General features: G+C 59.8%; 59 protein-coding genes and 1 pseudogene (1 of these 60 running past the window's edge). 19 read left to right on the top strand and 41 right to left on the bottom strand.

The features are described from left to right. Positions 1 to 461, bottom strand: the 5' portion of a protein-coding gene (locus AC1DX3_RS09425; RefSeq protein ID WP_476989025.1) for a TerB family tellurite resistance protein. 217 nt of this gene lie to the left of the window's left edge; only the first 461 of its 678 coding nucleotides appear in the window; it begins with the start codon at positions 459 to 461; its stop codon lies off the left edge, out of view. 203 nt (positions 462 to 664) lie between these two features. Here AC1DX3_RS09425 and AC1DX3_RS09420 point away from each other — a divergent pair, with 203 nt between their 5' ends. After that, complete coding sequence (locus AC1DX3_RS09420) at positions 665 to 1549, top strand: hypothetical protein (protein ID WP_476989024.1); 885 nt, start codon at positions 665 to 667, stop codon at positions 1547 to 1549. Here AC1DX3_RS09420 and AC1DX3_RS09415 read toward each other — a convergent pair. The 11 genes from AC1DX3_RS09415 to AC1DX3_RS09365 form a co-directional block, all read right to left on the bottom strand. Further along, complete coding sequence (locus AC1DX3_RS09415; RefSeq protein ID WP_476989023.1) at positions 1546 to 1710, bottom strand: hypothetical protein; 165 nt, start codon at positions 1708 to 1710, stop codon at positions 1546 to 1548. The two genes, AC1DX3_RS09420 and AC1DX3_RS09415, sit on opposite strands and share 4 nt — an antisense overlap. 11 nt (positions 1711 to 1721) lie before the next feature. Beyond that, the gene (gene metH / locus AC1DX3_RS09410; protein ID WP_476989022.1) at positions 1722 to 4382 is read right to left on the bottom strand and encodes a methionine synthase; all 2661 of its coding nucleotides are present in this window, start codon (positions 4380 to 4382) and stop codon (positions 1722 to 1724) included. Further along, the gene (locus tag AC1DX3_RS09405; RefSeq protein ID WP_476989021.1) at positions 4379 to 4771 is read right to left on the bottom strand and encodes a DUF4259 domain-containing protein; all 393 of its coding nucleotides are present in this window, start codon (positions 4769 to 4771) and stop codon (positions 4379 to 4381) included. The genes metH and AC1DX3_RS09405 overlap by 4 nt, the downstream gene beginning before the upstream one ends. A gap of 19 nt (positions 4772 to 4790) precedes the next feature. Continuing rightward, positions 4791 to 5387: a hypothetical protein gene (locus AC1DX3_RS09400; protein WP_476989020.1), complete on the bottom strand. Its 597-nt coding sequence runs from the start codon at positions 5385 to 5387 to the stop codon at positions 4791 to 4793. Beyond that, positions 5387 to 6382 carry a D-alanine--D-alanine ligase family protein gene (locus AC1DX3_RS09395; RefSeq protein WP_476989019.1) on the bottom strand — a complete coding sequence of 332 codons (996 nt, stop codon included), beginning with the start codon at positions 6380 to 6382 and terminating at the stop codon, positions 5387 to 5389. The genes AC1DX3_RS09400 and AC1DX3_RS09395 overlap by 1 nt, the downstream gene beginning before the upstream one ends. A gap of 57 nt (positions 6383 to 6439) precedes the next feature. After that, the gene (locus tag AC1DX3_RS09390) at positions 6440 to 6955 is read right to left on the bottom strand and encodes a RidA family protein (RefSeq protein ID WP_476989018.1); all 516 of its coding nucleotides are present in this window, start codon (positions 6953 to 6955) and stop codon (positions 6440 to 6442) included. 11 nt (positions 6956 to 6966) lie between these two features. Beyond that, on the bottom strand, positions 6967 to 8520 hold the full coding sequence (locus AC1DX3_RS09385; protein ID WP_476989017.1) for a flavin monoamine oxidase family protein: 1554 nt from the start codon (positions 8518 to 8520) through the stop codon (positions 6967 to 6969). 223 nt (positions 8521 to 8743) lie between these two features. After that, complete coding sequence (locus AC1DX3_RS09380; RefSeq protein ID WP_476989016.1) at positions 8744 to 9808, bottom strand: homocysteine S-methyltransferase family protein; 1065 nt, start codon at positions 9806 to 9808, stop codon at positions 8744 to 8746. Further along, a complete protein-coding gene (gene metF, locus AC1DX3_RS09375) occupies positions 9805 to 10716 on the bottom strand; it encodes a methylenetetrahydrofolate reductase [NAD(P)H] (protein ID WP_476989015.1) in 912 nt (303 codons plus the stop codon). The genes AC1DX3_RS09380 and metF overlap by 4 nt, the downstream gene beginning before the upstream one ends. A gap of 6 nt (positions 10717 to 10722) precedes the next feature. Further along, positions 10723 to 11670, bottom strand: a complete 948-nt coding sequence (locus AC1DX3_RS09370) for an ArsR/SmtB family transcription factor (RefSeq protein ID WP_476989014.1) — start codon at positions 11668 to 11670, stop codon at positions 10723 to 10725. A gap of 354 nt (positions 11671 to 12024) precedes the next feature. Further along, positions 12025 to 12810, bottom strand: coding sequence for a cyclic nucleotide-binding domain-containing protein (locus tag AC1DX3_RS09365; protein ID WP_476989013.1), 786 nt, complete (start codon positions 12808 to 12810; stop codon positions 12025 to 12027). 319 nt (positions 12811 to 13129) lie between these two features. Here AC1DX3_RS09365 and AC1DX3_RS09360 point away from each other — a divergent pair, with 319 nt between their 5' ends. After that, entirely contained in the window at positions 13130 to 13669 is a 540-nt protein-coding gene (locus AC1DX3_RS09360) for a hypothetical protein (protein WP_476989012.1), read from the top strand. Positions 13670 to 13721: 52 nt separating this feature from the next. Here AC1DX3_RS09360 and AC1DX3_RS09355 read toward each other — a convergent pair whose 3' ends face one another. Together AC1DX3_RS09355 and AC1DX3_RS09350 are read right to left on the bottom strand one after the other, a co-directional pair. Further along, complete coding sequence (locus tag AC1DX3_RS09355) at positions 13722 to 14555, bottom strand: hypothetical protein (RefSeq protein ID WP_476989011.1); 834 nt, start codon at positions 14553 to 14555, stop codon at positions 13722 to 13724. Between the two features lie 90 nt (positions 14556 to 14645). Further along, complete coding sequence (locus AC1DX3_RS09350) at positions 14646 to 15947, bottom strand: S8 family serine peptidase (RefSeq protein ID WP_476989010.1); 1302 nt, start codon at positions 15945 to 15947, stop codon at positions 14646 to 14648. A gap of 111 nt (positions 15948 to 16058) precedes the next feature. On the opposite strand from AC1DX3_RS09350, the gene AC1DX3_RS09345 reads away from it, so the two are divergent. The 6 genes from AC1DX3_RS09345 (at position 16059) to AC1DX3_RS09320 (ending at position 19196) form a co-directional block, all read left to right on the top strand. Beyond that, the gene (locus AC1DX3_RS09345; protein WP_476989009.1) at positions 16059 to 16580 is read left to right on the top strand and encodes an RNA polymerase sigma factor; all 522 of its coding nucleotides are present in this window, start codon (positions 16059 to 16061) and stop codon (positions 16578 to 16580) included. Beyond that, entirely contained in the window at positions 16577 to 17278 is a 702-nt protein-coding gene (locus tag AC1DX3_RS09340; RefSeq protein WP_476989008.1) for a hypothetical protein, read from the top strand. The genes AC1DX3_RS09345 and AC1DX3_RS09340 overlap by 4 nt, the downstream gene beginning before the upstream one ends. A 35-nt stretch (positions 17279 to 17313) precedes the next feature. After that, positions 17314 to 18051 (top strand): response regulator transcription factor, encoded by a 738-nt coding sequence (locus tag AC1DX3_RS09335; protein WP_476989007.1) that lies wholly within the window; start codon positions 17314 to 17316, stop codon positions 18049 to 18051. Between the two features lie 28 nt (positions 18052 to 18079). Then, entirely contained in the window at positions 18080 to 18532 is a 453-nt protein-coding gene (locus AC1DX3_RS09330; RefSeq protein ID WP_476989006.1) for a hypothetical protein, read from the top strand. Positions 18533 to 18582: 50 nt separating this feature from the next. Continuing rightward, the gene (locus AC1DX3_RS09325; protein WP_476989005.1) at positions 18583 to 18948 is read left to right on the top strand and encodes a DUF983 domain-containing protein; all 366 of its coding nucleotides are present in this window, start codon (positions 18583 to 18585) and stop codon (positions 18946 to 18948) included. A gap of 68 nt (positions 18949 to 19016) precedes the next feature. Beyond that, complete coding sequence (locus tag AC1DX3_RS09320; RefSeq protein WP_476989004.1) at positions 19017 to 19196, top strand: YegP family protein; 180 nt, start codon at positions 19017 to 19019, stop codon at positions 19194 to 19196. A gap of 122 nt (positions 19197 to 19318) precedes the next feature. Here the strand turns inward: AC1DX3_RS09320 and AC1DX3_RS09315 are convergent, their stop codons facing one another. From AC1DX3_RS09315 to ppa, 3 genes are all read right to left on the bottom strand, one after another. Beyond that, positions 19319 to 19576 (bottom strand): hypothetical protein, encoded by a 258-nt coding sequence (locus tag AC1DX3_RS09315; RefSeq protein ID WP_476989003.1) that lies wholly within the window; start codon positions 19574 to 19576, stop codon positions 19319 to 19321. Between the two features lie 405 nt (positions 19577 to 19981). After that, positions 19982 to 20371 carry a YidB family protein gene (locus tag AC1DX3_RS09310; protein ID WP_476989002.1) on the bottom strand — a complete coding sequence of 130 codons (390 nt, stop codon included), beginning with the start codon at positions 20369 to 20371 and terminating at the stop codon, positions 19982 to 19984. A 251-nt stretch (positions 20372 to 20622) separates the two neighbouring features. Further along, positions 20623 to 21159, bottom strand: coding sequence for an inorganic diphosphatase (ppa, locus tag AC1DX3_RS09305; protein ID WP_476989001.1), 537 nt, complete (start codon positions 21157 to 21159; stop codon positions 20623 to 20625). 167 nt (positions 21160 to 21326) lie between these two features. Between ppa and AC1DX3_RS09300 the strand changes: the two genes are divergently transcribed. Further along, the gene (locus tag AC1DX3_RS09300) at positions 21327 to 22139 is read left to right on the top strand and encodes a DUF599 domain-containing protein (protein WP_476989000.1); all 813 of its coding nucleotides are present in this window, start codon (positions 21327 to 21329) and stop codon (positions 22137 to 22139) included. A gap of 248 nt (positions 22140 to 22387) precedes the next feature. On the opposite strand, the gene AC1DX3_RS09295 is transcribed toward AC1DX3_RS09300, so the two are convergent. Continuing rightward, positions 22388 to 23248 (bottom strand): N-formylglutamate amidohydrolase, encoded by an 861-nt coding sequence (locus tag AC1DX3_RS09295; RefSeq protein WP_476988999.1) that lies wholly within the window; start codon positions 23246 to 23248, stop codon positions 22388 to 22390. 148 nt (positions 23249 to 23396) lie between these two features. Here AC1DX3_RS09295 and AC1DX3_RS09290 point away from each other — a divergent pair, with 148 nt between their 5' ends. After that, entirely contained in the window at positions 23397 to 23753 is a 357-nt protein-coding gene (locus tag AC1DX3_RS09290) for a response regulator (RefSeq protein ID WP_476988998.1), read from the top strand. A gap of 171 nt (positions 23754 to 23924) precedes the next feature. Here AC1DX3_RS09290 and AC1DX3_RS09285 read toward each other — a convergent pair whose 3' ends face one another. The 3 genes from AC1DX3_RS09285 to AC1DX3_RS09275 are packed head-to-tail and all read right to left on the bottom strand — an operon-like array spanning position 23925 to position 24754. Continuing rightward, positions 23925 to 24155 carry a hypothetical protein gene (locus AC1DX3_RS09285; protein WP_476988997.1) on the bottom strand — a complete coding sequence of 77 codons (231 nt, stop codon included), beginning with the start codon at positions 24153 to 24155 and terminating at the stop codon, positions 23925 to 23927. Between the two features lie 15 nt (positions 24156 to 24170). After that, positions 24171 to 24539 carry a tlde1 domain-containing protein gene (locus tag AC1DX3_RS09280; RefSeq protein ID WP_476988996.1) on the bottom strand — a complete coding sequence of 123 codons (369 nt, stop codon included), beginning with the start codon at positions 24537 to 24539 and terminating at the stop codon, positions 24171 to 24173. Continuing rightward, a complete protein-coding gene (locus AC1DX3_RS09275) occupies positions 24536 to 24754 on the bottom strand; it encodes a DUF7940 domain-containing protein (RefSeq protein ID WP_476988995.1) in 219 nt (72 codons plus the stop codon). The genes AC1DX3_RS09280 and AC1DX3_RS09275 overlap by 4 nt, the downstream gene beginning before the upstream one ends. Positions 24755 to 24887: 133 nt before the next feature. Between AC1DX3_RS09275 and AC1DX3_RS09270 the strand changes: the two genes are divergently transcribed. Continuing rightward, the gene (locus AC1DX3_RS09270; protein WP_476988994.1) at positions 24888 to 25232 is read left to right on the top strand and encodes a hypothetical protein; all 345 of its coding nucleotides are present in this window, start codon (positions 24888 to 24890) and stop codon (positions 25230 to 25232) included. Here the strand turns inward: AC1DX3_RS09270 and AC1DX3_RS09265 are convergent. Further along, entirely contained in the window at positions 25222 to 25974 is a 753-nt protein-coding gene (locus tag AC1DX3_RS09265) for a hypothetical protein (protein ID WP_476988993.1), read from the bottom strand. The two genes, AC1DX3_RS09270 and AC1DX3_RS09265, sit on opposite strands and share 11 nt — an antisense overlap. A gap of 73 nt (positions 25975 to 26047) precedes the next feature. Beyond that, positions 26048 to 27118, bottom strand: coding sequence for a glycosyltransferase family 61 protein (locus AC1DX3_RS09260; RefSeq protein ID WP_476988992.1), 1071 nt, complete (start codon positions 27116 to 27118; stop codon positions 26048 to 26050). A gap of 201 nt (positions 27119 to 27319) precedes the next feature. On the opposite strand from AC1DX3_RS09260, the gene AC1DX3_RS09255 reads away from it, so the two are divergent. Beyond that, positions 27320 to 28237: a class I SAM-dependent methyltransferase gene (locus AC1DX3_RS09255; protein WP_476988991.1), complete on the top strand. Its 918-nt coding sequence runs from the start codon at positions 27320 to 27322 to the stop codon at positions 28235 to 28237. Positions 28238 to 28448: 211 nt separating this feature from the next. Here the strand turns inward: AC1DX3_RS09255 and AC1DX3_RS09250 are convergent, their stop codons facing one another. The 16 genes and pseudogenes from AC1DX3_RS09250 to AC1DX3_RS09175 form a co-directional block, all read right to left on the bottom strand. Further along, the gene (locus AC1DX3_RS09250) at positions 28449 to 29684 is read right to left on the bottom strand and encodes a hypothetical protein (RefSeq protein WP_476988990.1); all 1236 of its coding nucleotides are present in this window, start codon (positions 29682 to 29684) and stop codon (positions 28449 to 28451) included. Beyond that, positions 29674 to 30003, bottom strand: coding sequence for a hypothetical protein (locus AC1DX3_RS09245; RefSeq protein WP_476988989.1), 330 nt, complete (start codon positions 30001 to 30003; stop codon positions 29674 to 29676). Before AC1DX3_RS09245 ends, AC1DX3_RS09250 begins: the two co-directional genes overlap by 11 nt. A gap of 72 nt (positions 30004 to 30075) precedes the next feature. Beyond that, on the bottom strand, positions 30076 to 32895 hold the full coding sequence (locus AC1DX3_RS09240; RefSeq protein WP_476988988.1) for a hypothetical protein: 2820 nt from the start codon (positions 32893 to 32895) through the stop codon (positions 30076 to 30078). Between the two features lie 182 nt (positions 32896 to 33077). Beyond that, positions 33078 to 33665 carry a phage tail protein gene (locus AC1DX3_RS09235; RefSeq protein WP_476988987.1) on the bottom strand — a complete coding sequence of 196 codons (588 nt, stop codon included), beginning with the start codon at positions 33663 to 33665 and terminating at the stop codon, positions 33078 to 33080. 213 nt (positions 33666 to 33878) lie between these two features. Then, complete coding sequence (locus AC1DX3_RS09230) at positions 33879 to 35363, bottom strand: hypothetical protein (RefSeq protein WP_476988986.1); 1485 nt, start codon at positions 35361 to 35363, stop codon at positions 33879 to 33881. Positions 35364 to 35366: 3 nt separating this feature from the next. After that, entirely contained in the window at positions 35367 to 35942 is a 576-nt protein-coding gene (locus tag AC1DX3_RS09225) for a hypothetical protein (protein ID WP_476988985.1), read from the bottom strand. 120 nt (positions 35943 to 36062) lie between these two features. Then, entirely contained in the window at positions 36063 to 37313 is a 1251-nt protein-coding gene (locus tag AC1DX3_RS09220) for a terminase large subunit domain-containing protein (RefSeq protein ID WP_476988984.1), read from the bottom strand. Between the two features lie 4 nt (positions 37314 to 37317). Then, positions 37318 to 37998 carry a hypothetical protein gene (locus AC1DX3_RS09215; protein WP_476988983.1) on the bottom strand — a complete coding sequence of 227 codons (681 nt, stop codon included), beginning with the start codon at positions 37996 to 37998 and terminating at the stop codon, positions 37318 to 37320. 17 nt (positions 37999 to 38015) lie between these two features. Next, positions 38016 to 40523 carry a hypothetical protein gene (locus tag AC1DX3_RS09210; protein ID WP_476988982.1) on the bottom strand — a complete coding sequence of 836 codons (2508 nt, stop codon included), beginning with the start codon at positions 40521 to 40523 and terminating at the stop codon, positions 38016 to 38018. A 102-nt stretch (positions 40524 to 40625) separates the two neighbouring features. Beyond that, positions 40626 to 40991, bottom strand: coding sequence for a hypothetical protein (locus AC1DX3_RS09205; protein WP_476988981.1), 366 nt, complete (start codon positions 40989 to 40991; stop codon positions 40626 to 40628). A 108-nt stretch (positions 40992 to 41099) separates the two neighbouring features. Then, a complete protein-coding gene (locus AC1DX3_RS09200; protein WP_476988980.1) occupies positions 41100 to 41465 on the bottom strand; it encodes a hypothetical protein in 366 nt (121 codons plus the stop codon). A 46-nt stretch (positions 41466 to 41511) separates the two neighbouring features. Further along, positions 41512 to 41781: a phage tail assembly chaperone gene (locus tag AC1DX3_RS09195; RefSeq protein WP_476988979.1), complete on the bottom strand. Its 270-nt coding sequence runs from the start codon at positions 41779 to 41781 to the stop codon at positions 41512 to 41514. Between the two features lie 83 nt (positions 41782 to 41864). After that, positions 41865 to 42935: a transposase gene (locus AC1DX3_RS09190; RefSeq protein WP_476988978.1), complete on the bottom strand. Its 1071-nt coding sequence runs from the start codon at positions 42933 to 42935 to the stop codon at positions 41865 to 41867. Between the two features lie 18 nt (positions 42936 to 42953). Next, positions 42954 to 43349 (bottom strand): IS110 family transposase, encoded by a 396-nt coding sequence (locus AC1DX3_RS09185; protein WP_476988977.1) that lies wholly within the window; start codon positions 43347 to 43349, stop codon positions 42954 to 42956. A gap of 513 nt (positions 43350 to 43862) precedes the next feature. Then, the gene (locus tag AC1DX3_RS09180) at positions 43863 to 45677 is read right to left on the bottom strand and encodes a heavy metal translocating P-type ATPase (RefSeq protein ID WP_476989496.1); all 1815 of its coding nucleotides are present in this window, start codon (positions 45675 to 45677) and stop codon (positions 43863 to 43865) included. Between the two features lie 420 nt (positions 45678 to 46097). After that, positions 46098 to 46202 (bottom strand): annotated as a pseudogene (locus AC1DX3_RS09175) (cation transporter); the annotation flags it as partial. A gap of 187 nt (positions 46203 to 46389) precedes the next feature. Between AC1DX3_RS09175 and AC1DX3_RS09170 the strand changes: the two are divergent. The 6 genes from AC1DX3_RS09170 to AC1DX3_RS09145 all read left to right on the top strand — a co-directional run bounded on the left by AC1DX3_RS09170 (position 46390) and on the right by AC1DX3_RS09145 (position 53685). Beyond that, complete coding sequence (locus tag AC1DX3_RS09170; RefSeq protein WP_476988976.1) at positions 46390 to 47565, top strand: toxic anion resistance protein; 1176 nt, start codon at positions 46390 to 46392, stop codon at positions 47563 to 47565. 42 nt (positions 47566 to 47607) lie between these two features. Then, a complete protein-coding gene (locus AC1DX3_RS09165; protein WP_476988975.1) occupies positions 47608 to 48315 on the top strand; it encodes a TerD family protein in 708 nt (235 codons plus the stop codon). A 29-nt stretch (positions 48316 to 48344) separates the two neighbouring features. Then, positions 48345 to 49292 carry a hypothetical protein gene (locus tag AC1DX3_RS09160; protein ID WP_476988974.1) on the top strand — a complete coding sequence of 316 codons (948 nt, stop codon included), beginning with the start codon at positions 48345 to 48347 and terminating at the stop codon, positions 49290 to 49292. Beyond that, positions 49289 to 50068: a VWA domain-containing protein gene (locus AC1DX3_RS09155; RefSeq protein WP_476988973.1), complete on the top strand. Its 780-nt coding sequence runs from the start codon at positions 49289 to 49291 to the stop codon at positions 50066 to 50068. Before AC1DX3_RS09160 ends, AC1DX3_RS09155 begins: the two co-directional genes overlap by 4 nt. A gap of 518 nt (positions 50069 to 50586) precedes the next feature. Then, positions 50587 to 51840, top strand: coding sequence for a tetratricopeptide repeat protein (locus AC1DX3_RS09150; protein ID WP_476988972.1), 1254 nt, complete (start codon positions 50587 to 50589; stop codon positions 51838 to 51840). Positions 51841 to 52113: 273 nt separating this feature from the next. Then, positions 52114 to 53685: a carboxylesterase/lipase family protein gene (locus tag AC1DX3_RS09145; protein WP_476988971.1), complete on the top strand. Its 1572-nt coding sequence runs from the start codon at positions 52114 to 52116 to the stop codon at positions 53683 to 53685. A gap of 416 nt (positions 53686 to 54101) precedes the next feature. Here the strand turns inward: AC1DX3_RS09145 and AC1DX3_RS09140 are convergent, their stop codons facing one another. Beyond that, entirely contained in the window at positions 54102 to 54542 is a 441-nt protein-coding gene (locus tag AC1DX3_RS09140; protein ID WP_476988970.1) for a MarR family winged helix-turn-helix transcriptional regulator, read from the bottom strand. Between the two features lie 108 nt (positions 54543 to 54650). Between AC1DX3_RS09140 and AC1DX3_RS09135 the strand changes: the two genes are divergently transcribed. Then, positions 54651 to 55046 carry a VOC family protein gene (locus AC1DX3_RS09135; RefSeq protein WP_476988969.1) on the top strand — a complete coding sequence of 132 codons (396 nt, stop codon included), beginning with the start codon at positions 54651 to 54653 and terminating at the stop codon, positions 55044 to 55046. Here AC1DX3_RS09135 and AC1DX3_RS09130 read toward each other — a convergent pair. Then, complete coding sequence (locus AC1DX3_RS09130; protein ID WP_476988968.1) at positions 55043 to 55513, bottom strand: terminase small subunit-like protein; 471 nt, start codon at positions 55511 to 55513, stop codon at positions 55043 to 55045. The two genes, AC1DX3_RS09135 and AC1DX3_RS09130, sit on opposite strands and share 4 nt — an antisense overlap. Between the last annotated feature and the right edge of the window lie 175 nt (positions 55514 to 55688).

Genomic DNA, 55688 nt, shown 5'->3' with positions numbered 1-55688 from the left:
GGAACATAGCCGGCGCGGACCTTGCGATAGGTCGCGGTCTTGATGCCGAACAGGTCGGCCACGGTCTCAAGATAGTCCTCCTCGGCATCGCTGAGGTGGCCGTCGGAAACAGCAATGTGGAACAGGCCTTCCAGCACGTCTTCGAGGATCTGCGGGCAATTGGCATAGCGCTTGGCCAGGCGGCGGGCATAGGATTCGAAACCCAGCGAGGTTTGACGCGCCAGGTCGTAGAGACGCAGGACATCGCGGCGTGCGCCATCGTCGGGCTGGAAAACATGCAGGAAGGCGGTTTGCTCGACCTCATGCGCCAGGCCGTCGGCCATGGCCAGTTTGGCGCCCAGGGCCGTCACGGCGGTGGCGAAAGCGGGGTCTGCCCCTGGCGGCCCCTTGGGGCATTCCGTGCATTCGGCAGCGTCGAATGTACGGACGGCGCGTTTCGCCAGATTTTTCCAAAACGACATGGAAACTCCTCAAACTATGGGAAATACCTTAGCGTATTTCTCGGACATTGTGTCCTTAAGTTTTTGTCACCCTCACTAAAAAACTAACTCTTGGGCGATTTTATGCCTGAATTGCTGTATAAACAGAGTTAGTGATTATCGGTCATGTGCGCTTTTGTCGCGCTGCCGGCCACATGGTCGATATAATTATCCGGAGTTTGTCCTTGCGCTTTTTGACGTCTGCCCTGCTCGGCTTGAGTGTCTCCGCCCTCGCCCTGTCTTCTAGTTTTAACGCCGAAGCCGCCAAAACCCGTCACCAGGCCGCTGCGAAACCTGCTGCCGCTGCGCCGGCAGCCACGCCTGTTGCCGCCGCCAATCCCGCCATTACCGGCCGCAATGCCGATGGCACGCTGCACGCGCCCGATCTGTCCGACGCACCAACGGACGATTTCCTGCGCGTCGCCTGGTGCCACGGCGTCCTGTCCGGCGACATGGAACTGGCGGAAATCATTTCTTCGGTCTTTCCGGAAGACAAGGATTTGCGCTTGATCGGGACGTCTTACCTGCGCGCCTATGAGGCGGCCCTGACCTTGTCCGGCAAGGGCATGAGCGATGCCGAACACCAAAAGGCCGAAGACGCCCGTGAATTCGGCTATAATGAATGGGCCGCCGCCCGCGACGACGTCAGCCTGACGGAAGCCGCCGGCGCCTATGCCAACTGGCAATTGCCGGGCGACTGCGAACATGCGGCCGTGCGTTTGTCGGGCCACCCCAATCTGTTCGCCGAGATGGCCACGGACGATGAGGTTGTCGCCATCACGGCGGCGCTGACCTCCGGCGGACCCCACGACTATAACGAGATGCCCAAGCCCGTGCTGACGGCTCAGACCATGCCCGACGATCCCAATGCGCCGGTCGCCACCAACCGGCTGGCGACGCGTAACCGCAAGGACGCCGCCCTGCCGCAGTTGACGACACCGGTTGCGACAGCATCTTCGGACAGCAGTGCGTCGTCAACCGACGACAATCACGGCAAGAAGGGCGTCGATCGCAAATGGTCGGAAGGTCTGGCCTATCGTTTGGGCTGGAGCAATACCAAGGGGCATTAAGGCTTGAGACTGTCTACCCAGGCAATGATTTCGCTGTGGTCAATGAACAGGCCTTCGTCGGCCTCCTGTAAGGCTTCAAGCGTCATTTGATGGCGCCTTTCCGACGAAGTCATGACTTGCTTCTTGGTCGCTTTGTCGACCTGCATGTCTTCACGATCCATTTGAGTTTTCCTCACGGCACATAGTTCAAGATCGGCGACAGCCAGCGCTCGGCTTCGTCCACCGCCCAGCCCTTGCGGCGGGCATAGTCTTCGACCTGGTCCTTTTCGATCTTGCCGACGCCGAAATAATGCGCCTTCGGGTGGGCAAAATAGAGGCCCGAAACCGAGGCCGGCGGGGTCATGGCGAGGCTTTCCGTCAGTTCCATGCCGGTGCGTTGACGGGCATCGAGCAGGTCGAACAGGGTCCATTTTTCGGTGTGGTCGGGCTGGGCCGGATAACCGGGAGCCGGGCGGATGCCCTTATATTGCTCGGCGATGAGCCCGTTGATGTCGAGATCTTCGTCAGCGGCATAGCCCCACAGTTCGCGCCGCACCTTCTTGTGCAGGGCTTCGGCGAAGGCTTCGGCCAGGCGGTCGGCCAGGGCGGTAGCCAGGATGGCGTTATAGTCGTCGCCTGCCGCCTTGAACTTGCGGGCGATTTCCATCTCGCCGTGGCCGGCGGTGACGGCGAAGGCGCCGACCCAGTCGGGCGTTCCCTTCGGCGCGACAAAGTCGCTGAGCGCGGTATTGTTCTGGTCGGCGCGCGGCTTCTTCATCTGCTGGCGCAGGGTGTGGAAGGTGGCGATCGGTTCGCCGCGCGTTTCATCGCCGTAGATTTCGATATCGTCGTCTTCATTGGCATTGGCCGGCCAGAAGCCGACCACGCCCGAGGCGGTGAACCATTGCTCTTCGAGGATTTTGGCCAGCATCTCCTGGGCGTCGGCAAAAAGATTGGTTGCCGCCTCCCCTACGATCTCGTCATCGAGGATGGCCGGGTATTTTCCGGCCAGTTCCCAGGTGGCGAAGAACGGCGTCCAGTCGATATGTTCGGCGAGGTCGGCGAGGTCATAAGGACTGAAGGTGCGCAAACCCAGGAAGCTGGGCGCTACCGGCGGCTCGGCAACGAAATCAATGGTGAATTTATTGGCGCGTGCCTCGGCCAGGGTCGAGCGCGGCGCCGAATTGCCCTTGCCATAGGCTTCGCGCACCTTGACGTAATCGGCCTTGGTCTGGGCGACAAAACCGTCACGATCGCTGTCGCTCAGCAGTTGCGAGACGACGCCGACGGCACGTGAGGCATCGAGCACATAGACGACCTGGTTATTGGCATAGCCGGGCTCGATCTTCACCGCCGTATGGGTTTTCGACGTCGTCGCCCCACCGATCAACAGCGGGATGTCGAAGCCGGTGCGCTGCATTTCGCGGGCGACGAAGACCATCTCGTCCAGCGACGGCGTGATCAGACCGGACAGGCCGATCATGTCGACCTTATGCTCTTTCGCCGCGGCCAGGATGCGATCGCACGCCACCATGACACCGAGGTCGATGACTTCATAATTGTTACATTGCAGGACGACGCCAACGATGTTCTTACCGATGTCGTGGACGTCGCCCTTGACGGTGGCCATCAGGATCTTGCCGGCCGCCTGATAGGTGCCGCCGCCGGCGACATGCAGGGCCTTTTCGGCCTCCATGAAGGGCATGAGATAGGCGACGCTTTGCTTCATGACACGCGCCGACTTGACGACCTGGGGTAGGAACATTTTCCCGGCGCCGAACAGGTCGCCAACGACATTCATGCCGGCCATCAGCGGGCCTTCGATAACGTGCAGCGGACGCTCGGCCTGTTGTCTCGCCTCTTCGGTATCGGCGTCGATAAATTCGGTAATGCCGTGAACCAGGGCGTGTTTCAGGCGTTCGGCGACCGTGCCGTCACGCCAGGCGAGATTGGCAACCTGGACCTGGCCCTTTTCGCCCTTGTACCTGGGGGCGATGTCGACGAGATATTCCGTATTGCTGATATTATGACGCTGTTTGCGGTTGAGGATGACGTCCTCCACCGCCTGGCGCAGTTCGGCATCGATATCGTCATAGACCGGCAAGTCGCCGGCATTGACGATGCCCATGTCCATGCCGGCCTGGATGGCATAGTAGAGGAAGACGCTGTGAATGGCCCGGCGGACCGGTTCGTTACCGCGGAACGAGAACGACACATTCGACACGCCGCCCGAGACGCGGGCGTAGGGCAAGGTTTGCTTGATGATGCGCGTCGCTTCGATGAAGTCGACGGCGTAATTGTTGTGTTCGTCAATGCCGGTGGCGACGGCGAAGATGTTCGGGTCGAAGATAATGTCTTCGGCCGGAAAACCGACCTCGTCAACCAGGATGCGATAGGCCCGCGTGCAGATCTCAACCTTGCGGGCGCAGGTATCGGCCTGGCCTTGCTCGTCGAACGCCATGACCACCACCGCGGCGCCATATTTCAGGCATTCGCGGGCGGCGTGGCGGAATTTCTCTTCGCCTTCCTTCATCGAGATCGAGTTGACGATGGCCTTGCCCTGAACGCACTTCAGGCCGGCCTCGATGACTTCCCATTTCGACGAGTCGATCATGACCGGGACGCGGGCGATGTCGGGTTCCGCCGCCATCAGATTGAGGAAGGTCGTCATGGCCTTCTGGCTATCGAGCAGGCCCTCGTCCATATTGACGTCGATAATGGCGGCGCCGGCCTCGACCTGCTGACGGGCGACGGTCAGCGCGGCGGTGTAGTCGCCCTCGACGATCAGCTTTTTGAATTTGGCCGAGCCCGTGACATTGGTGCGTTCGCCGATATTGATAAAGGTAGGTGTCAAGTCAAAGCCTCTTCAGTCGCCCGAACCAGGGCCAGCCATGCATTATAGGCGCCGCCGTCCAGATAAAGTTCACGTATTTCGGAATCGCCCGTGGTGATGCGTTTCAGCGCCGCAAGCGCCAGTTCGGCCAGGTCTTCGGGCGGTTTGCCCATGGCTTCGAGGATCATCAGATAATCCTGAGCCGAGACGTCGCTCCTGCCGGTAGCGACGGTCAGCAGGGCCGCGGCGGCATAGGCGCGCGCGCCTTCCGCCAGCTCGATGTATTCGTCCGCCGCCAGGACCTCGTTAAAGACATAGCGCACGCTCTCCCATGAGGGCACGTCTTCCAGTTCCATCATCAGATCGCTGGCGTCGTCATTGTCGAACGGTCCGGCTCCCCAGGCGCCCATGGTCAAGCTCCCTGCCCTGTCATAACTGCCAGTAATTGTTGTCGCGCTTGTAGGTACGCACCAGAGCCTCGATCGGGGCATAGGCGGCGTTGCAATCGTCACTGTCGTACGGAATGGCTTCGAGCTCGCGAATAAAGGTGACGAAGTCGGGATGGAAACGCAGGACACGGCGGCCGTAGCGCTCGAAGCCGTCCTTGGCGGTGATCTCGACCGGCTTGCCTTTACTGTCGAAATAGAACTTGGCCTTGCCGCTCAGCAAATATTCGTGGGCATGCATCATCCACTGGCTGAAGATGCGCACCGGCAGGATGCCGGCCTGGAGGAATTCCCATTCCTGCAGCTGCAACACCCAGAATGTGTTGAAGAAATACTTGATCTCATAATCCGACAGAGTCTTGTCCTTGCGATGAAAACGCAGGTCGATGTCGTGGCTGAGGCGCGTCAGCTCGGCGTATTTTTCGGAGAATTCAAGGTAGGCGTCGAGGGATTTTTCCTTGGTCGAAATCGCGAAGGCCGAGCGCACCTGACGGTAGGCGAGCAGGATCGCCAGCAGCGCCGCCGAGGTATAGATGATCGTAAAAACCAGCGTCATCAGGAAGATGATGTGGTCGGACATCAGCCCCTGCCGGCTTTCCGGATGGCCAGGTCGATCTGGCCGCGAAGAAAGTCGACGAAACCGATGCCCTGGGCCTTCAAGGACTTCGGGTAGAGCGAGGCCTTGGTCAGGCCGGGCAAGGTATTGGTCTCGAGATAAACCGGCCCCTTGGTGTCCGAAATAATGAAGTCCGAGCGCGAATAGCCGCGGCACGACATGGCGCGATGGGCCTTGATGGCTAGGCGTTGCAGCTCCGCATTGGTTTCAGGGGCGAAGCGCGCCGGGCAGATTTCCTGGGTCGTCGATTTGAGATATTTACCGGCATAGTCGAAAGCGCCGTCGCCCGGCACGATCTCGACCGGCGGCAGGGCGATCAGGGAACCATCGGCCTGTTCGAGCACGCCGCAGGTGGCTTCGGGGCCGGAAATGAAGGGCTCGATAAGATAGGCCATGGAAGCCGACTCACGGCGGACCGCGGCGATGTCCTGGGAGGAATTGACATAGATCAGGCCGTAGGACGAGCCCTCCTGGGCCGGTTTGGCGATCAGGCGGCCGAAATGCGACAGAGCTTCGTCGGCTTCATCCAGTGTCACGGTCGAGGGCGAATAAACACCGGCAAGGCCGGCGAACAGCTTGGCGGCGGTCTTGTCGAACGCCAGGTGCGAAGCCGCCGAACCCGAACCGGTGAAGGGCACGTCGCGCGCTTCGGCCAGGACCTGGAATTGACCGTTTTCAGCCGTGCCGCCATGCAGTCCTAACACCAGGACACGATCCTCGACGGCCGCGCGGTCAAGCGCCTCCGCGAGCGTGCCAATGCGAGCACCGTCGGCCTTGAAGGCGACTTCGAATGGCTTGGCATGGGCTTGCAAGGCATCCGGCGTCGTTTCGGACACGCTGCCGTCTATGTCCCAGAACCACAGATCGGCCTCGGGCAAGGCATCGGTCAGGGCCTGCGCCGTGGCTACCGCCACCAGGCGTTCACGGCTGGTGCCGCCAAAAAGAATCGTCGTTTTCATAGCCGTCTCGTATTACGCAAATTGTCGCGCCGTCTTAGGGCAAGCTGCCTTCCGATGCTACTGATTTAGATGGTGCAGCAGGTCGGGCTTCTTGACGGCGATGACCTCGATCTCGACCAGGAAGCCCGGCGCAACCAAGGCGGCAACTTGCACCGTGGCGCGGACGGGACGGTTGGGCTGATCCGCTGTGCCGAAATGCCGCTTATAGGCGGCCATCATGCCGGCGAAATCCATCTTGCCGCCCATGGCCGGATCGCCGACGAGGTAGACGTGCATGCTGACCACGTCCTTGAAATCGAGCCCCTGGGCTTGCAGCGAGGCCTGGATTTTCTTCAGGACCGATTCGGTCTGCTCCTCGGTCGTGCCATAGGACGCGATACTGCCCTTTTCGGCTTCGGGGTGCGTAACGTCGGGCACCAGGCCGCTGAGATAGACGGTGCTGTAACCTGGCGGCACGACCACCGTGCCGGCGATGGGGGCGTCGGGCGTCGGATAGGCGCGTGTGACGTCCTGACCGTGGGCATTGCCGCTGATCAGAAACAGGGCGGTGGCAACGGAGATAACGGTTTTCATGGTCGAACTCCTCAGGCTTTGACGGATTGCTGGCGGGCGGCAATCATATTGACGACACGATGTGACGACAGGAAGGCGCCCTGCTGCCACGAACTGACGTGACTGAGATGGTCGCCGGCAAAATAGATGGGGCCATCGGGCTGGTTGAGCAAATCATAAGCCGACTTGTCCTCGTCGGCGAGGAAGCTGGCCAGACCGAGGGAATAGGGCATTTGCTTCCAGTTGATGGCGACCGGCGACTTCATCTGGCCGGACTGGCCCGGATGCAGGCGGTCGATCGTACCGCGGGCATAGGCGATCTGGTCGTTCAGGCTGCGCGCTCCCATGCGGCCGTCGAAGGCGTAGCCGGCGACCAATATACCTTCCGGCGCATGGAAGCGATCGGACGGATACCAGGTGGCGAAGGTGTCCCGATCGGTGAAGGACAGGCCGCCATAGATATGGTCGTTGGTTTCCCAAAAGCGCGGCGATTGGAAAGCGATCTTGTAACCGTCGATATAGCTGCCGGCATTCTTGGCGATCGCCGCCTTGACCGGCTTCGCAAAGTCGGCGTCGATAGCGGCGAGCGCAGACATCGGTATGGTGCAGATGCAATAATCGCCGCTGATGACCTCGGCCTGGCGCGTCACCTTGTCGTAATAGAAGACGTCGACGCCGGTCTTGTTGCGGCGGATGCGGCGGACTTCGCAGCCTTTGCGGATGACATTGCCCAGGCGCGCCTCGAAGGCCGCCGGAATGCGGTCCATGCCGCCGACCGGCTGCTGCATGGTCGCCTGGAACGACACATCGTCCGTGAAATCGGCCACCGCCTGGACGAAACCGTCACCGACCACCGATAACGGCAAGGGGGCGCGATGCTTCGGCGCCTGGTCGGCTGCGCCCGGGAAGATCTCGAAGCCGGCGCTTTCACTGCCGTCATAGGTCAGGGCCTCACTGAGTCCACCCCACGGCCGCAAGACGCTCAGCATCTTGTCGCGGTCGTCGGCGGTGTAAAGGTCGTCGAGTGCGCCCTTTTTCGTGCACTTGGCCAGCAGTTCCGCCATATGGCCGCGATAGTCGTAGATGGCTTGACGCATCTCGATAGCCGCGCCGCCATTGAGCCGGTCCGCCTGAATGCGCGCCGTGCCGGACCAGTTGACCTCGGTTTCCATGGTGACGCCGAATTCGCGGCAATAACCAAGCGTCGCCTGATGGTGCGACGGAATGCGCGCCGGCCCGGCGTTGAAGAACTGGCCCTCGTCGAAGGCGCAGACCTGTTGGCTGCCGTCAGTAAAGTCGATCGTCGTGCCTTTGCGGACGGTGAAGTTGCGGCCGCCGACGCGGTCGCGCGCCTCGATAATGGTGCATTCATAACCGGCCTTGCCCATTTCATAGGCGGCCGACAATCCGGCCGGACCGGCGCCGAGTATGACGACGCTGACGCCCTTACCGCTGCCGGGCGCCAAATCAGGCATGCCCGCCCAGGCCTCGTCGCCCATCAAACCCATGGCCTGCATGGCGCCATAGGCGCCGGCGGTGCCCATCAGGGCCGCGAAACGCGTGATAATCTGCCGTCTTGTTGTCATAGTCCAGCTCCCATCGTTTTGCCTGAAACTACGATTGTTATCGTAGCGGCAACCAAGTGTCATAAAGAATGACACTTGGTTGCCGCTTTTTTTTGCTCAAGCGCCGCATGGCTCCTCGCATAGGCTCGGGCGGGCAGTCGCCCTTGCCATGCCACGATGTCTCATCGCAGCATGGAAACGATGCGATGACTAGACGGCAAAACCGCCAACTTGTGACAGCAGCTTATGCCAGTTCAAACGGCTCCAATCCCGACAGACGTAAGGCCTTCGGACGCTCGGGTATCTGGCGCGGCGTGATGCCGCGGACCTCGTCGGCAACGTGTTTGATATGGTCGGGCGTCGTACCGCAGCAACCGCCTAGGATGTTGACAATGCCGTCCTTGGCCCATTCGTGCAGTTCGTGAGCGGTTTCATGCGGTTGTTCGTCATACTGCCCCATGGCATTGGGCAGGCCGGCATTGGGATAGGCGGCGACCAGGCAGTCGGCGACACGCGCCATCTCGGCGATATGCGGCCGCATCAGGTCGGCGCCCAGGGCACAATTGAAACCGACGGCGAATGGCTTGGCGTGCTTGACCGAATTCCAGAAGGCTTCAGCGGTCTGGCCGCTGAGCGTCCGGCCGGAGCGGTCGGTAATCGTGCCGGAAATCCAGATCGGCAGTTCGTGCTGACCCTCATCTTGGAGGTCGAGAATGGCCTTGATCGCCGCCTTGCAGTTCAGCGTGTCGGTGATGGTTTCAATCAGGTAGAGGTCGACGCCGCCTTCGTAGAGGGCCTGAACCTGTTGGCGATAGGCCTGATACACTTGGTCGAAAGTAACCAGGCGGGCGCCGGGATCGTTGACGTCCGACGACATGCTCAACATCTTGTTGAGCGGCCCGATCGAGCCGGCGATGAAGCGCGGCTTGTCCGGATGCTCGGCGGTCCAGCGGTCAGCGACGGCGCGGGCGATCTTGGCGCCGGCCAGGTTGATGTCGCGGCAATCCTGGGCATTCAGATGATAGTCATCTTGAGCGATGGTCGTCGCCGAAAAGGTATTGGTTTCTGAGATGTCGGCGCCGGCAGCGAAATAGTCGTCGTGCAGGTCGGCGATAACGTCCGGGCGCGTGATGCACAGGATATCGTTATTGCCCTTGAGCTGGCCCTTGTGATCGACAAAGCGCTCGCCGCGGAAATCCTCTTCCGACAACTCGCGACGCTGGATCATCACGCCCCATGACCCGTCGAGGATCAAGATACGTTCCTTGGCGGCCTTTTTCAGGGCGTCGATACGTTCGGCTCGGGTCATGGACGGCTCTCCTTCAATCCCAAAATACGGCAGATGGCGTAGACCAAATCGGCGCGGTTGAGCGTGTAGAAGTGGAAGTTTTCGACGCCTTCCCTTTCGAGTTCAAGGCACAGCTCAACGGCTACCGCCGAGGCCAGCAGCTTGCGCGTCTCGGCATCGTCGTCAAGGCCGTCGAACAGCTCTTCCAGCCAGGCGGGAACCGCGGCACCGCAGCTGCCGGCCATACGGCGCAGGCCCTTGAAATTGGTCACAGGCATGATGCCGGGCGTCAGCTCGATCTCGATGCCGGCATCGAAGACCGCATCGCGATAACGCAGATAGGTTTCCGGCTCGAAGAAGAACTGGCTGATGCCGCGGGTGGCGCCGGCATCGACCTTTTGACGCAGGACATCGAGGTCGAAGTCGAGTCCGGACGATTGCGGGTGGCATTCAGGGTAGACGCCGACGCTGACTTCGAAATCATTGATCCGCTTGATCGCGGCGGTCAATTCCGTGGCATTGGCATAGCCGTCGGCGCGCGGCGTATAGTCGCCGAAACCAGTGGGCGGATCGCCACGCAAGGCGACGATGTGACGAACGCCGGCGTCCCAATAGCCGCGTATAACCTCATCGACCTCGTCGCGCGAGGCTTCGACGCAGGTCAGGTGGGCGGCCGGCTTCAACGCCGTCTCGTCGAGAATGCGTTTGACGGTGCGATGGGTGCGCTCACGCGTCGAACCGCCGGCACCATAGGTCACCGAGACGAAGGCGGGATCGAGCGGGGCCAGACGGCGGATCGACGACCACAGGGTCTGTTCCATCTCCTCGGTCTTGGGCGGGAAGAATTCGAACGATACTTTGAGGTGGCTGGTATCGGACGCGAGGGCGCGGGCGATCGGGGCTAAGGAAGGATTGAGGGCGGGGCTCATGGAAACTTACTTTGCGGGTTTGGCGGCAAGCCAGATCTTGACGGTTAGTCCTTGAGGACTTTGCGGGGGAAGGTCGCGGGTGGCGCCCGGCATGAGGCCGGCGCTGGTGAACCAGCTTCGCATATCGTCGTCCAACATGCCGAGGCGGCGGTGCTGATACTGCTCGCGCATGATTTCGAGCTCGTGGTGGGCGAAATCGGCGATCAGCAGGCGGCCGTCAGGTTTGAGCAAACGGGCGGCTTCGGCGACGGCGCGGGCCGGATCGCTGAGGAAGTGCAGGACCTGATGGACGATGACCAGATCGGCCGAAGCATCGGGCAGTCGCGTGTCGTAGATATCGCCATGGCGGAAATCGACGCCTTGCAAGGCGGCTTCGAAAGCCTTCGAACGGGCGATATTGAGCATGTGTTGCGACAGGTCGAGCCCAATCGCCTGACGCGCGCGCGGGGCCAGCAGGGTCAGCATGCGGCCGGAACCGGTGCCGAGATCGACCAGGGTGTCGAAATCCTGGTCGCCCAGAGCGGCAACGATCGCCTGTTCGACATCGGCTTCGGAGACATAGTGGCTGCGGATCTCGTCCCATTTGGGGGCGATGGTTTCGAAATAGCCCTCGGCCGATTTGCGCCGGGTCTGGCGCACGGCCTCAAGCTGGCCGAGATCTTCGGCAAAGGCGTCGTCCATCAGGCTCAGGATCGTGTCGACCAGAGGCCGTACGCCCTGACCGCCCGCCAGGCGATAAAATACCCAGGCGCCGTCAGGAAAGCGCTCGATCAGGCCGGCTTCGGACATCAGTTTGAGATGGCGGGAAATACGCGGCTGGCTTTGGTTCAGGATGGAGACCAGCTCCATCACCGACAGTTCTTCGCGCGCCAGCAAACGCAGCAGGCGCAGACGCGTCGGTTCACCGGCGGCTTTCAGCGCTTCGAGCAGGGAATTGAAATCGGTCTTTGCCATATAATCATATAAAGATATCTTTATATGATTTGCAAGTGGAAACTGAAGCCGTGAGCGACACGGTCAATATCATGACATGACGACGATGAACAAATTAAATGGCCGCAAGATCGCCGTCCTATGAACGAAAATCGTCCTCAAGTTGATGATAGTGGCGGCGAAACTCGCGAATTTAGGTGGGCCACTTGATTTACATCAATCGATTGCAGCGGTAGAAATGCTACTTAGGGGCGTGCCGAGATGTTGTCCGGTGGGCTAGACCCCCTCACCGGCCGGATCGCATCAGGGTGTCGTTCCGATCGCGCGTACATGGATCGGAACCTGGGCGGCAGGGTCACACCTGTCGCCCTTTTTTTAACTTTTCTGGCCTTGCATCACCTGGCCGGAACCTTCGCTTGGCGGCCACATTTCCCGCTCAGCCTTGCCACCCAGATGATCGAGCGGCGGCATATGGTTGTCGATATAGGGCGACGGCTTGGCCATGCGTCGCATCGCCGTCATCATGGTGAGCTTGACCTCGCTGCCGTGGATTTCGACGCCGTAATCGGCCAGGCTGGCGAAGGAGCGCGACAGGTTTTCCGGCGTCATGCCCAGCAGGGACGCCAGTATCCGCTTTTCGTGGGGCAGGTGCAGGGTCGTGGCGCCGCCCTGATGCACCTGGAGAGTTAGCAGATAGTTGGCCAGGCGCTCTGAGGCACTGCGCAACTTCATATTCTTGACCTGACGCACCAGGGCGCGATTCCAGCCGGCCAGTTCCTCGGCAACCGCCACGGCAAAGGCGCCGTCCTCGCTCATGGCGCGACGGAAGCTTTCGGCCGATAGCATGAGAATTTCCGACCGTTCGATGGTCCGCGCCGACATCAGGGCTGGAGCATTCAAGACAACCGACGAGAGGATAAACAGGGACAAGGGTTTGACCACGGAGACGGTCGTCTCCTTGTCGTTCCATGTACCTTGAATCTCAACCGTACCCTCAACCAGAATATAGAGGAAATCGACGGAGTCGCCTTCGTAGAGCAGGGTGGTGCCGGCAGGAAATTTTTGCATGAAGGCGGCCGAGGTCAGGTCGCTGAAACGCGCCTCAGTCATGCTCTTGAATATTCGCAGGTCGCGAATTCGGGCGACGTCGCTGTCTCTCATATCGGGTTCCGGTTAGTACGCTCTGGTATTTACCTTATTCCCCAGGGCGATTGAACAATCGCCAGGGATGCATATTGGACTTTATATCGGTTGAGTCGCGACCTTGAGACAGCATATTCCCTTCTTGATAATTATCAAACCCTTGAAAGACTTATAGCAACGGTCACGCGGGTGACTTCCGCTATTATAATCCCATAGTATGACCTCTGAATTTCCGCTGGGTATTTGTCGCCATGCATGGCTTGCGCCTTGAAAAGGATTGTCCTCCATCCCAGCCATGCCTCAGGGCGCCGCGATCGGCAACCGATTCAGGTCGCCTATGAGGTCGCACCTGAACGACGACGATTTTCATCAAGACACGGAAGGTTCGCCAGCCAGCCCCCTGGACTGGATTGCCGGCCAATGCCGCTTCCGGCGGCAGATGAGCGTTCAGATGGAGCAGCTCGCCGCTGCGCTCGACTATGACGAGACGGCCAGTTTTCAGGTTATCGATTGGCTGAAGGTCGGCCTCCCGGCGCAGTTTCGCGATTCAGCCGACGATCTGTTCCCGATATTGCGTTCACGAGCGCGCCGGGACGACGATTTCGCCGGCGTTATGGCGACCCTGGAAGGCGACCACGGGATCAGCATAGCGCATATCCGGCGCATCGTCCCGCGGCTGGAAGCCTTGCGCCTGATCAACCATCCGGCGCTTATGGATCCAGTAGTGGCCACCGGGCTCGCAGAACTGGCTTTTCGCGAACGCCAGCATGTCGCCCTGTTGACCAAGGTCATCCTGCCGATCGCCAGGTTGCGTCTGATCGACTCGGACATGGTCCTTCTGCAAACCAACATGCTGGCGCGCCGTAAGTTGGCGTAAAAAAAACCAGCGAGCCGTGAGGCTCGCCGGTTTCGCATGGGTTAGGACGTGCCTAGTTGGACGAAGCGCCAGCCTTGCCCTTGGCCGAGCCCGAAGCCTGGGCGGTGACCGGGACGGACGGCACGCTGGTAGCCGCCCGGTCGGCCTCGATCATGGCGCGGCCGCGTTGCGCCGTACTTTTGGCGGTGCCGGCGGCACTGGCAGCCGTATCGCGGACACCGGTGACGCCCAGATTGCCCGAGGCATGCCCGGAGCCCTGGCCCGAACCGGAAAGGCCCGATTGGTCGAGCGAAGCGGCGCCGTCACCGGCCAGACCGCCATTCAGGCCGCCATTGGCGCCGATGTTACGTGCGGTCCTGGCGGTATCGCCGAGGTCGGCACGGGTGCCCTGGGCGAAGCTGCCGGCGCGAGCAGCGTCGCCGCGGGCGCTTTGGCTCACCGAAGACACCGCCCGGCCGGCACCCGAAGCATCCAGGGAGGCGTCGCCCGACGCGTCGCCCATGGCATTGCCGGCGACGTCATGACCCAGTAACGAACCACCGGCCTGCCCCGAACCCGAGGCAGCGCCAGACGCCGTAATAGGAGCCATTCCGGAAGACTGGGCCTGACGGGCCTCGTCGCGGGCCCGGCGAGCTTCGGCGCGGGCTTCAGCGCGAGCCTCGGCCGTGGCGCTATCGACCGTCGAGAAAGCGTCGGGGGTTTCACCGAAGGCACCCTGGGCATTGCCCATGGCCGAACCGGTCAGGCCGCCGCCCATACCACCGGCGCCGCCGGTCAAGCCGCCCGTCAAACCACCGGCGGCACCACCGCCCAGGAGTTGCGCATTGGCGGAAACGGCCAGCAGGGAAGCGACGGCCGCAGTGGTCAAAAAGAGTTGGATTTTCATCTTCAAGTCTCCATGTGTTGGGCCGTCTCAGCGGCTACACAGGGAACAACGAAGGAGGCGTCGCGTTTTCTCCGCGACGGGCAAAATTTTTTAATTTTTCTTTCCGGACGCCGGCAGGACAGGCCGGATATCGTTGCCGACAAGGCCTTCGCCATAGGTCGTGTCGGTGCCCTTGGCGCCCAGGTCGATTGCCTGGGACGATAGCCAAGCCACGGCGGCACGGGCAGCTTGCGGATCCGGCGCGCTGAGGCGGCGGGCCAGCAGACCGGCGACAATCGGAGCGGCGAAGGAGGTGCCGCGGACGGCGACATATTTGCCGCCCGGCGCCGCGGCGGCGATATCCGAGCCTGGCGCTGCGAGGTCGACCTGAGGTCCGCGTCCGGCTTCGAGCAAGACCTTGTTCCGGCGATCGACGGCGGTCACGCCGACTACGCCATCGAAAGAGGCCGGATAGAGCGGCTTGGCGGCCGGGCCGTCATTGCCGACGGCGGCGACAATCAGATAACCGCGCCCGACCAGGGTGGCGACGGCGGTGCGCAGGGGGCCATTGGGAGGGCCGACCAGGCTGATATTGATGACGCCGACCTTTTGGCCGGCCATCCAGTCGAGCGCCTTCAATAGCGCCGAGGTCGATCCGCCGGTCGCCATATTGCCATAGATATCGGCGACGATCAGCTCGGCGCCCGGGGCCGCGCCGGCAAAACCGTCGCTGCGGCCGACCAAAAGTGACGCCGTCGCCGTGCCGTGTTCACTGGCCGCGGCCTTGCCGGCGAAGCCTTGCTGGACGATATGGGCGCCGCGAAAAGCCGGGTGCGCGATATCGACGCCGCCGTCGATCAGGCCGACGCGTCCGCCACCGGCGCCGTGAACAGACGACTCCCCCGCGCCGCTTCCGCCCGACTGCGAGCCAAGATAGATGTCGTTGAAATCATAGACGCCGTCGGGATCGAGTTTGCGTAACAGGCGCAGGGCCTTCTTCGTCGCCATCCCATGCGGCGCGATCAGGACGACCTGTTGCAGGCCCAAACTGTCGAGCGCCGTCGTCTCGCCGATCGTAAAACCGGCGGCCGTGATGGCGGTCATGGCGGCGGGCGCCGGCGACAGGGCGACCAGTTGATGGCGCACGATCAGATCGCCGTCGGGGCTGCGTTCCAGCACGTCGCCGTGGCGGCGGATCAGATCGTCGATGCGGCTGAGCCTTTGCCCGGCCGCCTGGGTCACCGTATCTTCGACCCTGTCGGCCACGTCGGTCAGGCCGCGGACCACCGGCAGGTTGCCGACCGAAGGCACGCCGGTCGGCAGGCCTCCGGACAGGCCACCGGGCAGGCCCTGAAGCTGGGCAAAAGCCGGCGCCGGCAGCAGAAACAGCAGGAAAACAAGGGCGAGACGCATGTCATAACTCCGGACCATGTTAGTCTAACGTCTGAGCGGGCGATATTGCTGCAAAAAATTTTGGCGCCAAAAAAATTTCGGGGTTATGAAGAAAACATCCGCGCCCGAACGTTGGATACGACAAGGAGATCGGGAATCGCCGTCCATTCGACCCAGTCCGATATCGTTGCGCTGTTGCCGCGCCTGCGCCGCTTTTCGCGGTCGCTGACCGGCAATGCCAGCGATGCCGACGATCTGGTGCAGATCGGCGTCGAACGCGCCCTGCGCCATCTCGATCAGTATCAGCCGGACACCCGGCTCGATAGCTGGATGTTCAAGGTGCTGAAAAACGCCTGGATCGACGAAGTTCGCTCCCGGCAGCGCCGCGACAAGATATTCGCCCCGGCCGAGGCCGGAGATTTCATCGGCGACAACAGCGCGGAGGCGTTGGAAGCGCGCCGCAAACTGGCCGAAGTGGAGAGCGCCATGCTGGAACTGCCCGAAGACCAAAGACTGGCGATCGCTCTGATCTGCGTCGAAGGCCTGTCCTATGCCGAAGCGTCCGAGGTGCTCGACGTGCCGGTCGGCACGTTGTCGAGCCGGTTGACACGCGGGCGCGAAACCTTAATGGCGCGATTGGGAGGCAGTTCATGATCAGCGCGGAGACGATCGTCGCCTATGTCGACGGTGAACTGGACGCCGCCGGCCGCGCCGAGGTCGAAGCCGCCGCGGCGAGCGATGCCGAAATCGCGGCGCAGATCGCGGCGCACCGCACGCTGCGGGCGGACCTGATGGCGGCATTTGCCCCGATCGCGCAGGAGCCCGTGCCGGAACGCCTGATAAAGGCGGCCCAAGGGACACAAACGCCGGCAGCGGCAGAGGTGATAGCCTTCCGGCCGCGGATCAGCCGGCCGTTGCTGCTGCAAATCGGCGCCATGGCGGCCAGTCTGATCGTCGGGATCGGCGCGACCCTGATGGTCACCCAGGCGCCGAAGGGCGATTTTGCCAGCCGATCGGGCGGACTGGTGGCGCGCGGCGAACTGGCGAAGGCACTGTCGACACAGCTGGCCTCCGAAGATGCTGGCGGCAACGCTCCGCGCATCGGTGTCACCTTCCGCGACCAAAGCCATGCCATCTGCCGCACCTTCACCACCGCCACGAACGACGGCCTGGCGTGCCGCGACGGCAATGACTGGCGCGTCGATATCGCCAGCCGCGTGACGGCGACAAGCGATTACCGTCAAGCCGGATCGTCCCTGGTCATGCAGGCGGTCGATGCGCGCCTCGACGGCAATGTCTTCGATGCTGCCGCCGAACGCAGCGCCCGCGATGGCGGATGGCGTAGCCGATAACGCGATTGCACTTGACCGGTTTGCAGGAGCGGTTCATGCGTGCGGTATATATTGCAGGGAGACAAGGTGTCGTGGTCAAGGCCCCGGGCATAGAGACGCTGACCGAGCGGCAGAAGGAAATTCTGCGGCTGATTTCGCAGCATCTTCAGGCCAAGGAAGTGGCGCGCGCCTTGAACATCAGCGAGCGTACCGTCAAGACCCATACGGATGCCGCGCGCAAGCGCCTGGGGGTGACGAGCAGCCGCGATGCCGCCCGGCTGCTGGCCGCCCACGAATCGGCAAACCCCGCTTCTCCCCCAGTCCCTTCTCCCCCAGTCCCTTCGCCCCTCCTCCCTAAAGGACGATGGCCGTCACGACCGATAGGCGAACCCGCCGACGGCATGTCAATATCGGCCCATGAACAAACCCCTCATCCCGCCCCGGCTTCCGACCGACCCGCACGTGATGGTGCGCTGGAGCGATCTGGAGATGGCGTGGCGGATGCTGGCGACGCCGGACAAGCAGGCGCGGGTGACCGAGACGGTCGACGCGGTGCGGGCACTCAGCTTGTCGGCGACCTCGGAGAAGGCAGTGTTCACAATGATCGCGGCAACCGCCTGGTTGACCGACGATGGGCCGGCTTCGAAAGAAGACTGGCAGCCTTAAACGCCATCCAGTGGTTGGGGCTGATCGCGATCGTGGGGGTACTCGCCGCCGTCCTGGTGGGCGGGCTTATCGCGGCCAGCTTGGGGACTATGGAGGCGATTGAGGATATGCATCGCCAGATCGGCTGAGGGGGCCGGCCTGGCGATGCTCCAATATATGTCCGATCACATGCAACTGGTCCATTTCATATGGGTGTGGAGCGGCAATATATTGGCCGTGCTGGTCTCCGGTTGGGCGTTGTGGCGCGGAGGTGCCCCTGAACGCTGGGGCGCCGTTCTTCTTCTGACKGGATGGTTCCTGTCGGCGGTGTTGCAAAGCCACGATGGTCACGGTCCTGGCATCATCGTCATTTTGATCGACATCATCTGTCTGATCGCCTTTACAATCCTGTCCTTGTGGTCGCGGCGAATATGGACGATTTTCCTGGCGGCCTTTCAGCTGGATGCCGTGATGTCGCACTTCGCCGTCGGCCTCTCAGGGCATATCGGCGGCTGGGCCTATGTCACAGCGCTTGGCATATGGGGCGGTTTCGGTCTCGTCTTCGCCCTGGCCGCCGGCATGATCTGGCCTTTATCGGAAAACAGCAGCCTGCGTCAGCATAACACATAGCCAAATACGCCTCGAAGGCCCATTATAGAGGGGAAAGAAGGACAGAGATCATGGCGAGACAAGGTGTAAAACTGGGGACGACATTGTGGCGCGGCATGCAGCGCAAATGTCCGTGCTGCGGCGAAGCCTCGGCCTTTCGTGGTTATCTCAAGGTCGTCGACACCTGCCCGGTGTGCGAAACGCCGCTCAGCCTGTATCCGACCGATGACGGTCCGGCCTATATTACCATCATCCTGATTGGCCACCTAATCGTCGCCCCGGCGCTGATGTTCGTCTTTCTTTGGGACTATCCTGTGCAATCTGTTGCGATAGCGGCCGTGGTCGGCATCGGTTTGCTGACCCTCCTGGCCCTGCCCTATGTCAAGGGCGCCTTCCTCGGCCTGATGTGGTACCTCGGCCTGCGCCAGGCGAGGTAAGTGCTTGACAGCCTTCCCCAACGGCGCGAAGTCTGAGTTCGTTTTCATGCCACTGAGGAGCTTCGATCATGGCCCACAAGTTCGAGATTCGTAAAAACAAGGCCGGCGAATTCGTCGCCTATTTCACCTATAACGGCGAAAGCATCTTCTGGACGGAAGGCTATACATCCAAGGCCTCCGCCAAGAACGCCATCGAGTCGATCAAGAAAAACGGGCCAGCCGCCGAAACCGACGACAAGACCGACTGATCCCGACATGCAAAAGGCCTCCGAGGCATTTCCCGGAGGCCTTTTTTAGTTTTAAGCTGCGATCTCCAGGTCAATTTGACCTGGCAAGGGCGACGCCCAGTCCGGCATTGGAGCGAAAAAGCTTATGCCATGTTGAGCGCATCCTGAATCAGCGCGATCGAACCTTGCGCTTCTTCGGTGCAATCCATCGACAGACGGTCGATTTCTTCCTGGGCAAAGCTGCGCATCAACAAGGCCGCCTGGGGCGACAAGGCCATCAGGGTGCGTGTTGACGCGCGGGCCAGCGCCAGGGCAGCATCAGCGTCCACCAGGTTGGCTGTGTCGCGCGCGACCGCCAAGGCATAGAGACGTGAGGCCACATTCGGGGAGGAATTAGCCATTATCTTCTTTTTTGATATTAAGGATGAATGTAAACGTGACTTGAGCGCCGGAGGCTCAGCAACACACACAGATAGTCCGGAGCGGAACGCAACTGATACTCTTAGTTGCTTGCCATTATACATTTAATTGCGGCGAAGAACAGGCGATACGCCTTTACCACTTTTGTGACAGTCTGACGGATGTAATTGTATTACATAGAGAAATCATGCCGCATGGAAACGGTTACACAATATTATTGCAAACAGCACATATTGGCCGGATAATATCTCTGATAGCGCTGTCATTTGCACATATTTCCGAAATTTATGGAAATAATTTCGTCATAAATATCCGTCGTTCGCCCAATTATGGCAACATTGTGGCGAATGCGCGCCACTGCGTGCGTCAAATTGCTGATGAACTTATCAGGTTTTGAGAAATCCGCCGAGAATCGAACTCAACCCGCCGGTGATAGCCGGGTCGTTCAGCAGGTCGCCTATATTGGACGGCAGTTGGCCATTGGGCGTCAGATGGTTGACCAGATCGGGCAGCATCCCGGCGACCTGGTGGCTGTCGATCCCCAACGACTGCGCCAGGTTGGTCACCATGTCGGAGCCGAGGACGGCGTGCAGCTGATCGCTGGACACCGGCAAATTGGCGCCGGTACCGACCCACGACGATACAACCTGTTCCAGGCCGCCACTTTGGAGTTGGCCCAGTATCTGTTGCAGGCCGCCATTGCCCAGCACCTGCGTCAACTGCGTCATGCCGCCCGCGCCGGCAACCGAGCCCATCATGTCGTCGAGAAGTCCCATCATCGCCTCCTGAGATTGCAAACGGACTAACACCAAGCCGCGCATGTGATAACTCATAGCGGCTTGGCAAGGGCGACTGCCCGTCGCCGCTGATGCGGCGAGCCATGCGGCGTTTGAGCTAAAAAAGCGTTTATACCAATCGGTCATTGCAATGACCGATTGGTATAAACGCCTGAAAAGGGAAAACTGCCAATAAAAAAGCCCATTCCGCGGCACGGAATGAGCTTTTTATTTTATGGTACGAACAGGTATTAACCGACCTTTTGCGCCAAGCGTTCCTGGCCTTCGCGGATCAGCTGCGCCGCGGCTTCGGGTTCGACCCAGCCGATGACATTGGTCGACTTGTTCTTTTCCAAATCCTTGTAGTGCGCGAAGAAGTGCGTGATCTGTTCGATCAGGATGGTCGGCATCTGACGATAGCTGGCGATATTGGCATAGAAGGGGTGCAGCTTGTCGACCGGCACGGCCAGGATCTTTTCATCGCGGCCGGCTTCGTCTTCCATGATCAAGGCGCCGATCGGGCGCGACCGGATAACGACACCCGGATAGACCGGCGTCGGACCGACAACCAGGACGTCGCACGGATCGCCATCGTCGGCCAGGGTATGGGGAATAAAGCCGTAATTGCCGGGATAGTACATGGAGGTATAGAGGAACCGGTCGACGAACAAAGCGCCGGAATCCTTGTCCATCTCGTACTTCACGGGCATGCCGCCCTGGCTGATTTCGATGACGGCGTGGATATCCCACGGGGCATTGGGGCCGACGGAAATTTTATCGATATTCATTGTTTTCTCGAGCGTTGGGGGGAGCCAAACTTGCCCGCTGTCATAGAAGCTAGATTCCTTTCGCACAAGCGAAGAAACCAAAGAGAGGCGATCTTTGTGACGATTTGCCTTACCAAAGTGCTTAAAAGCACGGTAGATTCACCGTCAGGACCGAGGACCGACACCCCATGAATCACATAACCGCTCTTATCAATGCCGCGCGCGACAATCCCTGGGATGTCCTGGCCCTGCTCGTTTTCGGCTTTTGCTGGCTGGGTTATGAGCCCTTTCTGCAGGCGATTTCGAAAAAATCCGGCTATATCGTCAAGGATCTCAGCGTCGTCCGCCGCGCCTGGATGAAGGAAATGACCATCCGCGGCATGAAACTGTTCGATTCGAACCTGATGGCCCACGCCGTCAATTCGGCGACCAACTTCTCTTCCGCCAACCTGCTGCTGATCGCGGCGGTCGCCGGCGTGCTGTTCGGCGGACACTTGCCGCTGAAGTCGTTGTCGGCCCTCGGCTTCGACGTGTCGTCGACCGTGCTGTTCCAACTGAAGCTGGCCCTCGTCACCGTCTGTTTGACACGTGGCCTGCTCAACTTCATCTGGTCCTTGCGCCAGATGAACTATTGCGCCGCCGCCATGGGGTCCCTGCCGGAATTCATGGACTCCGACACAGCCGCCAAGTTCGCCAATGCCATGACCAACATCTTGGAACCCGCCATGTCGAACTTTTCACAGGGCGTGCGCGGCTACTATTTTTCGATCGCCGCGGCCGCCTGGCTGTTCGGACCGCTCTCCCTGATCATCGGCAGTATCGGCGCCGTGCTGCTCCTGGGCTGGCGCCAGTCGCGATCGCAATCGGCGCGCGGCATTCGCCAACTGCGCGAGTTGCTGGAAGAGCATCCCTACCCCACCCCGACCCGGCCGATTTATGACGCACCTGCTCAAAATTCGGATTTAAATGCTGCGTCGCAACATGACAAAAACGTGCTTTGACGTGAGAACTTCACATACAGACGGTTATTTAGCCCCGAATTGTAACACGACGTGATCAGATTTTATATGATTTTTACTTGATTTATTTTGCACCGCAAACTATCTTTGAGTTGTTCGACGTTGTTACGTCGATGCCCTTCCTGGGCGTTTCCTCCCTGTAAACTTGGCCGCGCCGTTGAGCGCGGCCTTTTTTTTCGCTTGAAATCGGCCGTAAGGCCTTACCTTTCAAGGACTTTTTGGAAACGCTTTCAACCCTCTTGCAAGGCGACAGTCAGGGTACGGAAGACCTCTTTCAGGCGGCCCAGACCGCCATGCGGCTCCAGAGTCACTTCGTTCATATAGATGGCGCGGCTGATTTCGACCTGCAAGGCCTCGGTCCCGCCTGACGGCTTGCCATATTGTTCGATGATATAACCGCCGGCGAAGGGTTTATTGAGCCCGACGCGCAAGCCGGCGTCTTCCAGCAACTTCGTCACCCGCCGCGTCAAGGCGTCGCTACAGCTTTCGCCATGCAGATTGCCGAGCACGATGTCCGGCTTCGGTCCCGCGACATTGGCCAGGGCCGCCGACGGCATGGAATGCCAATCGATCAGGATCGCCCGGCCGTTCGCCGCCTGGGCCGCACGCAACAAGGCCTGCAGCGTTTCGTGATAAGGCCGGTGAATCAGGTCGAGCCGGCGATTGACCTCGGCCATGTCGAGCGGTTGGCGATAGATGTCCTGGTCGGCGCTCAGCCGCCGGGCGATGACCCCGAACCCGGCCTTGACACGCGCACTCAATGACAGGGCCGCCTTGGGCAGCTCGCCGCGGATCAACCGGGCGTCCAGCTCCAGCGGATTGCGATTGACGTCGCAAAAGGCCCGGGCATAGCGGCAGGCGATGGCATGGACGCCTGTGTCCGCCGTGACCTCGATCATCTCATCGACAAAGGCGTCCTCGCTGGCGCGCAAGGCCATGCCCGTCTGCCGCGCCTCATGGATAAAGCTGTCGGGATAGTAACGGCCACTGTGCGGCAGGCTGTAAACGACGTGGCTTGGCCCGCGCGGCCGGACAATCCCCAACCCCAGTTCGGGGCTGTGGAGAAGGTTCCAGGGGATGGGTGCGGTCATATTCATATTAAAGCTTTAGTAGGACATTCCTGCCACGTCTTCACCCCTAATTTACACAACGCAGGCAAAGATAGTGAATCTGTCTTTACACTGCTGTGTAACGGGTACAGCCTTGGAGATCATAGTGAACGAGCCTGCGAAAGAGCGTATGAAAAAGATCCTGCTTGCCGAAGACGAAGACTCCGTCCGCAGCTTCCTGTCCCGGGCCTTGCAACGCGCCGGCTATGAGGTGGTCAGTTGCGCCGACGGCGACACCGCCATCCTGGCGCTCGACCAGGGCCCCTACGACCTGCTGTTGACCGACATTGTCATGCCCGGCGCCGACGGCATCGAGGTCGCCAAGCGCGCCGCCTTGCTGCAACCCGAGCTCAAGATCATGTTCATCACCGGCTTCGCCGCTGTGGCGCTGAACGCTCAAAAAGCCTCGCCCAATGCCAAGGTCCTGGAAAAGCCTGTTCACCTGCGCGAAATCGTCACCGAGGTCGAACGCCTGATCGCGGCGTAACGATCCAAATCAAAACACAAAAAAGGGCGCCCGGTGCAAACCGGACGCCCTTTTTTGTGTCTATACCTTTAAAGCGCCCGACTGGGTGCCGGCGACGTTTCGCCGCCCCCACGGAGGCCTTTGGCCGTGAGCGATAAAAACACCAAGGTGGACAAGGCGTGATGCCTCGCCTCACTTCTTGTCCACCTTGGTGTCCAGCTTCTCTTCAATCCGAACCAGCGACGCCTTCATATCGGCCAGGTCGTCGCGGCGGACATATTCCTGCGCCGACACACGCTCCAACTCATGCAGGTCGTCCTCGGTCTTCTCGACCTCATGATAAAGCGTCACCAGAAACCAGCTTCCGATGGCGAGAATAATGCCGAACAAGGCGTTGGCGACCTGCGACAGACTAAGGTTCATAGTCGCTCTCCTTCTCTAAACCACCGTCAGGGCGGTCACCCCGGCAGCGATGATATCCCGGCGCACCTCACGCGGCAGGACGATGCAGCCGTGCGAAGCCGTCCGGTTCATGGCGCGCGTATCGCCATGAATGCGGAACAGGCTCCGGCCGTGGGCATCGTGCCCGACTGGACTGAGCGCCAGGGCCAGCGGCCCGACCGATGACCGCAGCAATGGCTTCAGATCGATCGCCCACGTCCCGCGCGGAATCGGCCCGACGCCGACGACCGCTTCCATGGCCGGATTGTTGACGCCCGCGCCATGGCCGCTATAGCCCCGCGCCATCTCGTGGCCGTCGGGCGCCAGGAAGCGTCCGCTGGCCTGCTCATAAACATAGCCGCTCATGGCTGTTTCTCTCCGGTGACGTCGGGTTGCGGGAACAGCCGCGCACCGAAAACACCGATTGCGGTCAATATCCCCGACGCCGCCAGCACGGCCGGCGGCACGGCAATCCCGTTCTGCTGTAACGCGGCCAGGAAGGCTGTAAACGCCCCGCCGATCAGCCCGGCCTGTACGCTCCAAAGCCTCAAATTCGTTGTCAGATTGTGTCGAAATTTCATGATAAAACTCCTTATGGACAAAGGGAAACCGCTCCGCCCAGACGGTAAATCCGGTCGGTTGCAAATGACGGATAGTTGTGGAACAGCGCCCCTGCGGCTTGACATTTTTCGCCCGGCCCGCGACTGATGTGGCATGAAGAACAAGAAGAAAAAGTCGTCGAAAAAGCCTGCCGCGCCTGTGCGCAACGGCTGGACGGCCTATCCCTTGCCGGACAAATCGATGGAGAGGCTTTTCCCCAACGCGACGGCCGTGCTGGCGGCCTCGCCTGAGGGGCTTTCCATCACCAGCGCCGATCTCGTGGTGATTAAAAACAAGCTGGATGGCAGCATATTGGTGCGTGAACTGCGCGAACCGCCGGACAGCACCCTGGCCTTTTGGAGCCGCCCCAACCCGCCCTACGAAGCCCGCCCGACCATGAACCCGCGCAAGGTCTGGGAGGTCATCGGCGTGGTCAGGGATGTGGTAGTTAAGGCGTAGTGGCCTGACTGGCGCCCTCCGGATAAAGCAGGCTTTCCAGCTTGCGCCGCAACGTAGCCGGATTTTGCGTCGGCATGCCGTCATCGTGCCAGGCGCCATCCGCATACCATTCGAAGCGCGCGAACTCCGCGACCTCCGTGGCGCTGACATTCAGCGTCCCAGTGCGCTCCGTATGCGTCCGGAAAGAAAGTACGAGGCGATCTTTTGGCGTAGGCGCACAAAAAGGCGCCATCAGATCGGAAATCAGAACCGCGCGCAGTCCCCGGCTTTTCGCAATCACTAATGCCTGGGTAAGAACACGCCGCCACACCCGCGCCTCGGGTCCATCGACAACAGGCGCTGGATTGAGCAGTGCCATGGGGCCGACAACCTCGATATCCGCGCCCGAGTCTGTTCCCGGTTCCGCGAGGAGCCGTACGGCAAAGGCCGTGGAATCGGCCATGGCTTCGGCATGGTCTTTCATCAAAGCTTCGACGGCCATGATTTGCGGTATATGAATGCGCTCGACGTGACCCAGGGCCGACATTTTATGGATGATGCCCAATCCAGTCGAAAACTGCCCAAGCTCGAATTGTATAGCTATCAGCTGTCGCCAATAGGCTTCAAGACACGGCAGATCATCAATGGCCAAACTAGCGGCCGCCAGACTGGCCCCTGCAGCGCGCTGAAATTCTCCGCAATCACGAGCCGCCGAGGCGGCTTCGGCACCGTGCCACGATAAGAGAAAGTCGGGGTCGTCCATTCAGTCAGCTATCTCCACAAATCGCCGGCACATTGCGGTATTCTGCAGCAAAGTAAACCGGCTATGATGCAGGCTATGTGCGGCTGAGCAACCTCAGTGCCCATTGCAGCGCGTCATGCACGGCTTTGACCTCGGCTATGCAATCGAAGGGACTTGGCCCCCATGCGCCGGTTTCCCGTTCGCCGAAACTTTTGCACACAATCGCGCCAAAATGCACGCCGCGCGCCGACGCGGCGTTGAGATAATAGGGGTAGACGTGGTCGGTTGGCACGAGTTCCAGCAAGACAGCCCCCGGGCGCGCAAATATTATATCCGTCAGCCCTGCGCCGCCTCCGCCAATGACGATATCCGCTTCGGCAAAGACCTGCCGAGGGTTTCCACTGGATGTGCCGGGATCGAAGACTTCAAAGCCATGGGTGGACAAGAAGGTGATCAGTTCCTCTTCATTGCTTACACGGCGTCGCGTCGTGCGCGGGATATACAGTCTGCGGCCTGATTCCGCTCGCGTGCTCAGACGGCTGGCGAGAAAGTTCGCCGCCCAAACGGGCATCGTCCGCCGCGCACCGGGAAAGGTCGGTGCTACGACCTCTGGGCAGTGATAGCATGTTGGGTGGTCGCTCCAGACACACTGAGTTTCGCTAACGCCCAGTTCAGCGAGCACGCTCATGAAACTGGTGTTCTTGTATGGGGCAAGAACCCAGGTCATGTCTGCCAATCTGAACCCTGCGCGCTCGATCAGATCGATCCTGGGCACGACGTCCATCAGAAAATGGCCGTAATTATTGCTCGCCCAGTCGCTCGCCAGAACACAGACCCGGCCTTCAAGTTCGACCACATCTGCTTTTATAGTTTTGCGCTTCCACTCATCAACGTGCTGCATGCCATACCAGGAATGGTCCGCCAGCGTCCGGCCCGCAGAATCGATGAGCCAGCCATGCGGTGTCACAACCCGCAAATTCGAAGCCTGCAATACACCGGCCGCGGGAATGACGTTCTCAAATGGAAAGATGATTTCATCATCGCCGAAAATTGTAACCATCGACGGGATAAAATCATGCGCGGCTTCGACGCCATGCCAGTGTGCACCGGTTTCTTCGGCGAACTGACGACTTGATACAGCACTGAACGGAATATCTAGGTTCATTAATGAAGCATTAGCTGACGGCAGTCCTGAGCGATAGCTAAAACGGCCACACGCTTGGTAACACCCGATCGCTTCCTGACACCCAAAGTGTTTACGCAGAGGCTCTATCAATACACTGCCTGCATAATCTAGCACTGCGCTTTCTGCGACCCGTTTTCCAAAGCAGGTTTACAGACACAAATCGCATCGCTAGATGAACTTATGGAACAAATTCAACTTCGAAATGACACGTACGTTTTTAGGGATTTGGAAGTCTATCGCGTCGCCAAACGCCGCCTCGCAAACAGACAAGGGAAACTTCGAATCCTATCTTTTGGCTGTTCGGTAGGCGACGAAATAGTGACATTAAGGATGTTATTCCCAAAAGCCGAAATCGTTGGATGCGACATAAACCCTGCGATCCTAGAGACAGCAAAGAAATCTGTTGGCCATCTCGCAACGATAATAGTGTCCGATGAAGCCGCCCTTCACGCGCTTGGCCCTTTTGATTTTATATCATGTATGTCAGTCCTGTGTCTCAACCCAAAGCCAAAGGGGCCTGCACCGAACGACTTTACAACTCTTTTTCCGGTCCAAAAATTCGATGATATGCTCGGCCTTCTTGATAGCCTACTGGTGCCGAACGGTCTTTTAGCACTGACAAATACGTCCTACCGATTCCATGAATCTCCAGTATATGAGGGTTACGATCCTGTACGATCAGACATCATATGGCGCAACGGGACGGTAGACGTAATGGCGCGTGACGGCTCTCCGCAGCTAATACAAGGTCGCGGGTATAGAATTGGAAAAGGTTTTTCTGTCAGAGATGACGAAGAATTAGCGGATTCCATTTTTGAAAAACGAGTGGGCAATGTTCGCCAAATTCACTGGGTTGTGATGGCCCCGGTTCCTGATAATATTATACCCGCTTACTCTTATGAACGGGGCAGTAACGACGTTTGGAGCCCGGTGCCTGCCGATTCTTTAACGTATATTTTCCGATACGAATTCGGCCATGATAGTGCGACTGGTAGCGGAGGCGTCATAGTGACGAGACGCTGGAAGTCATTGGCTCATGGAGCGGAGCACATTCGGCCTCCTGTGTGGTCTGTTCAGCTAATGGATGCCCTTAAATAAACGGTGTTGGCATTGATAGTCATCGCTGCCTCAATCTTAAGCCAAAGCGATGTTAGCTCAATGCGGAATATCAGTTTAGTGACGCAATATGTTGCCAAGAATGAAGCGGTGAAAAAAATGAAAAATTCAATTACAAAATTAAACTTACTTGTTCAGCGAGTTCAGATTTTAAGGCTCCACTGTCCGGAGTCGACAGTAGAACTTGGCGCGCTTATCCAGGAGCGGCGCCGGCCCGGCTCAACCGGTCCGCGGCGCCGAATTGGATACAGCCGGCCGGCGCCCCTTCGAAGCGGCCGATGACCTCGATATTGGCGCAATTGCCGAACTTCAAAAAGGCGCTGACGCCTTCGAAATCGCCATTGATAACCAGGTCGTTCTGCCGGTACGGGCTTTCCAGCCCCGTGGCATCCAGCCCGATCGAGGCGCGGATAACCCGGCTATAGATGCGCCCGCGCGTGTTCCAACCATTATTGCGCCCGCCGGCCGGCACAGCCTGGACGCCGTTCGTGCCATTGATGGTGATCTCATAGGCGCCGCCGCCGCGAATATCGAAATAGGAATTGCTGTCGGCGATCTTGTCCTGGGTGCCGTCGCCATAGAGCCACAGGTGATCGATCATCACCGGCTCCAGGTCGAAATTCTTCAGGCCCGAGATCTTGACCGTCGGCGGCACCGACGTCGCCCCGCCCGACAGACGATAGGTGCGATGATCGATGGCGTCATAATAGGTCGCGGCCTCCGAACAACTGATGCGGACGAACGGCCGCCCGCCTCCGGACGCCAGATCGCCGATCAGCACCATGGCCGTCGACGGCGTATGGATAGTCCAGAAACGGATGGCATTGCCGTCGCCATCCGTGCCGCGGTCATAGGTCGCGACCGTGCCCGACCGGCGGATGATCGACGTGACATCGATATCCAGCAACCCGGTCAGGTCCCATGACGCGCCACCCTGGCCGAACAGGTAGATTTCGCCACGCCCGCCATAGACCCCGACCTCGAGAAACCACGCCAGATCGCCGGCCCGGTTCAAAGCCACCGTACTGTCGCTGTCACCCGTCGGATCGCCGCCGAACCAGGCGAGATGGACGCGGTCGACGATTCGGCGTTTACGGATGGCCTGGCTGACCGGCACGCCGGACACCGGCACGAACACCGCCTGGGCCGGATCGGCGGCGACGGCCGCGGTAAAGTCGCCCTGCACGATGTCGAAAATACCCTCATAACCGTCACCGACGGCCTGGCGCCCGCGCACCATCATGGTGGCGCCGTCAGACAGCTTCGTCATGTCGCTGAGCAGGTCGACGCATTGCGCCGTGCGCGGCGACAACCCGTTGGGCAAGACATTGACGGCCAATGGCGCCGGCAAGGTCACCCGCCCGGCGACGACGGTCGTCGAAACCGTAACGGCCAGGGCAATGACGGTAACAGATGCGCTAAGCGACATTGAGCGTGATCTCGTCGGTGGCTTGCGTGTCGCCGGATGGATAGGCGACGACGACGGTGAAGGTGGAGCTGGCCGGCACGGCGCGCCACGCCGCCTGCCACGCCTCGTCCGAAGGCAAACCGGGAATATCGAGGCTGAGCATCAGGGCGCGGTTGGCGGCGTCGGTGATGGTGACGCTTAAATAAGGCGCCACCGCCGCATTGGCGTCGACGACATAGGCCTGACAGCCGGTCAGGCCGTCCTCGCCGGTGGCGTCCTGCGGCCATTCAATATCGGCGTGCAGGGTCGTCCCGCGATTGAGAGGTATGATCGATGTCATGAGTTTCGTCCCGGACAGAGGTAAAGTCCGGGGGACGTCGTGTATAGGACGTCCCCCGGTATCGGCTTTCTTTTAGTTGGCGCCGATGGCGGTCAGGTAGGTATTCAGGCGGCTATGCAGCGAGGCCGCCAGCGTATCGCTGAGGCCCGCGCCGGAATAGGCAGCGGCAAACCTGTCAGGGCTGTAGGTCGAGCCATGACGCAGAATGCAGCCATTGCCCGAGGCCGTGGCGGTCGACGCCGTCGTCAGATTGGCCGTACGCGTACCGTTATAGAAGGCGCGCTTGACGGCCGAGCCCGTGCGGATCGAAGCGCGGTGCCCCGTCCGGCCGGTGCTGCCCGACCGTGCGGTGTCGCTGGTAGCGTCGCAGACCCGGAACAGCTCGTTGCCGCTGCTGTTGCCCTGGACGGTAAACAAAGCCGCTCCGCTTTGCGTGCCCATCTGGTAGATGGCGCCGGCGGCTCCGTTTTGCTGGTTGCACCAAAGACCCACGGTCGCCGAGTTCAGCGACAGGCTGTTGCCCGTGGCGGTGAAGGTTTCCTGCAGGTCGAGATAGGCCGCCGTACCGTCGCCGGTATAACCGCGATCCACCGTAAAGGCCGGAGAGCCGGCGGCCGCCAGGACCTTCGCCGGATTGCGGGCATTGATCAAACCGGCCTGGCTGTCGTGGGCGGCCAGCAGGCAGAACCAGTCGAGGCTCGACCAGATACCGTCCGTAATCAATCCGGCAATCAGCGTGTTGATCAGGGCGCGGCGCGTCGAATCCGGCTTCACCCACATGGCGTCGATATAGGCCGCGGTCTCCGGTGCTTCGCCCGGCACGGTGAACATCAAATCACCGCTCAGGAACCAGCTATTGGCGGACTTCTTTTCCAGCACGGCGCGCCCGGCCGGAACCGTCATGTTGAGGCTCTTGTTCGAGCTCACGGTAACGCCGGAAGCACCGGCAAAAGTCACGACCCCGGCGCCCTGCTGATAGACGGCGATCTTGGCACCGACCGGCATGGCGACACTGGACTCCGTTGGAATCGTGATCGTGCATGGCGTCGAAGCCTGGCTGTAGATGGTGGTGTTGGCGTCGCTCAGCAGCAGGGTGTAATTGCCGGTCGGTTGATTGCACCACGCCGTCGTGACGGTCGACAACTTCCCGGTACCCACGACAGCGATCGACGGCCAATCGATGCGATGTCCCTGGGTGGGGTAACTTGCCGGCAGGAAAGTCGTCGTGTCGCTGATGGCCAGGGAGTTGTCGATCAAATAGTTCGACGCACCGATATCGTTGCCGGAAACATGGCTGATATTGGCGCCGACCGCGTTAGCCGGCAGTCTGATACCGCGCGAGGAACCGGTCCCCGTCAGCGTATCGATATGGATATGGGCGATCTCAACATTGTTGGTGTAGTCGTCGAGATAGATGCCGTAATCGATGCACTGGATCAGGGCCAAATCGTTCAGTTTCAAGCCTGACGGGTCCGACGTGGCCGGCGTCGTAACCGCCTGAACGGTCCGGATCGCCTGGTTGCAAAGACGGAAAACCGTGCCGCTGACCGAGATATTCATATGCGCCGGGCCGTCCGTACCGGAGGTCGTGCGGTTATGTTTGATCCCGTAAGTATAACCGTCGATGTGGCCACCGATGACCGAGGTATCGACACCCCAGCCTTCGAACAAAATGCCCGCGGCGCCGCCCGTATTCGTCGTCGCATTGCTGATACAGGGGTTCACGACCGTAAGACCGCGCGAACGGAGATAGAGGCCCGTGTCCGGGCAACCCTCCGCCACGAAATTCTCGATCGTCCCGCCGTAACAGCCGGCGTGGAAGGTCAGACCGGTCTCCAGCGGATTGATGGCGCCACCGGTGATCTTTGGACGCAAGCTGGGGAAATACGGGGTGGTGCCGCTGGCATAGGTGACGTCAAGCCCCTGACAACCGTAATAGTCCCAATAGTCCCAGGAGCTATACCAGCAACCGATATCCTTGAACGAATTGAATTCGGAATGGTTGATCGCGCCCTTCGTCCAGCCGGGGGTGCGGAAAGCCGATACCGTGAAGTCGCCGCGATAGCAGCCCATCGCACGGAGCCCGAATCCCGGCAAACCGCCCAGTTCGAAACGGACGCCATCGACCACCGGCATGTAACACAGATTAAGCCGGACAGCGGTGCTCGCCACCGTGCGGCTGGGCCCGGTCAACAGGATCTTGCCACCGGTGATCTTGACCCCGGACATGAAATTGATCTTCTTGACCGTGGAGACGCGCGAACCACCGGAATCGGCGGAGATATTGTAGGTGGGGAAAATCAAGCCTTCGGCCAGGTTCATGGTCGTCGTCGTCGGCGCCGCCGTAAGCTGACAGGGCTCGGCGAAATAACAGGGCGAACTGCCACTGGTCGTCACGCCCAGGCGCCATTCCGCCGCGGCCAGGCTGCCCAGGGCGTCGCGCTGCCCCATCAGAAGACACCAATCCTCAGCCACCAGGCCGTGGGCCGACGAGGTTGTCAGGGACTGATCGCCGCGTGTGGCACTGACGGACAGATTGGCCTCGGACCCGAAAGTGCCGGAAAAATCGATCGCGATATCGCCGGCGGTCAGGTTGCTGAAATCGAGCACGGCGCCGTCTTCCATGTCGATATGGATATTGGCGTAACCGGTCAGCGTACTATCGACACGATAGATGGCCGGGCCGCGAATAAGCAACCGCCCGCCGCCATCGGCGTGCAGATCGTCGAGCGCATCCTGGAGCGCGGCCTGATCGTCCGTGCCGCCGCCCTCGCCGTCGCCGTCCCCTACGGCCCCATACCAGTAGGCATCCCTGAAGGGATTGGTAATTTGTTCTTCGGTGCCGGCGTAGCCGTAACCGGCCAGGAAGTCGGGCAAACAATTGTCGGTCATGATGGGTCCTTTGCAGAGACAGGTTGGTAAGGGAGAGTGAGGGGCGAACGGAGGCGTGACCTCGGTTCGGTCCTGGGGCCGGGGCAAGCCCCGGTCATCTTTGCGCGGAATGAGCACGCAAAGGCTGTCGGGCGATGACGTTGTCCGTCACGCCGCTAAGGCTAAGAAGTTGGCACGCGGTCTCAGGTCTTGATGATCCACGCGTAGGCGGTGTTTTTGGGCCGGGATTCGCCGCCGGCGCCGGTGAGCGTGGCCGCAATATTGGTGGCCGACCCGTTGCGGTCGCTAAACAGCGCCAGACCGTTCGAGCCACCGCCACCGCCATAGGCCGGAACAGTGGCGCCGATCGGCCCGTTCGCATCGGCCTGGAACGTACCCGCGCCACGCCCCGACGACGTACCGCGGACAAAGTCCTCGATCTTCGGCAAGGTAAAGGTCGTCGATCCATTGCCGGTCCAGAACTTGCCCGGATTGCTGGCCTTGTCGGTAGCGTCGCTGGCCATGATCGCCGACGCCTGGGCGAAGGCCCAAAGATCCGCATAGGTCGTCCGCGACACCTCGGCCCCATCGCAGATCAGAAACCCGGCCGGCGCCGTATCGTGGGCAAACGGCCACATCGACCCCGTCGGAATGACGGCAGCAATCGCTGTATCGATACTGGCGAACAGCGCGCGAATAAGCGCCTTATCCGGCTTCAACACGCCCGACGACGCATCGCCCGGGATGTTGTAATCGGCAAACCGTGAAGCGGCATCGCTGGTGATGGACATAGTCTTCCTCTCAAGGCGGTGATTGACATCGCAAAATAAGTCATTGATTTTCTTATGCCTCCCTGCATGAAATGCGGGGCGGAGCGTCGTGAACGTATATCGTTCACAGCGACGGGACCGCACGACGAAAGCGTAGCTTTCTAGATGCGGGGGTGGGGTGTCTTGCCAGCTGTATGGCCAGCTACTGCCCGTTATTCACTCTCTCGCTGTTCCCTACGGCCTTGCCGGCACTGGCACCGGCGCGCCCTCTTCGGTCGAAGGATCCCACGCATCAATTTCGATATCCGCCTGGATCACGTCGAAAACAAACTGCCCGGTCATCGGGTCGAACTCCGCGTTCGTGACCTCGCACACCACATCCGCCATGGAAGGCCGGCGCGGGTTCCGCACCCGAATGAAACGCTCACCCAAGCCGTTCAAACCATACGGCCCGGTCCTGATCTGTCCGCGCCGGACGGGGTTAAGCCGGGCCATCTTGCGCTTGGCCAGTCGCCGTGCCTGGGTAAAGCTCGGCACCCACGCCAGGTCCAGATTGTCGGCCTTGCCACCGTCGCCAGCGATCCACGGGTCGCAATTCTGCTCGGTATAGTCGTTGGCCGGGCTGGTGAAGGTGATCGACAATTCGTTGACGGCGCTGGCCGGGTCCTGGCCGCGCGACCACGAAAAGCCCTCGATATAATCCGCCGTGATAACAAAGGTCGGTTCAACATACCCGCCCGCCTTGATGATCAGCCGCCCTCGCCCATCCGTCGTGTAAAAACCGTCCATGGCATCCAAAATCTTCTGCCGGATGTCGCTGCGTTGCGTGTCCGAGTAATACCAGCCGGCAACGCGGTAACGGTCCTCGGTCCCGCCGGCATCAAGGGCGACCTGCCCATCGCAATAATCCGCCTCGGCCGTCAGGTCGGACAGAACCGGCGCGATGCAACGGTCCCAGGACCGGCCCCAGCGGAACCATTCCAGATGCACCAGATTGACAACAGGGTTTGACGACGGCTGCCATGTGCTTTCGTCATCTCGATCCTGCGTGACATCGCGCCAATCATAGAACACACCCTTGCAGACAAAACTTTCCGTCGGGCGTCCGCTCGGGAAAGCCTGCCGGAAAAACGCCGTGTCGGTCGGCGCCTGATGGAACGCCATGGCCGAAGCCGTCCCGTCGCCGCGGAAGCTGGCCGTGTAATCGTGGACATCGTAACTGGCGGACGGGCCGAAGAACTCGACCATATGCTGATAGGCGGTCTCGGTTCCCTGCCCCCGGCGCAGATTGATGCGTATCTTCTGGTCATCATAGCGCCCGTCATTGGCGGCGCCGGCCGTGTTGATAACGCCCGTCACCCATCCGTCATTTGTGAAAAGGGCGGTGTTGAACGGATCGCCGTCGAGCGTCACCCGGTCGTCATTGACATAGCAGGGGTCGGCATCGAATTCGACACGCCCGTCGTTGAGCAGGTAGACAGCGCCGTGGTAGCGATCCGTCGCCTTCCAATAGCTGAGGGCGCCGGCAACGCGCGAGAATCCGCCGACCAGAATCGTGCAGGGCGGAACCGCCTGCTTGAGGGGCACCTGGCCGTTATCGGCCTTGGGCGCCTTGGGTTGCGTCAGGCTGTTCAGCGCCGCCTGCGCGGCATAGTCCAGCGCGATCTCGATGAACGCCTTGAGATCGTCCACCCAGGTTGTGGTGTCATTACCCGCCATGATTCAGCCCGGCCATTTGATGGTCACGCCCGCACTCAGTGCGGCCATGAGAGAACACATATCGTCGCCGGGATGGCGGACGCGGTGCCCGGCATCCGACCAGTATCGCGGCGCGGCGCGGCTGCGGTCCAGGAACTCGGACGCCACCGACAGCGAGACGGTTTCAACCCCGTCGTCATAGGCCGATGTCACCGGCCCGACCGTGCCACTCCATATCCAACCCGCCGGCCCGACCTGTTGCCAATCGTCGTCAAAAAACACGATCGCTATATTGATTTCGGCCCCGACAATATCGCTGCCGTCATCATCGACATAGCTCTGCGGGATGGCGTCGACGCCCGACATGGTGATGGTCAGCTGCTCGGCTATGCCGCCGACCAGTTGCCGAATGGCTGGCAAACCGGTGAGTATGCCGATACCCGCATAGACTTGCGACGGGTCAAGATCGTCATCCGGGTCCGTCTCCACATCCCCGACACCCGTCCACAGCCGCAACGGCTCTCCCGTATTGATGCGCAGCAAAAAGGCATAGCGCGGCGCCTCGCGGCGCGACATGATCGCGGCGGCTTCAGCCAACATGACAAAAAACTCCTGTCGATTTTCTTTCCCTTCTCCCCTTTCAAGGGGAGAAGGTGGGCCAACGGCCCGGATGAGGGGTTCTTTCCTAGGTCTTGAAATTCAAAGTACCGTCGCCAACCGCTAAATCCCCGTAAACTGCACCTTGCCCCCACTGGGCGGCCGCACCGCAAACCGATAAGCAATATAATAGCCGCCGGCATCGGTAATATGGTCCAACCCACCCGACTTGTCCGGCTGGCCGCTCTTGTCATAAGCCTGCTTTTCCAGCGCCTCGGCAAACATCGGACAGGCCGCGTCATTGACCCGCAACCGCCGCTCCCCGCCTCGCTCCAGCATGATATTCATCGCCAAAACCCGGTCCTTGACGAACGGATTGCGCCCATTGGCGAACACCCCGAACTTCGCGGGCCGCAACAAGCTCAGATCGCTCTGCGACGCATCGGCACTGTGCCGTCCGCTCCCCGAAGCGTCCGGATAGACATAGATCGGATGACCGGCAAAGCGCTCGGCGATGATCCTGATCATGGACGGCGTATCGAAAACCCCGTGCAATTCCGCCACCGCATGCGGCTGCCCGTGGCGCAGCACAAACACCACAGCCGCCATCTTGGCGACGTTGAAATCCATGCCGATATGCAGCGGCTCGCGCTCCACAATCACCGTATCGCAGCGGTTCAACTCACGCCGGTAGCCATGATAAACCGTCCCTGCCGTCAGATTGACGAACTCGCCGTCGAGATAGGCCATCAACAGGTTGGGCGTATAGCTGTTACCCAGATCCGTCATATAGTCGGGCGGCAAATTCTCCGCATTATCCGCTGTCCGCGCCCGGAACAGCACATAGCCCGGCGCCGGCTTCTGCTGCCACCGTTCATAGACGAAACCGAACCCTTCCGGCGTGGTCGCCACCGCTACCGAATTGCGCACGCGTCTGCCATCCGCCGCAAAGCAGTTCTGCCGGTTGCGCGCGATGATCCTGTTCCACGCCCACCGCGCCTTTTCGCGTTCCAGCGTATCGAGCTCATCGACAATACTATGCGCCACCTCATAGCCGACGATGCGCGCCGGGTTCTCCATGCTGCGCAATATCAGCCGCCCCTTGTCCTCGAAGGTGATGATCGACGACGTCTTGTTAAGCGTGTGCCCCCAATCTTGCTCCGCGCACATGGCCGGAATGCGCTCCAGGGCGATATCCTTGACCAGGCCGTAGGTCGGCAGGTAATAGGCGATATCGCACTGGGGATGGTCCATCTTCAGCCGCATCGCCCGCGCGATACCGGCGGTTGTTTTGCCCGAACCGAAGCCGCCGACAAAGGCCGGATAGGGTTCGGGACACTCGATGAAATCGAGCTGGGTCCGGCTCAGGGCCATGACCTCAAAACGCCTCCTGAAATTTCGGCGCCATGGCGGACATGATCGGCGCCGTCATAGCCTCGACAAAATCCTCGGCATTGATCAACCGCATGGTGCAGCCCGGCGTCGTGAAATCGAGCTCCGTCCCAGCCGGCGCCGCGGCCCGCAAGGGCGGCCGGATGGTGAGCGTGTCGCCGTCGATCCCGACCACGCGATAGAGCCGCTTGCCGGTGTCGTAGCCATAGGGCGGATTGTGCGCGATCGAAAACACCTCGCCCCCTTTCAACGGCCCGCAGAGCGTCCGCGTAACCGTCACCTGCGTCGCCCGTAAGCCTGCGTCCGCCGCCAGCGTAATCTCTATCCCCGACGACACATAGTCGCTGCCGTCGGAAAAGCTCGATCCGTCCTCGTGGCCAACATCCTCCGGCGCCGCCCCCAATGGATAGGGCGTGCTGCCGAATGGCCAATAGGGCACGACAAAGATCGCCGCCCCGCCGTCGGCCAGGTCCTCCACCACCCCTGCGGCCAGCAATTTGTCCAGTGTCCACAAATCGGCCGCCATGGAACACAGCCACTTGCCGCCGCCATCGGTAACGGCGAACCGTTGCAGGCCGCCGGCCGACACACCACCCGTATTGGCGACGGAACTGCGCCGCCACTGCAGGCTTTTCGGGGCAAAGGCGGAAACGGGCCAAGTCTGCATTACCGGTATGCTCATCATCACGTGCCCATCCTTTGTAACGCAGGCATCCGCCTGTTGAGATTACGATCATAGCTATTGAGATTGCGGTCGGCATGGCCCTTGGCGTCATTGCCGACCTTGGCCATATGCCCGGCCAATACCTTGGCCAGCACCGCCGCCGCGGCATTAAGATCGATCTCGGGCGACGGCTTGGCCTGCTGCACCATTTCGCGGCTTTGCATGGCGGTGAACACCCGCGACCCGCGCGGCAACTGCACCACCTCCGGCCCACCACCATCGTTTATGATGGCTGGGCCACCCCGATGAAAATTGGTACCGTTGGCAAGCTGCGTCGTCGAGGCCATGGCACTGTCCATGGTAGTCGCCCCCTGTGACGACGACTCGCCGCCACCCAACCAATTCCCCACGCTATTGGCGAAATCGTTGAACAGACTGCCGCTGCCATCGCTCCCGGTGGGCAGGTTGGTGCCGAACAGCTTGTTTTCCAGCGGATTCAACACCTTCAATTCCAAGGCCTTGGCGATGATGGCTTGCAGCGCCGAAATGCCGGCCTTTTTCCAATCGTCCCAGGCCGTATCCCCGGCCTTGATCAGGTCCGTTACGCTGTGGAAGGCATCCTGCTCCGTCTTGCGGATTTCGTCATGGTAGGCCGTCTGTCGCTGAGCCTGGGCCGTGATCCGCTGATATGCCCGTTCATTGCTCAATAACTGTTGACCCTCTGCGGAGTCTGCGGCGACGCCGGCCGCCAGCATGTCCTGCTTCAGACGAAGAATGTCGAGCTCATCCTCACGCTGCCGGGTCGTTGCGCTGGATAAGACGAGAGACGCCTGCGCCAATGCAATTTCATTGGTTTGGCTGTTCAGCGATTGCGACACAAACCGGTCACGGCGTTCCGCTTCATCGGCCAGGCGTTTTGCAATCTCACTGGCGGCATCGTCATGAGCCTTTGATGCGTCCGCTGTGTTTTCCAGCTTCTGCAGCGCCGCGTCCTGGGCGAGGATTTCTTCCCTGAGCGCCTTTGTCGGCGCCGCGGCGGCAGCTTGCTGCGCGTTCCACCGCTCGAGCTCTCGGCTGCTCATGCCGAAGGTGGCAATCTGCTGCGATTGCGCGTCGATAACGCGTCGCGCCGCTTCCGTGGCACTATTGGCGGCCTGCGATCCTCCGCCTCCGCCACCTCCTCCGTGCAATGCCGCCTGCCATGCTTCAAATTGCGGTTGCTCCGGTGTCTTCACGACGATGGCTGGCGTCTTGCCCATGCCGCCGTGATTCCACCCGCCGGAGTTCGGACCATGGTCAATTTTCTCCTGATCGGCGGCATAATCGACCGCAGCCTTCCCAGACAAGCCCAGACCCCGCGCCTGGTTTAGGTACTTTTGGTCATCGTTGAATTTAGCAATAGACTTGCCAGTAATGTCGCCGGCGACAACGCTAACTGCAGCTGCCGGATTAACGCTAGCAACGCCAATTTTGAACATGACGCCGCCCACTGTGCCACCCCCCGGAACCTTTTGGCTCAATATGGTAAGCATATCTGCCAATTTTTCCGTGCAATACGCAATTGTCGGAGCTAATTCCGCAAACGATTTCTTGAGGGCTAAGTCTATCCGGCTGGACGAAATCTCGGTTTGACGGTTGAATTCGGCAAGACTATGCACAGTTTCATCGTCCATAATCGAACTCAGATTTTGAGCGCCTCCGGCCATATCGTCCAGTCCGGACGCGCCCCTCTTCAACATCGGAAGCAATTCCTCGATACCCAATTTTTTAGTGATCCGGAGTTGCTCCGCTCGCGAACCAAGCTGGCTAACCCTGTCCGCCAAAATCGGCAAAAGTTCGGACGTACTGTTGAACCCTTCTATCTGTTCAGGCGTAAATCCCAGGGCCTTGAACGCCTCAGACGCTTCAGGACTTCCGGCATTTGCCTTGAAATCGTCGAGCGTGTCGCTCAGCGTACCCAAGGCAGTTTCCATAGCGTCAACCTTCACACCACTTGCCGTGGCGGCGAACGAGATCTTTTGTATGTACTCGGCCGTTACGCCGATGCGATCTGCCTTGCTTTGTAGATCGTCAGCCCACTTCATCGCATTCGATGCCTGCTCGAATGCAAACGAGACAGCCTGGACTGCCGCCGCCGCCGCCATACCTTCAGGACCAAGGTCGGATAGAGTATCGGTAAAGGCCTCGACTACCGACTTTCCGGACACAACCCCCTTCGTGACATCGAGCAATCCGGATTTGAAATCCTTAACACCTTCGGATGCCTTTTTGGATGCCTTGTCCGCCTTCTCCTGGGCATTCGCGGCCCCCTCAATCGCTTTTGCCGCCTCTTTGGACGCGGAGGACAGTTCACCAACCTCCTTGTGCGCTACGGCTGCGTTATCGCCTAAAGTTTTCAGAGCGGACGCTGCGCGCGCCACCCGTGTTTCGGTTTCGCCCCCGACCTTGGCCAGTTTTTCCAACGCCTGGCGCGCGTCCTTGACCTGGGTCGTATCAATAACGATCCCTAGCCTGGCTAGATCTGTCATGGGTTCCCCCGTCATGCATGCAAAGTGGGCAGCCACGCAAACGCGCGCTGTGAAGCCAGCCGAGTTCCCGGCGGCATTAAGATCAATTAAAAATTGAAACGACTACTTTTTACCGTCAGCCTGACAAATGTTGTATGTGGCGTCATCGCTCGGTGTAACTATATGTGCGCCTGGAATACGCATATACATGAATTTTATATAGCCATCGTAGGCGCCGTAGAAATTTTTCCCGTTCATTTCTCCGCAAACCATGTCCGCTTTCATATCGGAATCATTTATGTCAAGATCGACAAGATTGCGGAACTTTACGGACTCGGGATCGCGCATCAAATTCGCCGCCGCCTTCTTGGCCTCGCTGAAGTGCTGCTGGCGGACATATCCACCACCCAAAAAGAAAAAGGCCGCCCACACGACAAGAGCTATGGCCACCATCCCTGCCGCCACCGCGATACCGATCTTCCACTTCATCCCGCGCTCCCTGTTTTCGCCAACAAACCGCAATTCCAGGTAGCCGTCAACCTGTCGGCGGCCGCGGCGCGGTGTGCCATCTCCCTTCTCAATTGCCGACTACAGCAACTATTTTTTGCCGTAGGTAAAACAGCTGGCGTATGTAGCGTCTTCAGCGGGTGTCACAATATGTGCGCCTTGACCGCGCATATAAATGAATTTCACAAAACCGTCGTAAGCGCCGTAGAAGTTTTTACCGTTCATTTCACCGCAAACGATATCCGTCTTCAAAAGAGAGTCATTTTCGTAAAGATCGACAAGATTCCGGAACTTGACGGAATCGGGATCGCGCATCAAATCTGCCGCCGCCTTTCTGGCCTCGCTGAAATGCTGCTGGCGCGCAAAGCCGCCACTTAGAAGGAAGAAAGCCGCCCACGTGACAAGCGCAACGCCCACTATCCCCGCCGCCGCCGCGATACCGATCTTCCACTTCATCCCGCTCTCCCTGTTCTCACCAACAAACCGCAATTCCAGGTAGCCGTCAACGCTCTTTAGCTTTCGCCAACGAACCGAGATAGGCCGCATCCAACGCCCGAATGGCCCCAACCTCCCACGGCAGCAACCGCGCTCCGGTCATCTGCGCCCAGGCCGCCATATCGCCCCAGCTCAAACTTGCCGGACCAAAACCGTTGCTCCCCCGCGCCCGATGCAGATCGAGAAAATCGTCCCACACATGCGAAGCCAATGCCGGCAATTCCGGCGCCTCAGCCAGCTCAGCCGGCATAACCCCTGTCTGCCGCCACAGCGACATCAGCTGGTCATATTCCGTGACGCCATTGTCGTCGCTTTGACGCAGCCGGAACTGCGTCGTCGCATAGTCGATCAGTTGCCCGGTCAGGGCTTCATAAAATTTTCGAGATCACCGATAGCGATATCGACCTGGTTCATCACCCACGGCAGCCGCGTATAGAGCTTGCGCGCATTGCCCGACGTAAAGCTCAGCTTTTCACCGTCCAGCTCGATATTCTCGAACCCGAAGGTCAGCGCCACGATCAGATCGAGCGCCTCGGCCTCGCGTTCCTCGACCGTGACGGCATCGGGCGCCTTGCCGCGCCGTTGCGCCGCCTGGGTAGCGCGAATGCGCGCGTTCTGCGCCTCACGAACATGCGAACGAAAGATCGTCGAGTCCTTGCCATAGACGCTGATAAACACACCCAAAGGCGCGTTGGTGGCGGGATGGCGCAGCTCGACCCGCGCCCCCTTGTCGGATGCCGCAATAGTATCGAGCGCGGAAAGATCGAGGGATGTCTTGGACATAAAAAACTCCTTAAGCATGAAATTAGGCTGGATCACCACCGTGAATTGCCTTTCCTTGTGCCTCCCCGCTTTGGCTGCCGCCGAGGCCCGGGCAGCGACTATCCGAGTCGTCAAGATGTAATTGCAAGATTTGGCACGTATATCGCGCGCTTTTGCATTTAGCTTGACGAGAAGTTTGTGAGCTAAAGCAATCCTGATCTGCATCTTGGCTTTGCCTTTTTGTTCGAGCCCTAATTTGAAGGCGACGAAGTCGGGTTCGAACTTGGCGAGGTGGCCAGCGATGAGGAACAGGATATTCCTGACACTGGCTCTTCCACCACGAATGGTGTGCTTGCCTTTCCGTTTTCCGCTATCGTCAGCCAGAGGCGCGACGCCGACGAGCTTGCTGATGGCGCCATTGGACAATGTTCCGATTTCGCGGAGATCGGCCATGAGAGCCGCCACAGTGCGGTCGGCCAAGCCTTTGTAGGCTGTGAACTCACGAGCCAGGGCCTGCCACAAGGGATCATCATCGATCATTGAGGCGATTTCAGCCGAAAGCTTGTCGCTTTGAGTTTTCAACACCTTGATGAGTTCCTTGATCCCTTCCTGGGCAAAGTCCTCGTAGGCGGTATGCAGCCTCTGCTTCTGTTTTGTGATGTCGTCCACAACCTGCCGCAGGCGTGCCTAAAGTGCTGTCAGCCGTTTCTGGGCAGGGCTTGGCGGCGGCATTGGCACAACCTCCTTGGAACTGGCGAAGTTGGCAACGATCATGGCGTCTATTCGATCGGTCTTCTCGAGGTAACCCATGCTCTGACCGTAATGATAGACGGATCGCGGATTAACCAGCGCGCACGGCATATTTGACTGCCACAAAAGACTGTAGCTTAACCGCTCTACGCTGTCGCTGCTTTCCATAACCACCATTACGGCGCCATGCTTGCGGGCCAAAAGACGAAGCTCTTCAATCCCTACAGCATTATTCTCAAAGCTTACCGATACACCGCCCGTCGAACTGGTTGCAACATAAGCATCCAGACGGGCCTTGCATGCATCGACACCACAATAAATTTGCTTCATCATTGACCTGCCTTGTCTGTGCGATCGATTTTCCACCGTCTATTCGGTCGTCTGACAAACTGCGGCGGATGTCCCTGGCTCCCGGTGATCGCGTGATCAGAGGGGGAACGGGCGTCTCCGCCGATGCCCTGGAGGGTGGCCCGTCCGGCGGCATTCGTCGCTTCAATCGAACTTCTCAGACAAAGTCCAGATACAAGGGGGACCGCACGACGAAAGCGCAGCTTTCTAGATGCGGTGGCGGGGTGCCTTGCTTGATTTCAGCCGCTTTCCCGCTCCCCAATCGCCCACGAAAAAGCCCCACCGGTCAAAACCGCGGGGCTGTTTTCTTTCGCAACACTGGATGCTGAAAAAACACTACCAACCTTACCCTGCCATGTCAACAACAAAATTACGAAATTAGGTAAAATATCGCAAATTCGTAAAAATACCTCAAAGGCGTGGGATCCACAGACAAGACGGCATAAGACCCGACATCAGACCCAGCAGGGAACGATGACGTCGCCGCCTCCTCGCCGTCTATTTTTGCTTAAGCAGCCTCAGCGCATTCGCCGTAACAAGAACAGTCGCACCTGTGTCCGCCAGGATGGCCGGCCACAACCCCGTAATGCCCAAAATCGTGGTGACCAGAAACACCAGTTTCAGTCCAAGCGATAGGGTTATATTTTGCCAGATATTTGCCATGGTGGCTTTGGCCAGGTGAATCATGGATGCAATATCGCCGACTCGCCCGTGAAGAATAGCCGCGTCGGCGGTTTCCAGAGCCACATCGGTGCCGCCGCCCATGGCAATGCCGATGTCAGCCGCCGCGAGCGCCGGCGCGTCATTGATGCCGTCACCGACCTTCACCACCTTTTGACCGGCCTTTTGCAGGTCGCGAATGATTTGCAACTTGTGTTCCGGCAGGAGTTCAGAGCGCACATCGATGCCCAGGTCCCTGCCGACGGCTTCCGCCGTCCGGCGATTATCACCGGTGAGCATCACGACCGATACCCCCAAGTCACGCAAGGCTTGCAGGCCGCTTTTCACGTCGGCCCGAGGCTCGTCCCGCATGGCGATAATGCCCACCACGGCCGCGTTGGCCAGGAGGACGGACACGCTCTTGCCTTCGCCATGTAAAGTTTCGATCTGTTTGAGCACAGCGGGGTCGAATGTCGTTTTTTCTCGTGCGGCCTGCAGGGAGGCAAGGAAAACGGATTGGCCGGCCGATTGTCCCAGAACACCCTTGCCGCCGACGGCAACAATATTGTCCGCAGCAACGACCTCCAGGCCATCCGCTTCCGCTCTTTTCATAATGGCTGTCGCGAGAGGATGGGTCGAGCCCACTTCCAGCGAGGCCGCCATGGCCAGGACGTCGCGTTCGGTGCCCTGGACCGCGACGATATCTGTGATGACCGGCTTGCCCTCGGTCAGGGTCCCCGTCTTATCGATGGCAGCCGTCGTGATTTTCGCCAGGCCTTCCAGCGTAGCGCCGCCCTTGATCAATAGCCCACGCCGTGCCCCCGTTGACAGTGAGGCCGCAATGGCCGCCGGTGTCGAGATAACAAGAGCGCAAGGGCAGCCGATCAACAGAATGGCGAGGCCCTTGTAAATCCAGGCGACCCAGCCAGCGCCGAACAGCAAGGGCGGAACAGTGGCGACGAGCAAGGCGGTGAGAAACACCGCCGGTGTATAAAAGGTGGAAAAGCGATCGATGAAGCGCTCCATCGGCGCTTTCGATTCCTGCGCTTCTTCAACCAGGCGAACGACCCGGGCGATCGTATTGTCGGCGGCCTGAGCGGTAACGCGTACCACCAGGGTCGCCTCCCCGTTCACCGTACCCGCGAAGACAGTGGCTTGCGGCTTTTTGAAGACCGGCAGGCTTTCTCCCGTGACGGAGGCTTCATTGATACTGCCTTCCCCTGACTCGATAATACCGTCGGCGGAAATACGATCTCCTGGCGGGACCATGATGACGTCGCCGATGCGCAATGAGTCTGCCTGTACCTCTTTGAAACTGTCGCCGTCGCGCAACATGGCCGTGCTCGGCAACAGTGAGGTCAGGCTCTTGATGCTCTGGCGCGCCTTTCCGGCGGCGGCGCCTTCCAGCATTTCACCAATCAAAAACAAGAAGATGACAGACGCGGCTTCTTCCGTGGCGCCGATAAAGATGGCGCCGACGGCCGCCACCGTCATCAGGCTCTCGATGGTAAAGACGACGCTGTTGATGGCCGCCATAAAGGCACGCTTGGCAATGGGCAGCAGCCCGACAAGAACGGCTACGATGAACGCCCAATGTCCATATTGCGGAAACAGATGGCTGAAGACCCACGCGGCGCCGGTCGCGATACCCACGGCAATCGTCAGCTTCCCCTTGTTCGATGACCACCATGGACCGTCGTGAGCCTCGTGGACATGGCCATGCGCGTCAGCAGCCGCCTCTTTGTGTCCATGTCCGGCATGCGCGTCGGGTTTGGCTTTTTCCGCCTCATGGTCACCATGGTCATGCGCCCCGTGATCGTGACCTTTATGATCGTGCCCTTCGTGGTCGTGACCTTCGTGATCATGCCCCTCGTGATCGTGCGCATCATGATCGTGCCCCTCATGATCATGACCCTCGTGGTCGTGCCCCTCGTGGTCGTTACAGGCGTGGTCTTCCGGCTCGATGTCGTGGGTGCGCAGACTCCTGCCATTCGCAAGCGCCACCGTGGCACCATAGCCCAGGCTTTTCAGTTTTTGCGGTATGGCGTCACTCACCGCGGCGCCCGTTTCGTGGACGACGGTCATGGCATTGGAGGCCACCGAGACATTGACGTCCTTGATGCCTGGCATGCGACGTACGACGGTATCGATTTTTCGGGCGCAGGCGCCGCAATCCATGCCTTGGATGTTAAAGCGCGTCTGGGCTACCATTATAATCTCACCTGATTCTTCTCATGACCGTTACGCTGCGAACCTATCACAAAGAAATGTGATTTCAGTTTTTTCTGTTCATGGTGTCTTGAAAGGGGATAGGTTAAACCCATGTCGGGTAGTGCTTTGGGGATAATGCGGGGAAGCAGTGGCAATGTCGGATAATACAACAACCGTGACCGAATCTGGCACGTTGACGGATTTGCAACCGGCGCCGACGGGCAATTTGCCTGCCGTGGTCAAGGTCTCCTTGCCGGCTGAAAAGCGCAGCGCCGCCGAGGAACTGGCGCGCAAGACCCCCCTCGTGAAAACGGCGGATCATTCCGTCGTCACCTTCGGTCAAGACGCCATCGCCAGCTTCGGTGCCAAACTCGACGATATCCTGGCTGAAATCACCAAGGCCGATTCGCCCGTCCTGTTCGAACTGTTCCGCACCATCAAGGATGGCGTGAACGGAGCCGACCTGGGAGAGCTTGAAAAGACCATTCGCACGAAGTTGCAGGCTGGCTTCTTCGAAAGACTGCTGATGGCCATCGGCTTGAGCGATCCTGCCAAGCGCTTGAAACAAGTGACGGATGAAGTTCGCGGCATGTTGCAAAGCAAGGCCAAATCCCTGTCCGACCTGATCAAGCCCATGGAAAAGCAGATCGACAGCGAGACAACGAAGCTGATCGGCGAAGTTTCACGCATGAGTACCCTGGCCGACAGCTATAGCGACAACATCGAATCTCTCGGTGTCTATGTCGAGGCCGGGCGGCACATGGTCGCGATGGCGGAGACCGAATTGGCCAGGCAGTCGGAGCTTGCCGCCTCCGGCGATCCTCTCAAAGTGCAGCAGGCGCGCGATTTCGCCCAAAAGCTCGACCTGTTCCGCAATCGCGTTCTGGTCCTCGAAAGCGCCTATGCCAAGGCGCCGACGGACCTCGACTCCATCGGCCTGGTTCGCGGCGCCGCCCTTGCGACCCTGGCGGATACGGTGACATCGGCCCACGCCGAATTCAACGACGTGAAGTCGATCCTCATCCGCCTCCATGCGCTTTTCCAGACGCAATCCGTGCAACAAATGAATCTCATGCGGCGTGAACTGCGGGCCTCCCTGCAGGGCTATGGACTGGACGTCCTGGAAAACGTTTCGGTCGACGCGGCCAAGGCCTCTGGCGAAGCGCGCCTGGCCGATGCCGATCTTGTTCTCGGCGCCGCCCAGCGCCTGCGCGTGATTGCCGACAAGGTCCTGGCCGAAGGCGAGCGCAACAAACAGCGTTATGCCGCGGCGCGGCTCAAGCTGGAGCAGGCCCGGCAATTGACGGTCGACCGGCCGATTGCCTCCTAATCCTTATCAATACACACCACGATAGTGGATGGAGTTTACAGCATGGCGACGTTCAAGCTCAGCAAGGGCCAATCCTTCCAACTCGAAAAGGAAATCCAGTTGGTCCATTCCGGACTCGTCTGGGATCCGCCTGAAGGATGCGACGCGGCCTTTGATCTCGACGTTCATTGTTTTGCCCTGGTGCATCCGCGCGGCGACGCCAACCGGGCGCGACTGTACAATGATGGATCGCATGCCCTGTGCTACGCCTTCGTGCGCGGCCCCGGCAATCGGGAGGGATCCCTGCTAAAAAATGCCGACGGATCGTTTCAAACCGAAGACGGCTCGATGTGGCATGAACGTGACGATCGCACGGGACGCGGCGGCATGGGCCACAATGAACCGGAAGAAGAGGAAGAAGAAGAACCGGGTCATGGCGGCGGACACCACGACGAAGGTTTTCGCGAAGAATTCAAAATCGAACTGGCGAAGCTGCCCGGCGATGTTTCCGAGCTGGCGGTCTGGGCTTCCATCCATGACGCCGAACGCAAGAACCAGCACTTCGGCAAGGTGAAAAACGCCTATATCGAGGTCTGCGATGCCATGGACTCCGAACTGTGCCGCTATCAGCTGACGTCCGAATTTGCCGGCAAAACCATTATCCAGGTCGCGTCCTTCATCAAACAAAGCGACGGCTCGTGGAAATTCCATGCCGTGGGCGCGGCGTCGAACGTCGGCCTCGGTGACGTCATCAACGCCTATTTGCAATAATCAGACGCATTGTGCGGGACCTGAGCATTTTGGAAAAGAAGCCCGCCATCTTGTTTGGGACGCCTAAAGCCCCCTCAGCCCGAAGCGACCGGCCGAAAATATTGGCGGCCGGCAAGCCCCGCAACCGGATTCCCTGCACGCTCAAGGACTTGCAAGCGCTGGACGAAGGCGCCCCGCGCCCTGTGCTGGCGGAAGCCTTGCAGGCGGTGAATGGGGTCAATCTCGACGACCATTATTTTGACGATGTGGTCCGTTTTGGCGCGGCCTTGCAGTCAGAGCATGGCAAACTCACTGAAGCCGAGCTTGATCTGGTAAGCAGCGATGCTTTGACCTCCGTCAAGGCCACCTATCTCGAACTGGTTGAACGTCTCGAAAAACTCGACCCGCAAAGCGTATTTGCCGTTAAGCCGGGGCGTTTGAAGACGATACAACAGTTTTTCCAGGGGGGCATGACCGAGCGTGATTTTGAATTGGAATATTCTAAAATCAAGGCCTTGTCACAATCTCTGGAAGCGTCGATGCCTGTCATCGATGGCTTTGTCGAAACACTTAATCGCCTGTCCAGGCGTTACGCCGCCTTGTCGCAAGCGATCATGGCCCACGTTTTGGCTTGTCGCTTTATTGTCAATTACATCGATACGTCGATCCGTGACGACCGGGACCTGACAACACATTATCAATCGCAGCGCGACGCCCTGGTAAACCGTGAAGCCAGTTTGTCCGCGACCGGCGCGACGCTCGATGTGGGGCGGCAGACCCTGAAAGTTCTGACACACAGCATGGACGAGCTTGGACTTTCCGGCACGAATTTCACGCGCGAGGAATTGCCAGCCTGGTACGCCGCCTTTTCCGCGGCCCTCCTGGCCAGGCGGCTCAATTCGCAAGATTCCGGGATATTTGAAGCGGTCCTCGACGCGCATCGCCACCTTTTGTCAACACTCAAACAGCCCAGCAAAAAGCAGAAAGAAAACCCATGACCACGTTCACATTGCAAAAACCGGAAGAAGAAATTCGCCGCGTCGGTTTTGTCTTGCAGAAGCAGGGCATTCACGAGCGCATCCCGGCGCAGGTGGGAATCAATATCGACGTATCCGGTTCCATGGAAAACCTGTTCAAGTCCGGCGCCGTGCAGTCGGCTATCGAGCGTATCCTGCCCGTCGCGCTGTATTTCGACGATGACGGCCGCGTCGATACCTGGGTGTTTTCCGACAGCGATCGCATGGCCTCCATCACACCGGTAACCGCCAAAAACTATCCGGACTACGTGAAACGCGAAATTACCAAAAACCGCGATCTGGCCGGCATCATCGGAGGCCGCACCGATTACGCGCCTGTGCTCAAGTCCAACCTCATGGCCTACGGCCTGATCGAGGAAAAAGCGCCAGGCGGCTTGCTGGGTATGATATTTGGCCTGAAGCGCGAGACCTATGGCGAAGAAACGCGCTCCGGAACGCCGGCGATCAACTACTTCCTGACCGATGGCGAAAACGGCGACCATGAAGCGGCATGGGAAATTTTGAGCGAAGCCGAACATGCGGAATCGCAAATCTACTACATCATGGTTGGCATCGGCGATGAAGATTTCCGCTTCTTGCGCCAGGCGGCCCAGACGTTTCCCAATGTCGGCTTCGTCAATGTGCGAGACCTGGGTGAATTTGTCGGCAGCGACGACGCCTATGCGAAACTGCTGCCCCCGGAGCTGTGCACATGGCTGAAACACGAACATGATGATGAAGACGACGATCATCATTAGGTCGCGTGATTAATCCCATCCAGGGCAACACACCGCACTGGCAGATGGATGGTGGTCTCGCAGGCAGGTCTTGCCGATGGCCACTATCCATCTGATCCGATGGCACCGTGGCGACCGCCTGGACGATGCGCTCCGCTAACGAAGGGCGCCGCTCGAGCGGGCCGGACCTGAAAAGCCACCTGTCCCAACACCCAATCGCCCATGAAAAAGCCCCACCGGTTCAAAACCGCGGGGCTGTTGTCGTTCGCAACACTGGATGCTGAGGAAACACTACCAAGCTTGCCCTGCCATGTCAACAAGAAAATTACGAAACTAAATAAAAATTATTACTGACGTAATTTCTTGCTCGCATAGGCCCGACGCCATGCTCATCCCACCCGACGCAACACATTCGCCCATCGTCGCTTGTCCATGCTATATTGGCTTTCAACGCACGGTCCCAAGGGGGGAATATGGTTCGGCAAGGTTTGATTTTTGGAATAGCGGGCGCCACGTTCGTTGCCACGCTCGGATCGAGCATGCCGGCCGATGCCTTGCTGCCGCCTCCCCCGCCGCCGCCATCCTACACCTCGGCGCAAATAGCCGACATGAAGACCCACGCCTTGGCCGGCAAAGCCGATGTGCAGATGACCCTCGGCCGTGTGTATGAGGAAGGCCTGGGCGTGCCCAAGGATTATTCCGCCGCCCAAACCTGGTACAAGATGGCCGCCGGCAACGGCTTGCAGAACGGCCAGGCGTCATATGATCAAATCACCTTTTTCATCACCGCACACGCGGCGCGCTATAAGGCAGCGATGACGGGGGATGCCAGGGCCGAATATCTTTTCGCAGTCCATGAACCGCACGGAGCAACCGGCATTGAGAACGACTATCCGGCGAGCTATTGGATGAAACTGTCAGCGGCCCAGGGCTATCGCGAGGCTGAGAGCACGCTTGGCGACCTCTATTTCCGCGCCTATGTCGATCGTGAATGGAATCCCCAAGCCGATGCGGGGCTCGACAGCACTTCGGCGACCACCGATCTCGCGGGTGCCATCATTTGGCTGGAAAAAGCCGCCGTTCAGAGTGACACCGTGGCGCAAGCTGTTCTAGCCGATATCTACGCCATCGACGGCCCGACCCAGGACGCTGCCAAGACACAATATTGGCTGGAACAGGTAGCGGCGTCAGAGATCACCTATTTTACCCTGTCGGCCGTGGAAAAACTGTGCAGCCTCGAATTTACCGGCAGCCTTCATGGTCATGCGGCGAACGAATTCGCCCAAAGCACGCGCATGGATCTTACCCTTGCGCCTGACTACGCCAAGGCGTTTGCCTGCTATACCCGCATCAACACCACCTTCGGTGTGAACAGCGCCGACTACCAACTGGGTTATATGTATCTTCACGGCCTGGGCACAGCGCCCGACGACACCAAAGCGCTCGCCCTGCTGACCAACGCCTCCCAGGGTCGCTACGACGTCATCCCGGCCCAATACGAACTCGCCATGATCTATGCCGAAGGCAGGATCGTGCCGCGTGACCTTGTCAAGGCCGACATCCTCTTGACCCAAGCCATCAAGGCCTGGGCGCCGGAGGCGCTTCCCAACCCTGCTCCGTTCGAACCTGTCCCGCCGCCATGGCCGTCCGATCCTGAAACCCAATATTATGAACGACAAGCCGACGATGCCCATCGCCAAACCGCCGAGGGCTGGCTCACCGATCTGCACCAAGTGGAACAGGACATGACGGCCAACGAAAAGGCCAAAGCCAAGGCCATATTAGCCGAATAACCCAATCGCCCATGAAAAAGCCCCACCGGTTCAAAACCGCGGGGCTGTTGTCGTTCGCAACACTGGATGCTGAGGAAACACTACCAAGCTTGCCCTGCCATGTCAACGGTAAAATTACGAGTTATACAAATATTTTGTAATTTCGTATTTTAGCGCCGCCCGACTTGAGGTCTTCGCATCCTTTTCTGTTATGCTATGACTTGCACAATCACGAAGCCTGGACCCGGCGCTGAACCGCCCAACTCCACTCGACCAAGACGGGGATAATGAAACATGCGCGCAATCATTGGACTGGCCTTGTCTCTGGCCATTTTCGCAAGCGCCGCCGCAGCCGACCCGGTCGTCACCACAGCCGCCGGCCAGGTCCGCGGCGTAAACCAGCCCGGCGCCACGCCCATCGCCATCTTCCGCGGTATTCCCTTTGCCGCCCCGCCCGTCGCTGACCTGCGCTGGCAAGAGCCGCAGCCTGTCGCACCCTGGCAGGGCATCCGCGACGCGACGGCCTTCGGCCCGCGCTGCATGCAACAGCCGCTCTATTCCGATATGCAGTTCCGCTCACCCGCGCCCAGCGAAGACTGCCTCTATCTCAACGTCTGGACACCGGCCAAACTCGACCGCGCGCCCAAGACTAAATTGCCGGTCCTGGTCTATATCTATGGCGGCGGCTTCAAGGCCGGCGACAGTTCCGAGAAACGCTACGATGGCGCCGCCCTGGCCAAACGTGGCATCGTCGTCGTCACCTTGAACTACCGCCTCGGCGTCTTCGGCTTCCTCTCACACCCCGAGCTCACGGCGTCTTCCCCGCATCACGCGTCGGGCAATTACGGTCTCCTGGACCAGGTGGCGGCCCTCGCCTGGGTCAAACAAAACATTGCAGCCTTCGGCGGCGACCCCGATCATATCACCATCGGCGGCGAGTCGGCCGGCTCTATCTCCGTCAGCGCCCTTATGGCCTCGCCCTTGTCGCGTGACAATATTGCCGGCGCCATCGGCGAAAGCGGCGCCCTGATGCAAAAATTGACCCCGCCCCTGCTGAGCGACGACGAAAAGAAAGGCGCGGCCTTTGCCCAAAGCCTGGGCGCCTCGACTCTCGCTGATTTACGCGCCCTGCCGGCGGACAAGCTTCTCGCCGCCCAAGGCAGCGCGCAGGACATGCGCTTCGGCGCGGTGATCGACGGCTACTTCCTGACCGAACCGCCCGCCGTAACCTTCGCCTCCGGCCATGCCGCCCACGTCCCCCTCCTGGTAGGCTCCAACTCTCAGGAACAGCCGGGTTCCGCCGTCTTCGGCGACGCACCGACCGTTGCAAATTATCGTGCCGGCCTGGCACGCACCCTCGGCGACAAAGCGGACACGTTCTTCGCCCTCTATCCCGCCACCACCGATGCCGATGTATTGCCCGCGGCGACCGCCCTGGCCAGCGACAACTTCCTCGCCCTGCCGACGTGGAAGTGGTTCGATTTGCAGCGCCAAACCGGCGCGCCGACCTTCTATTACCATTACACCCATGTCCGCCCGCGCTTCGTGACGGACACTTCGGGCAATCCCCTGCCCTGGGGCGCCGTCCACAGCGCCGAGATCGAATACGCCCTGGGCAATCTCGACACCAACCCGCTCTATGCCTGGACCGCCGACGATTACAAGGTCTCGGCGACCATGACCGCCTATTGGGCCAATTTCATCAAGACCGGCAATCCCAATAGCGGCAACCTGCCCAAATGGCCCCAGGCAACGCTCGATGCCGACCAGATCCGCTATCAGATCATCGACGTCAAATCCTACAGCGCGCCCTTCCCCGAACAACGCCGCTACAAGGCCGTCGAACCACTCCTCTATATGCATTGATCGTTGGGTGAAGAAACAGGTTCAAACCTGTTGGACACGAACCCCGTCATGGGGTCGCAGCACAAACTGACATCCCATCACGGCCGGATGCGAAACATGAATCAGGAACTCCCCTCTCGGAGGCTAAGCGATGCACACATCTTGGCCAGTAGGTAAGCATAAGATTACACCGAATCAATAACTTATACCGCCCCGAGGCGGGGCGGGGGATTTCAGGACAATCCCCGAGCGCCGCTGGCAACTCCCCCGGCGCGCAGCGCCATCTGTGCTTATCTGGCTTATCTGTGGATGAACCCCTTTGCCCATCGCGCCGCAAGCGTGAACGTCGGGCTATAATCCCCAGCGCCACCACAGCCATCCGGCTATTGCGCTTAAGCCGTGCATCCCTGTCAACCGTGGCACATTACCCCTGCCACTTACCCCGCCCCCTGATCTCCCAATTCCGCGTCGATCCTTTGCAACGCCGCCCGCAACTCCGTCTCCGCCTCTGAGCCGATAACCGCCCGCAGGCGCGCGTCATAGGCCACAACCGCCGTCAACATCGTCTGAAACATGGCCCGCCCCGCCTCGGTCAGCGCGACCGTCTGCAGTCGCCGGTTTTCGGCGGCGCGCTTGCGCACGACCAGCCCCTCCGCCTCCAGCGCGTCGAGATGGTACACCAGGGTCGCCCCGCGTAGCCCCACCGCATCGGCCAGCGCGGCTTGCGTTTCCGCCGACCGCGCCACCAACGTCCTCAGGATCTGCCACCGGCTGGCGCCACCGCCCAAACTGCGGTCGAACGCGCGCTCCGCCGTCCGCGCCGCGCGCGACAACAGCAGGCCGATGGGAATTTCGCTATCCGACCACATGTCCTTCATGACCCCTCAAAATCCCCGATTCGACCCTCTTGACAAGTTACGATTAGAATTCTAATCGTTCAATATCTAATCGCCAACCACCCCGAGGAACCAAAGAAGGAGACACCCATGCATCTCAACCACATCAACATACCCGTGCCCGATGTCGCCGCGTGCAGCGACTTCCTTAAGACCTTCTTCGACATGAAACCGCTGGGGTACAAGGAATCCCACGTCATGTCCCTGCTCACCGACGGCCACGGCATGGTGCTGAATATCGAAAACTTCGACCGCCAGTCCGAGGTGACCTACCCCTCGACCTTCCACATCGGCTTCATGCGCGACAGCCGCGAAGCCGTCGACGAAGTCCATCGCCGCCTGACCGAAGCCGGCTACGCGGCCGAACCGCCCCGCGTCTTCCACGGCGCCTGGACCTTTTACGTCAAGTCGCCGGCAGGCTTCACCGTCGAAGTCCAGCACCTCGAAAGCCAGCCGCCCAGCCGAAATACCGGCATCGCATCTTAGCAAATCAGGTCGTCGAGGGTCTTGTACATAAAGGGTTTGCTCTTGCGCTTGGGCGGCTTGCTGACAATTTCGCTCGCTTTCTTCGGCGACAGCCACGCAATCATCCGGCACTGCACATCGATCACCAGTTTGGCGGCCTCGTTCAGCGCCTTGGTCTTGGCCGCCAACTGCGGATCGCTCGCATCGACCAGGACCTTGACGTCCTTTTGGTAGTCTTCGGCGATCACCTGACACGCCGCCCATCGCGCCTCGGCCTGGGCTTCCCGCGCAGCATGATATTTGTCGTGGAAGTCGGGATAGAGTTGGACCCACAGATAGATGGTGCTTTCGCTCGGCAGCGTCATGTCGGCGGCCACCATGCGCTTCAATCCGATTGTGCTGACCGCAATCAGCTGGCAAACCCGCTCGGCCAGTTTTTCCGAATAGGTGCTGCGCGGGCGCCGCTCTGTCTTGGTCTCTGTGGTCATGGAAGGCCCTCCTCAGGCATAAAAAAGCCCCACCGGTCAAAGACCGTGGGGTTGATTTCGTTCGCAACACTGGATGCTGAGAAAAACCTACCAAGCTTGCCCTGCCATGTCAACGGGAAAATTACGAACTATAATAATTAATTTCACATATCGTAATCATGCGGCAACATAATAC

The organism is Asticcacaulis sp. P2_B1 (genome assembly GCF_056404915.1).
Note: the sequence above shows the minus strand (reverse complement) of the source record. Positions and strands in the feature narration are given on the sequence as shown.

Coding starts and splice junctions, on each gene's coding strand:
- AC1DX3_RS09220 (WP_476988984.1), bottom strand. CDS start 37,313: ATGGCCCTGAGCCGGACCCAGCTCGATTTCATCGAGTGTCCCGAACCC.
- AC1DX3_RS09310 (WP_476989002.1), bottom strand. CDS start 20,371: ATGGGACTTCTCGACGACATGATGGGCTCGGTTGCCGGCGCGGGCGGC.
- AC1DX3_RS09130 (WP_476988968.1), bottom strand. CDS start 55,513: ATGACCACAGAGACCAAGACAGAGCGGCGCCCGCGCAGCACCTATTCG.
- AC1DX3_RS09145 (WP_476988971.1), top strand. CDS start 52,114: ATGCGCGCAATCATTGGACTGGCCTTGTCTCTGGCCATTTTCGCAAGC.
- metF (WP_476989015.1), bottom strand. CDS start 10,716: ATGAGCCCCGCCCTCAATCCTTCCTTAGCCCCGATCGCCCGCGCCCTC.
- AC1DX3_RS09285 (WP_476988997.1), bottom strand. CDS start 24,155: ATGAACCTTAGTCTGTCGCAGGTCGCCAACGCCTTGTTCGGCATTATT.
- AC1DX3_RS09140 (WP_476988970.1), bottom strand. CDS start 54,542: ATGAAGGACATGTGGTCGGATAGCGAAATTCCCATCGGCCTGCTGTTG.
- AC1DX3_RS09360 (WP_476989012.1), top strand. CDS start 13,130: ATGAGGTCGCACCTGAACGACGACGATTTTCATCAAGACACGGAAGGT.
- AC1DX3_RS09260 (WP_476988992.1), bottom strand. CDS start 27,118: ATGAACCTAGATATTCCGTTCAGTGCTGTATCAAGTCGTCAGTTCGCC.
- AC1DX3_RS09230 (WP_476988986.1), bottom strand. CDS start 35,363: ATGGCGGGTAATGACACCACAACCTGGGTGGACGATCTCAAGGCGTTC.
- AC1DX3_RS09290 (WP_476988998.1), top strand. CDS start 23,397: ATGAAAAAGATCCTGCTTGCCGAAGACGAAGACTCCGTCCGCAGCTTC.
- AC1DX3_RS09300 (WP_476989000.1), top strand. CDS start 21,327: ATGAATCACATAACCGCTCTTATCAATGCCGCGCGCGACAATCCCTGG.
- AC1DX3_RS09350 (WP_476989010.1), bottom strand. CDS start 15,947: ATGCGTCTCGCCCTTGTTTTCCTGCTGTTTCTGCTGCCGGCGCCGGCT.
- AC1DX3_RS09320 (WP_476989004.1), top strand. CDS start 19,017: ATGGCCCACAAGTTCGAGATTCGTAAAAACAAGGCCGGCGAATTCGTC.
- AC1DX3_RS09325 (WP_476989005.1), top strand. CDS start 18,583: ATGGCGAGACAAGGTGTAAAACTGGGGACGACATTGTGGCGCGGCATG.
- AC1DX3_RS09170 (WP_476988976.1), top strand. CDS start 46,390: ATGTCGGATAATACAACAACCGTGACCGAATCTGGCACGTTGACGGAT.
- AC1DX3_RS09255 (WP_476988991.1), top strand. CDS start 27,320: ATGGAACAAATTCAACTTCGAAATGACACGTACGTTTTTAGGGATTTG.
- AC1DX3_RS09240 (WP_476988988.1), bottom strand. CDS start 32,895: ATGACCGACAATTGTTTGCCCGACTTCCTGGCCGGTTACGGCTACGCC.
- AC1DX3_RS09280 (WP_476988996.1), bottom strand. CDS start 24,539: ATGAGCGGCTATGTTTATGAGCAGGCCAGCGGACGCTTCCTGGCGCCC.
- AC1DX3_RS09265 (WP_476988993.1), bottom strand. CDS start 25,974: ATGGACGACCCCGACTTTCTCTTATCGTGGCACGGTGCCGAAGCCGCC.
- AC1DX3_RS09415 (WP_476989023.1), bottom strand. CDS start 1,710: ATGGATCGTGAAGACATGCAGGTCGACAAAGCGACCAAGAAGCAAGTC.
- AC1DX3_RS09235 (WP_476988987.1), bottom strand. CDS start 33,665: ATGTCCATCACCAGCGATGCCGCTTCACGGTTTGCCGATTACAACATC.
- AC1DX3_RS09335 (WP_476989007.1), top strand. CDS start 17,314: ATGCGTGCGGTATATATTGCAGGGAGACAAGGTGTCGTGGTCAAGGCC.
- AC1DX3_RS09270 (WP_476988994.1), top strand. CDS start 24,888: ATGAAGAACAAGAAGAAAAAGTCGTCGAAAAAGCCTGCCGCGCCTGTG.
- AC1DX3_RS09370 (WP_476989014.1), bottom strand. CDS start 11,670: ATGGCAAAGACCGATTTCAATTCCCTGCTCGAAGCGCTGAAAGCCGCC.
- AC1DX3_RS09250 (WP_476988990.1), bottom strand. CDS start 29,684: ATGTCGCTTAGCGCATCTGTTACCGTCATTGCCCTGGCCGTTACGGTT.
- ppa (WP_476989001.1), bottom strand. CDS start 21,159: ATGAATATCGATAAAATTTCCGTCGGCCCCAATGCCCCGTGGGATATC.
- AC1DX3_RS09165 (WP_476988975.1), top strand. CDS start 47,608: ATGGCGACGTTCAAGCTCAGCAAGGGCCAATCCTTCCAACTCGAAAAG.
- AC1DX3_RS09365 (WP_476989013.1), bottom strand. CDS start 12,810: ATGAGAGACAGCGACGTCGCCCGAATTCGCGACCTGCGAATATTCAAG.
- AC1DX3_RS09380 (WP_476989016.1), bottom strand. CDS start 9,808: ATGACCCGAGCCGAACGTATCGACGCCCTGAAAAAGGCCGCCAAGGAA.
- AC1DX3_RS09155 (WP_476988973.1), top strand. CDS start 49,289: ATGACCACGTTCACATTGCAAAAACCGGAAGAAGAAATTCGCCGCGTC.
- AC1DX3_RS09385 (WP_476989017.1), bottom strand. CDS start 8,520: ATGACAACAAGACGGCAGATTATCACGCGTTTCGCGGCCCTGATGGGC.
- AC1DX3_RS09185 (WP_476988977.1), bottom strand. CDS start 43,349: ATGATGAAGCAAATTTATTGTGGTGTCGATGCATGCAAGGCCCGTCTG.
- AC1DX3_RS09150 (WP_476988972.1), top strand. CDS start 50,587: ATGCCGGCCGATGCCTTGCTGCCGCCTCCCCCGCCGCCGCCATCCTAC.
- AC1DX3_RS09215 (WP_476988983.1), bottom strand. CDS start 37,998: ATGCAGACTTGGCCCGTTTCCGCCTTTGCCCCGAAAAGCCTGCAGTGG.
- AC1DX3_RS09195 (WP_476988979.1), bottom strand. CDS start 41,781: ATGTCGCTGTGGCGGCAGACAGGGGTTATGCCGGCTGAGCTGGCTGAG.
- AC1DX3_RS09340 (WP_476989008.1), top strand. CDS start 16,577: ATGATCAGCGCGGAGACGATCGTCGCCTATGTCGACGGTGAACTGGAC.
- AC1DX3_RS09245 (WP_476988989.1), bottom strand. CDS start 30,003: ATGACATCGATCATACCTCTCAATCGCGGGACGACCCTGCACGCCGAT.
- AC1DX3_RS09395 (WP_476989019.1), bottom strand. CDS start 6,382: ATGAAAACGACGATTCTTTTTGGCGGCACCAGCCGTGAACGCCTGGTG.
- AC1DX3_RS09275 (WP_476988995.1), bottom strand. CDS start 24,754: ATGAAATTTCGACACAATCTGACAACGAATTTGAGGCTTTGGAGCGTA.
- AC1DX3_RS09210 (WP_476988982.1), bottom strand. CDS start 40,523: ATGACAGATCTAGCCAGGCTAGGGATCGTTATTGATACGACCCAGGTC.
- AC1DX3_RS09315 (WP_476989003.1), bottom strand. CDS start 19,576: ATGGCTAATTCCTCCCCGAATGTGGCCTCACGTCTCTATGCCTTGGCG.
- AC1DX3_RS09200 (WP_476988980.1), bottom strand. CDS start 41,465: ATGAAGTGGAAGATCGGTATCGCGGCGGCGGCGGGGATAGTGGGCGTT.
- AC1DX3_RS09355 (WP_476989011.1), bottom strand. CDS start 14,555: ATGAAAATCCAACTCTTTTTGACCACTGCGGCCGTCGCTTCCCTGCTG.
- AC1DX3_RS09225 (WP_476988985.1), bottom strand. CDS start 35,942: ATGTTGGCTGAAGCCGCCGCGATCATGTCGCGCCGCGAGGCGCCGCGC.
- AC1DX3_RS09400 (WP_476989020.1), bottom strand. CDS start 5,387: ATGTCCGACCACATCATCTTCCTGATGACGCTGGTTTTTACGATCATC.
- AC1DX3_RS09135 (WP_476988969.1), top strand. CDS start 54,651: ATGCATCTCAACCACATCAACATACCCGTGCCCGATGTCGCCGCGTGC.
- AC1DX3_RS09295 (WP_476988999.1), bottom strand. CDS start 23,248: ATGACCGCACCCATCCCCTGGAACCTTCTCCACAGCCCCGAACTGGGG.
- AC1DX3_RS09390 (WP_476989018.1), bottom strand. CDS start 6,955: ATGAAAACCGTTATCTCCGTTGCCACCGCCCTGTTTCTGATCAGCGGC.
- AC1DX3_RS09205 (WP_476988981.1), bottom strand. CDS start 40,991: ATGAAGTGGAAGATCGGTATCGCGGTGGCGGCAGGGATGGTGGCCATA.
- AC1DX3_RS09405 (WP_476989021.1), bottom strand. CDS start 4,771: ATGGGCGCCTGGGGAGCCGGACCGTTCGACAATGACGACGCCAGCGAT.